At 44.0% G+C, this 57,671-nt stretch carries 48 protein-coding genes, 5 pseudogenes and 2 riboswitches (2 of these 55 running past the window's edge); of the genes and pseudogenes, 13 read left to right on the plus strand and 40 right to left on the minus strand.

The window, feature by feature from the left end; all coding sequences use genetic code 11:
* A protein-coding gene (locus KJW29_RS09565; RefSeq protein WP_214629617.1) for a response regulator transcription factor crosses the window boundary here: on the plus strand, positions 1 to 238 show its end. Its footprint begins 488 nt before the window's first position; 238 of the gene's 726 nt are visible here — the last part of the coding sequence; its start codon lies beyond the left edge, outside the window; the stop codon is at positions 236 to 238.
* 2 nt (positions 239 to 240) lie between these two features.
* On the opposite strand, the gene KJW29_RS09570 is transcribed toward KJW29_RS09565, so the two are convergent.
* The 8 genes and pseudogenes from KJW29_RS09570 to KJW29_RS09605 all read right to left on the minus strand — a co-directional run bounded on the left by KJW29_RS09570 (position 241) and on the right by KJW29_RS09605 (position 9,245).
* Positions 241 to 567, minus strand: a complete 327-nt coding sequence (locus KJW29_RS09570; protein ID WP_214629618.1) for an ArsR/SmtB family transcription factor — start codon at positions 565 to 567, stop codon at positions 241 to 243.
* A 106-nt stretch (positions 568 to 673) separates the two neighbouring features.
* Positions 674 to 1,308, minus strand: a pseudogene (locus tag KJW29_RS09575) (recombinase family protein).
* A 227-nt stretch (positions 1,309 to 1,535) separates the two neighbouring features.
* On the minus strand, positions 1,536 to 2,834 hold the full coding sequence (gene ltrA / locus KJW29_RS09580; protein ID WP_214629619.1) for a group II intron reverse transcriptase/maturase: 1,299 nt from the start codon (positions 2,832 to 2,834) through the stop codon (positions 1,536 to 1,538).
* A 967-nt stretch (positions 2,835 to 3,801) separates the two neighbouring features.
* Positions 3,802 to 4,416, minus strand: coding sequence for a tyrosine-type recombinase/integrase (locus KJW29_RS09585; RefSeq protein ID WP_246608665.1), 615 nt, complete (start codon positions 4,414 to 4,416; stop codon positions 3,802 to 3,804).
* A 1,253-nt stretch (positions 4,417 to 5,669) separates the two neighbouring features.
* On the minus strand, positions 5,670 to 5,975 hold the full coding sequence (locus tag KJW29_RS09590; RefSeq protein WP_214629620.1) for a methylated-DNA--[protein]-cysteine S-methyltransferase: 306 nt from the start codon (positions 5,973 to 5,975) through the stop codon (positions 5,670 to 5,672).
* A 225-nt stretch (positions 5,976 to 6,200) separates the two neighbouring features.
* Entirely contained in the window at positions 6,201 to 7,352 is a 1,152-nt protein-coding gene (gene alr, locus KJW29_RS09595; RefSeq protein WP_214629621.1) for an alanine racemase, read from the minus strand.
* The gene (locus KJW29_RS09600) at positions 7,349 to 7,792 is read right to left on the minus strand and encodes a carboxymuconolactone decarboxylase family protein (protein ID WP_214629622.1); all 444 of its coding nucleotides are present in this window, start codon (positions 7,790 to 7,792) and stop codon (positions 7,349 to 7,351) included. The genes alr and KJW29_RS09600 overlap by 4 nt, the downstream gene beginning before the upstream one ends.
* 205 nt (positions 7,793 to 7,997) lie before the next feature.
* Positions 7,998 to 9,245 (minus strand): EamA family transporter, encoded by a 1,248-nt coding sequence (locus tag KJW29_RS09605; protein WP_343222770.1) that lies wholly within the window; start codon positions 9,243 to 9,245, stop codon positions 7,998 to 8,000.
* A 201-nt stretch (positions 9,246 to 9,446) separates the two neighbouring features.
* Between KJW29_RS09605 and KJW29_RS09615 the strand changes: the two genes are divergently transcribed.
* The 4 genes from KJW29_RS09615 to KJW29_RS09630 are packed head-to-tail and all read left to right on the plus strand — an operon-like array spanning position 9,447 to position 12,142.
* Positions 9,447 to 10,028, plus strand: coding sequence for a bifunctional transcriptional activator/DNA repair enzyme AdaA (locus KJW29_RS09615; RefSeq protein ID WP_281426376.1), 582 nt, complete (start codon positions 9,447 to 9,449; stop codon positions 10,026 to 10,028).
* 16 nt (positions 10,029 to 10,044) lie between these two features.
* Positions 10,045 to 10,563, plus strand: coding sequence for a methylated-DNA--[protein]-cysteine S-methyltransferase (locus tag KJW29_RS09620; RefSeq protein ID WP_214629623.1), 519 nt, complete (start codon positions 10,045 to 10,047; stop codon positions 10,561 to 10,563).
* A 22-nt stretch (positions 10,564 to 10,585) separates the two neighbouring features.
* Positions 10,586 to 11,293, plus strand: a complete 708-nt coding sequence (locus KJW29_RS09625) for a 2OG-Fe(II) oxygenase (protein WP_214629624.1) — start codon at positions 10,586 to 10,588, stop codon at positions 11,291 to 11,293.
* 30 nt (positions 11,294 to 11,323) lie between these two features.
* Positions 11,324 to 12,142, plus strand: a complete 819-nt coding sequence (locus KJW29_RS09630) for an SPL family radical SAM protein (RefSeq protein WP_214629625.1) — start codon at positions 11,324 to 11,326, stop codon at positions 12,140 to 12,142.
* 150 nt (positions 12,143 to 12,292) lie between these two features.
* Here KJW29_RS09630 and KJW29_RS09635 read toward each other — a convergent pair whose 3' ends face one another.
* Positions 12,293 to 12,979 carry a DNA alkylation repair protein gene (locus KJW29_RS09635; RefSeq protein WP_214629626.1) on the minus strand — a complete coding sequence of 229 codons (687 nt, stop codon included), beginning with the start codon at positions 12,977 to 12,979 and terminating at the stop codon, positions 12,293 to 12,295.
* A gap of 100 nt (positions 12,980 to 13,079) precedes the next feature.
* Positions 13,080 to 13,445, minus strand: coding sequence for a DNA-3-methyladenine glycosylase family protein (locus KJW29_RS36045; RefSeq protein WP_246608666.1), 366 nt, complete (start codon positions 13,443 to 13,445; stop codon positions 13,080 to 13,082).
* 812 nt (positions 13,446 to 14,257) lie between these two features.
* Between KJW29_RS36045 and KJW29_RS09645 the strand changes: the two genes are divergently transcribed.
* Positions 14,258 to 15,229: a tyrosine-type recombinase/integrase gene (locus KJW29_RS09645; protein WP_214629627.1), complete on the plus strand. Its 972-nt coding sequence runs from the start codon at positions 14,258 to 14,260 to the stop codon at positions 15,227 to 15,229.
* Positions 15,230 to 15,310: 81 nt separating this feature from the next.
* Here KJW29_RS09645 and KJW29_RS09650 read toward each other — a convergent pair whose 3' ends face one another.
* Complete coding sequence (locus tag KJW29_RS09650; RefSeq protein ID WP_214629628.1) at positions 15,311 to 16,336, minus strand: tyrosine-type recombinase/integrase; 1,026 nt, start codon at positions 16,334 to 16,336, stop codon at positions 15,311 to 15,313.
* Between the two features lie 331 nt (positions 16,337 to 16,667).
* Between KJW29_RS09650 and KJW29_RS09655 the strand changes: the two genes are divergently transcribed.
* Both KJW29_RS09655 and KJW29_RS09660 read left to right on the plus strand, forming a co-directional pair.
* A complete protein-coding gene (locus KJW29_RS09655; protein ID WP_246608667.1) occupies positions 16,668 to 17,819 on the plus strand; it encodes a DNA/RNA helicase domain-containing protein in 1,152 nt (383 codons plus the stop codon).
* Between the two features lie 637 nt (positions 17,820 to 18,456).
* Complete coding sequence (locus tag KJW29_RS09660; protein WP_214629629.1) at positions 18,457 to 18,846, plus strand: hypothetical protein; 390 nt, start codon at positions 18,457 to 18,459, stop codon at positions 18,844 to 18,846.
* A gap of 585 nt (positions 18,847 to 19,431) precedes the next feature.
* On the opposite strand, the gene KJW29_RS36050 is transcribed toward KJW29_RS09660, so the two are convergent.
* The 12 genes from KJW29_RS36050 to KJW29_RS09720 all read right to left on the minus strand — a co-directional run bounded on the left by KJW29_RS36050 (position 19,432) and on the right by KJW29_RS09720 (position 32,112).
* Positions 19,432 to 19,968 carry a group II intron maturase-specific domain-containing protein gene (locus KJW29_RS36050; protein WP_246608668.1) on the minus strand — a complete coding sequence of 179 codons (537 nt, stop codon included), beginning with the start codon at positions 19,966 to 19,968 and terminating at the stop codon, positions 19,432 to 19,434.
* Positions 19,969 to 20,020: 52 nt separating this feature from the next.
* Positions 20,021 to 21,268: a group II intron reverse transcriptase/maturase gene (ltrA, locus tag KJW29_RS09670; protein WP_214629630.1), complete on the minus strand. Its 1,248-nt coding sequence runs from the start codon at positions 21,266 to 21,268 to the stop codon at positions 20,021 to 20,023.
* Between the two features lie 585 nt (positions 21,269 to 21,853).
* Entirely contained in the window at positions 21,854 to 22,585 is a 732-nt protein-coding gene (gene ltrA / locus KJW29_RS09675) for a group II intron reverse transcriptase/maturase (protein ID WP_246608669.1), read from the minus strand.
* 783 nt (positions 22,586 to 23,368) lie between these two features.
* On the minus strand, positions 23,369 to 23,854 hold the full coding sequence (locus KJW29_RS09680; protein ID WP_246608670.1) for a redoxin domain-containing protein: 486 nt from the start codon (positions 23,852 to 23,854) through the stop codon (positions 23,369 to 23,371).
* Between the two features lie 246 nt (positions 23,855 to 24,100).
* Entirely contained in the window at positions 24,101 to 24,814 is a 714-nt protein-coding gene (locus KJW29_RS09685; RefSeq protein ID WP_214629631.1) for a cytochrome c biogenesis CcdA family protein, read from the minus strand.
* A 58-nt stretch (positions 24,815 to 24,872) separates the two neighbouring features.
* Positions 24,873 to 25,601, minus strand: coding sequence for a ZIP family metal transporter (locus tag KJW29_RS09690; RefSeq protein ID WP_246608671.1), 729 nt, complete (start codon positions 25,599 to 25,601; stop codon positions 24,873 to 24,875).
* Between the two features lie 4 nt (positions 25,602 to 25,605).
* Positions 25,606 to 26,082, minus strand: a complete 477-nt coding sequence (gene lspA / locus KJW29_RS09695) for a signal peptidase II (protein WP_214629632.1) — start codon at positions 26,080 to 26,082, stop codon at positions 25,606 to 25,608.
* 398 nt (positions 26,083 to 26,480) lie between these two features.
* Positions 26,481 to 28,643, minus strand: coding sequence for a heavy metal translocating P-type ATPase (locus KJW29_RS09700; RefSeq protein ID WP_425517511.1), 2,163 nt, complete (start codon positions 28,641 to 28,643; stop codon positions 26,481 to 26,483).
* The gene (locus tag KJW29_RS09705) at positions 28,630 to 28,998 is read right to left on the minus strand and encodes an ArsR/SmtB family transcription factor (protein ID WP_214629634.1); all 369 of its coding nucleotides are present in this window, start codon (positions 28,996 to 28,998) and stop codon (positions 28,630 to 28,632) included. The genes KJW29_RS09700 and KJW29_RS09705 overlap by 14 nt, the downstream gene beginning before the upstream one ends.
* Before the next feature lie 75 nt (positions 28,999 to 29,073).
* Complete coding sequence (gene lpdA, locus KJW29_RS09710; protein ID WP_214629635.1) at positions 29,074 to 30,483, minus strand: dihydrolipoyl dehydrogenase; 1,410 nt, start codon at positions 30,481 to 30,483, stop codon at positions 29,074 to 29,076.
* Positions 30,484 to 30,523: 40 nt separating this feature from the next.
* Positions 30,524 to 31,162, minus strand: a complete 639-nt coding sequence (locus KJW29_RS09715) for a cadmium resistance transporter (RefSeq protein ID WP_214629636.1) — start codon at positions 31,160 to 31,162, stop codon at positions 30,524 to 30,526.
* 281 nt (positions 31,163 to 31,443) lie between these two features.
* Positions 31,444 to 32,112, minus strand: a complete 669-nt coding sequence (locus tag KJW29_RS09720; RefSeq protein ID WP_214629637.1) for a class I SAM-dependent methyltransferase — start codon at positions 32,110 to 32,112, stop codon at positions 31,444 to 31,446.
* A 495-nt stretch (positions 32,113 to 32,607) separates the two neighbouring features.
* Here KJW29_RS09720 and KJW29_RS36730 point away from each other — a divergent pair, with 495 nt between their 5' ends.
* Together KJW29_RS36730 and KJW29_RS09730 are read left to right on the plus strand one after the other, a co-directional pair.
* On the plus strand, positions 32,608 to 32,805 hold the full coding sequence (locus tag KJW29_RS36730) for a DUF4158 domain-containing protein (protein ID WP_425517554.1): 198 nt from the start codon (positions 32,608 to 32,610) through the stop codon (positions 32,803 to 32,805).
* 125 nt (positions 32,806 to 32,930) lie between these two features.
* Positions 32,931 to 33,896 (plus strand): hypothetical protein, encoded by a 966-nt coding sequence (locus KJW29_RS09730; protein ID WP_214629638.1) that lies wholly within the window; start codon positions 32,931 to 32,933, stop codon positions 33,894 to 33,896.
* A gap of 452 nt (positions 33,897 to 34,348) precedes the next feature.
* Here the strand turns inward: KJW29_RS09730 and KJW29_RS09735 are convergent, their stop codons facing one another.
* The 5 genes and pseudogenes from KJW29_RS09735 to KJW29_RS09755 all read right to left on the minus strand — a co-directional run bounded on the left by KJW29_RS09735 (position 34,349) and on the right by KJW29_RS09755 (position 41,691).
* Positions 34,349 to 36,340: a C40 family peptidase gene (locus tag KJW29_RS09735; RefSeq protein ID WP_214629639.1), complete on the minus strand. Its 1,992-nt coding sequence runs from the start codon at positions 36,338 to 36,340 to the stop codon at positions 34,349 to 34,351.
* A 32-nt stretch (positions 36,341 to 36,372) separates the two neighbouring features.
* A complete protein-coding gene (locus KJW29_RS09740) occupies positions 36,373 to 36,780 on the minus strand; it encodes a DUF6075 family protein (protein WP_214629640.1) in 408 nt (135 codons plus the stop codon).
* 117 nt (positions 36,781 to 36,897) lie between these two features.
* Positions 36,898 to 37,317: an RNA polymerase sigma factor gene (locus KJW29_RS09745; RefSeq protein ID WP_214629641.1), complete on the minus strand. Its 420-nt coding sequence runs from the start codon at positions 37,315 to 37,317 to the stop codon at positions 36,898 to 36,900.
* An 809-nt stretch (positions 37,318 to 38,126) separates the two neighbouring features.
* Positions 38,127 to 41,075: pseudogene (locus KJW29_RS09750) on the minus strand (Tn3 family transposase).
* Positions 41,076 to 41,092: 17 nt separating this feature from the next.
* A pseudogene (locus tag KJW29_RS09755) lies at positions 41,093 to 41,691 on the minus strand (recombinase family protein).
* Between the two features lie 221 nt (positions 41,692 to 41,912).
* Between KJW29_RS09755 and KJW29_RS09760 the strand changes: the two are divergent.
* Both KJW29_RS09760 and KJW29_RS09765 read left to right on the plus strand, forming a co-directional pair.
* Positions 41,913 to 42,263 carry a PadR family transcriptional regulator gene (locus KJW29_RS09760; protein ID WP_214629642.1) on the plus strand — a complete coding sequence of 117 codons (351 nt, stop codon included), beginning with the start codon at positions 41,913 to 41,915 and terminating at the stop codon, positions 42,261 to 42,263.
* On the plus strand, positions 42,250 to 43,086 hold the full coding sequence (locus KJW29_RS09765) for a permease prefix domain 1-containing protein (RefSeq protein WP_214629643.1): 837 nt from the start codon (positions 42,250 to 42,252) through the stop codon (positions 43,084 to 43,086). The genes KJW29_RS09760 and KJW29_RS09765 overlap by 14 nt, the downstream gene beginning before the upstream one ends.
* Before the next feature lie 192 nt (positions 43,087 to 43,278).
* Here KJW29_RS09765 and KJW29_RS09770 read toward each other — a convergent pair whose 3' ends face one another.
* The 4 genes and pseudogenes from KJW29_RS09770 to KJW29_RS09785 form a co-directional block, all read right to left on the minus strand.
* Positions 43,279 to 43,740 carry a hypothetical protein gene (locus KJW29_RS09770; RefSeq protein WP_214629644.1) on the minus strand — a complete coding sequence of 154 codons (462 nt, stop codon included), beginning with the start codon at positions 43,738 to 43,740 and terminating at the stop codon, positions 43,279 to 43,281.
* A gap of 353 nt (positions 43,741 to 44,093) precedes the next feature.
* The gene (locus KJW29_RS09775; RefSeq protein ID WP_214629645.1) at positions 44,094 to 44,813 is read right to left on the minus strand and encodes a response regulator transcription factor; all 720 of its coding nucleotides are present in this window, start codon (positions 44,811 to 44,813) and stop codon (positions 44,094 to 44,096) included.
* Between the two features lie 68 nt (positions 44,814 to 44,881).
* Positions 44,882 to 44,968, minus strand: a riboswitch (cyclic di-GMP riboswitch).
* 709 nt (positions 44,969 to 45,677) lie between these two features.
* Positions 45,678 to 45,949: pseudogene (locus KJW29_RS36635) on the minus strand (C40 family peptidase).
* Positions 45,950 to 46,092: 143 nt separating this feature from the next.
* A riboswitch (cyclic di-AMP (ydaO/yuaA leader) is annotated at positions 46,093 to 46,228 on the minus strand.
* Positions 46,229 to 46,763: 535 nt separating this feature from the next.
* Entirely contained in the window at positions 46,764 to 48,188 is a 1,425-nt protein-coding gene (locus KJW29_RS09785; RefSeq protein WP_214629646.1) for a LysM peptidoglycan-binding domain-containing M23 family metallopeptidase, read from the minus strand.
* A gap of 413 nt (positions 48,189 to 48,601) precedes the next feature.
* Between KJW29_RS09785 and KJW29_RS09790 the strand changes: the two genes are divergently transcribed.
* Positions 48,602 to 49,672: a flavin-containing monooxygenase gene (locus KJW29_RS09790; protein WP_214631069.1), complete on the plus strand. Its 1,071-nt coding sequence runs from the start codon at positions 48,602 to 48,604 to the stop codon at positions 49,670 to 49,672.
* Between the two features lie 504 nt (positions 49,673 to 50,176).
* On the opposite strand, the gene KJW29_RS09795 is transcribed toward KJW29_RS09790, so the two are convergent.
* From KJW29_RS09795 to KJW29_RS09830, 8 genes and pseudogenes are all read right to left on the minus strand, one after another.
* Entirely contained in the window at positions 50,177 to 51,049 is an 873-nt protein-coding gene (locus tag KJW29_RS09795; RefSeq protein WP_214629647.1) for a M56 family metallopeptidase, read from the minus strand.
* Positions 51,046 to 51,468 carry a BlaI/MecI/CopY family transcriptional regulator gene (locus KJW29_RS09800; RefSeq protein ID WP_214629648.1) on the minus strand — a complete coding sequence of 141 codons (423 nt, stop codon included), beginning with the start codon at positions 51,466 to 51,468 and terminating at the stop codon, positions 51,046 to 51,048. Before KJW29_RS09800 ends, KJW29_RS09795 begins: the two co-directional genes overlap by 4 nt.
* Positions 51,469 to 51,621: 153 nt before the next feature.
* On the minus strand, positions 51,622 to 52,155 hold the full coding sequence (locus KJW29_RS09805; RefSeq protein WP_214629649.1) for a redoxin domain-containing protein: 534 nt from the start codon (positions 52,153 to 52,155) through the stop codon (positions 51,622 to 51,624).
* Between the two features lie 226 nt (positions 52,156 to 52,381).
* Positions 52,382 to 54,505 (minus strand): annotated as a pseudogene (locus tag KJW29_RS09810) (heavy metal translocating P-type ATPase); the annotation flags it as partial.
* 219 nt (positions 54,506 to 54,724) lie between these two features.
* Positions 54,725 to 55,090: an ArsR/SmtB family transcription factor gene (locus KJW29_RS09815; RefSeq protein ID WP_214629651.1), complete on the minus strand. Its 366-nt coding sequence runs from the start codon at positions 55,088 to 55,090 to the stop codon at positions 54,725 to 54,727.
* 74 nt (positions 55,091 to 55,164) lie between these two features.
* Complete coding sequence (locus KJW29_RS09820; RefSeq protein WP_214629652.1) at positions 55,165 to 56,244, minus strand: copper resistance D family protein; 1,080 nt, start codon at positions 56,242 to 56,244, stop codon at positions 55,165 to 55,167.
* The gene (locus tag KJW29_RS09825; protein ID WP_214629653.1) at positions 56,244 to 56,762 is read right to left on the minus strand and encodes a copper resistance CopC family protein; all 519 of its coding nucleotides are present in this window, start codon (positions 56,760 to 56,762) and stop codon (positions 56,244 to 56,246) included. Before KJW29_RS09825 ends, KJW29_RS09820 begins: the two co-directional genes overlap by 1 nt.
* A 164-nt stretch (positions 56,763 to 56,926) precedes the next feature.
* A protein-coding gene (locus tag KJW29_RS09830) for a heavy metal translocating P-type ATPase (protein WP_246608672.1) crosses the window boundary here: on the minus strand, positions 56,927 to 57,671 show its 3' end. It continues 1,835 nt past the right edge of the window; 745 of the gene's 2,580 nt are visible here — the last part of the coding sequence; its start codon lies beyond the right edge, outside the window; the stop codon is at positions 56,927 to 56,929.

Below are 57,671 nucleotides of genomic sequence, written 5' to 3' on the forward strand. Positions count from 1 at the left end.
TGAATTGTTCATTACCTTTGCCAAAAGGCCTGGGGTTATTTTCAGTCGAGCAGAGTTACTGCACATAATCTGGGGCGGCACATATCAAGGCGGACTTCGAACAGTAGATGTTCATGTCAGTTCCTTGCGGAAGCGTCTAGCGTTATTTCAAGAGGAGATGCGAATTGAATCCGTTCGTGGAAGCGGATATCGATTCACATGCTCCGACCTCTGTCCATCGCAACAATGTATCAATTAACATTAATCACAAGTGGTTGCAGCCAAATGTTGATCCAACCATTCAATTTTCTCTACTTGGGAAGGGATATTTGCTAAAATGTCTTTCACATATGGTTTATCCTCTATATTTAGAGAGTAATAAACCCATTTCCCCTTCCGGTACTCATTCAGCAGTCCGCCTGCTTTCATTTTTCTCAAATGTTGACTCACGCCAGGTTGTGACATTTGTAAAATATCTACGATATTACAAACACAAAGGTCTCTTTCGTTCAACAATCCCATTATGGCCAATCTGGTTTTATCGGAGAGCAATTTAAACGTATCTGCCATGTTATCTATGGTTTGCATAATTAAGCCTCCGTATCATTACATTCATATATAATTGAATTATAATATAACATTGTAAAAAAATCTAATCGCCAATCTCCAACACGGTTAGGATTTTGTCATATGATCAATCTTTAGGGAGATTTATGTTGGAGTATACAATTCCATACTCTTTCACAAGTCGATAAAACGTCGCTTTTTTTAATCCGGATCTTTTCATGGCTTCTGTAGCTGAAATAAGTCCCAATTGCCAATCTTCGTACGCCCGGACAAATACTTGATCAACAGTAAACCTAGGTCGACCAAATGTAACACCATTAGCCCGAGCAACATCAATTCCTTCTGCTTGCCGCTGCCGATTCTTTTTACGCTCCTGTTCGGCCACATACGCAAGCATACTCAAGAACTGATCTTCAAGCAATTTCCCTAGGTCGCCCATAGTTCAAAATTCTCTAGAATCGAAAAGAGCCTCGTTGCCCAAGCAAACAATATCAGCATTTAGATCTCGTGTGATTTGCTTACACACTGCGATAATCCCATCGTAGTCCCGGCCTGCCTAGACGACCCAACGCTTCCATGTACACCAAATCCCCTTCCCGGATCAAAAGTCGTAAGGCTTGATACCTCGGCCTGTCAAAATCCTTTCCGCTCATTTTATCCACAAATATGTATTGTTCGTCAACTCCAAAGTTCTCTGTACTTAATAAGCTGTCGTTCAGGATTCTGATCCTTAGAAGATACTCTTCCATTTGCAAGTTTCAAACTAATCCCTCCATGATAATAGTTTCAAAATATGTATGTAAAATCTGAAACGTTCTAATATTCATTTCTCAGCTTTTTGATACGTAATGTAGAGTAGAGAACTGGCTTTCAACTGAGGGCGCAAGCCCTCTATTTACTTTCCAGCTCCCCCTTCATCAAACCGGACGTGAGGTTTTCCCTCATCCGGCTTTCCGATGTCCTTCTTTCTTCCGCGTTACGGTACTTTCCTAGCTAATCAGTTTCTTCAATCCTGCCAACTGAGCGATGATCCCCACTTTGTTGGATTGACTATGCTTGTTGCGACGATTAAGCTTCTTGTTCCAGAACAGCGTTAGTCTCTTTCGAATGTACCAGTCAATTTTATTCAGAAACGGTATGGAAAAAGAGTCCATCGCATAGTAGTTTTTCAACCCTTGTATCTTGGGGTTTAGTTCCTTGACCATTTCGTTCATAGTCCAGAACAGACGGTTGCGTGGTTCTGTTACTTCCTTCACCTTTTCTTTCATTTTCTTCATGGCTTTCTTCGACGGGTAGCTTCTCAAGATATAGTGCTCTTTTCCCTTTATCTGTTTTGGAATTTTCCGATGATGCATGCCTAGAAAGTCGAATCCGTTCTTGTCATCCCACAGGTTGACCAGCTTGGATTTTGACGTGTTCATTTGCAGTTCGAGCTTGGCGAATACAGCTTTGAGCACGTCAATGGATCGTAATGCTTGTTCCTTGGTTTTGCAGAGGATGACCAGATCGTCCGCATAGCGAACCATCGTGCCCAGTTCGGTGAATTTCTTCTCCCAGATCGTGTCGAGATAGTTCAAATAGATATTCGCAAGTAGCGGGTTGATGACACCACCCTGAGGACTCCCGAGGTCGGTTTCGTAGAACTGATCATCTTTCACGAATCCCGCCTTCAGCCATTTTCGAATGAGCTTGAGGACTCTCCTGTCGCTGATTCGTTGTTCCACTAGCATCATCAGTTTCTCATGCGGGATGTTGTCAAAATACCCGGCGATGTCCACATCTACTACCCAGTAAACACCTTGTTTCACCGCTCGTCTAATATGACGAATAGCTCCTTTGGTGTCCCTCTTAGGCCGAAATCCATAAGAAAAGTCTTTGAAGTCTGTCTCAAAGATCGGTTCGATGACCATCTTTGTTGCCATTTGTACGGTGCGATCCACAAGAGCTGGTATTCCTAGCGGGCGGAATTTCCCGTCCCCTTTTGGTATTTCTTTGCGTCTTGCCGGCAGGGGATGATACGTTCCTGCCACCAGTTTCTCCCGTATGTCCTCAACAAACTTTTCTTCTCCGTATTCCCTCACGATCTGCTCGATGGTTATGCCATCGATTCCACCGCTCCCTCGATTCCCTTTGACTCGTCTCCACGCTTCCCAGAGCACATCTTCTCGGTATAGCTTGTCGTACAACGCATGAAACCTTCGCTTCGGATTTTCCTTGGCGGCAAGATATAGCTTGTTTTGAAGTTCTTGAGCTTTAACTTTGGCGTAGTTAGCAGACTCTGCATTCACTCGCTCGTACCTCCTCCACTTGCTTGGACAAAGCAGGGGCTCTTCCCTCCATGAGGTTTTTGTTGTCCTCACTTCTTCGGTACTACCGCCCCCTCCGACTCCCTTCCCGCAGCTCGCCACTTCACCTTTCGGGCTTATAGGTCCGCTCTTTACGACTTCCGCCGTGCGGGGGAGGGTCTCCCTAGTTCCAAGCACAACTTTCACAACATGCCGATCCCTATACACCGGAGAGTTCCTCCGTGCTGCACTTCCAAGGGCTTCACACGTTCCATGGCCTTCGCCCACCACATCGGGGCTCGGCTCTCTCTTGTCCCTTTCGGGTCTTTTTTTGACGGTGCGGCAGGATTCACTTCATGTTACGGCCTGTTGTTTTGCTCGCATTCCTTCCGGAATACTTTGTCACAGGGCTTCAACCTTAGGATCTCTCCACTAGTTGCCTGTCAGCTATGAGGCGACTTGGCTCTTACCTCAACCGGACTTTCACCGGCTAGTTGTACCTAGCTTGGCTAGGCGCGCATATGGACAAAAAAAGCGTCTCAAAAAGCATGCTTTTTGAGACGCCCTGAATTGTTTTGTCTAAAAGTCCTTAGCTGCTTTTTAGGCGTTGCATCTCCAAAACCAGCTCCAAGGGCCACGCCTAGCGCGATGCCGATCGCAATATTATCATTAAAACTCCCATAGCAACGCCAACGCCAATTCCTATGGCCAAGCCTGTGTTGATTTCTGCTCTTCTCGAAGCACTTTCAGGACGACCTTCGATTTAATCTATGAGGTATATCGATTCCGTTTTTCCATAGTTTCAATATAACTATTTTATTCCCTCATCGAGTCTCACCCTTGGGGTTCATTATACAGCAGCCTAGACATTTATCACTATAATTAAGGTAATTGTCTGTTCATCACACGACTCGTTGGTACGCAATTATAACAAAGAGAAGGCATTTTCACGGTGCCTTCAATCTTATCGTTATTTCTTCTCCAGCAGCCGCTCTTTATACAATCTCCTCATAGGGGACGATTTCGTATGTTTGGATCGCATCTCCGGCCGCCACAGATTCACATATTTCTTGACCATGTCCTGCGAGGTATGCCCCAGAATATCCTGCAAGCTGTAGGGACCGCCTTCATTCATAATATACAGCTTGGCAAAGGTATGCCGGAGAGTATGCGGGCTGAAGCGCACGTCCTTAATTCCAACTGCTTCCCCATATTTGCGAATAGCGCTTTGAACAGATCGCACTCCGAGCGAATGCCCATCCAATGTGACGAAGAAGTGCGATGACGGCACTTCTCCCCTGGCTTTAATATACCGAATCAACAGCTTACGGACATCATCGCAAAACGGAATATCCCGTGGCTTCCGACTCTTCCCGATGACCCCAAGCAATTGACTTTCCTTCACATCGACCTGGTTCATTTTAAGCTTGTTCAGTTCTCCTACCCGCAGTCCACAATCAAAGATCAGGGACAGCATGACGAAATCACGAAAGCCTGTGAAAGTCTGCTGATCAGGTTGCTGCAGCAGTCCAATAACCTGCTCCTCTGAAAATGAAGCGATCGTTGGCTGATGTCCTTTTCGCAACTTCAAATGCTCAGCGGGATTATGCGCTATCCACCCTTCATCAGATAAGAACTGAAAAAATCGTTTTATGGCTTTGATTCGGTTATTGATCGTATTGAGCTTGTATCCCTTTTTTTTCGACCATCACCATAATGAATTGATTTCGCAGGAAGTCCGTAGAAACCTCTTAAATTTCTGCTCCTATCTCCTGTTCTTGCAAAATGCGCCGGTAGCAGGTCAAGCTGATCCGTTCATATTTCACCGTGTGCTCGCTTGAAGTTTCCGCGCGGCGGGCTTACGGGAACAGATTCACCGCCTCTTGCCAAGTTAAACGGTATCCAGAATGCGAAAAGGATGCTGTATCATAGAGTTCATTGCTTCACCGTTTAAGGTACTATCCATTTTCTCGAATAAGTTAACCACATTCCTCTCATGTCTCATGCCTCTTATCCAATTAAATGATTAGACCGTTCTCCCATCGCTGCCATGCGTCATTTACTCACACTTGCTTGTCTCACCAGACACCAAAATTTGGGTATAATCCGTTTATAGCTTCCTCTGCCCCAAAATGTCCTCCTACTAACCTTTTCATTTCGAGGCTTAAATCGGGTACCTGGACACCAAGAATATGTTTGTTAAACGAGAACCCTACAGCACTTCGGTAATATGACTGAAGGTCTGCAGGGCAGTGATACGCTTCAAAATTCACATCACCGCCTATTTCACCCCTGAAAGTATGGCCTCCCATACATCACTTGAAGCTCTTCGTCGAATACACTACTGTAAACAACCTGCAAGCGACTGGAAGGGCATCAACAACCTTGCCGCTACAGGCATAAATGCCCACAAGCGTAATATCCATAAAGCGTCCGTTTTGCTCGTAGCTCCAGAAGATTGTTGGGACCTCCACTTCGCCCGAGAAGACTGTTAGTTCGCCTGCGGAGTCAAGAACCTGCTGGAGCAGAATTTCTGACGTTCGTTTGGGGGATTCAAGCGCTTGCTGCTTTCGGCATGATGTAGGAGTCGATGGCTGAAGCTAGCAGATACGATAAGGGCCGTGGCTGTCGTTTCCGGCTTCTCCATATTTTAAGATTTAAACGTAACAAATCGAGTGTTTGTTTTGGATGTACGCTTGCCATTATGACTTGATATTAATAAAGGCAGCCATGCTGTTGAACTGGCTGCCTTCAAATCCTTATCAGCTAGTTATCACAAGTACGTGATTAAAAACAACTAAAAGCGAAAACGCTCATGGCCATTCGATCGATATCCGACTACTCATTCGAGATCCAGTAACCGCTCTTAACCTTCAATCCCCCCCTATATCCCGTAAGATCTTTACTTTTCCCAATGACGCGATGACAGGGCACAACAATGGGAAGTGGATTTCTTTCGTTTGCCGCCCCTACCGCCCTAACCGCTCGCGGATTTCCGATCCTTTCGGCAATTTTGCCATAACTTTGAAGCTCACCGTAGCGGATCTCAGTCAGGGCATGCCAAACCGAGCATTGAAATGCCGTGCCGATCAGGTCAATTTCAAATGTAAACTTCTGCCGCTCTCCATTCAAATATGTTTTCAATGTTCCGTGTAGGGAACCATTCTAACAGGGTCGTTGATTGGTTCGGCATGCATACCTGTTTTTTCAACCCACAATTGCAAGGTATTGAATGATTCATGCGGAACCGTGATCAAACAAATGCATTTCGCTGTCGCCGCTAGATAAATAGGCATTGTCCTGAAAAATCGGATGACGGAGCTCATCCCAGTAAACGTCACGTTTATGATTCATTTCAAGTACCTCTTTTCAAGATTCATATTTCATATATACACGAGGCACACGCTTGCCGATTCCGCACATCACTTCGTAGCTTATCGTTTTCGACCAAGCTGCCACATCCTCAACAGAAACATGCTGTGACTGCGGCGAGCGAATGTGACCGCCGAACAATGTGACGGCCGTGCCCGGTTCTACTGCCTCAATGACTGTTACATCCACCATCATTTGATCCATGCATAAGACGCCAATAATGGGCGCAAGTTCCCCGTTGATGACAACAAAACCGGTATTGGAAAGTTTCCGTGGTATGCCATCGGCATACCCAATAGGCAAGGTGGCAACCTTCCTGGCTTGAGTAGCACAGTATTGGCGGCCATAACCGACGGCCTGCCCAGAAGCAATCCATTTTACCGCTGCTATGCGCGTTTTCACAGCCATCGTTTCAACCAGGTTCACTTCATCGGCTATCCCGCTGTCACAAGGATTCACCCCATACAATCCAACGCCAACTCGTACCATATCCATGTGCATATTTGGGAATTGAAGTGTGCCGGCCGTATTGCAGCAATGCTTAATCGGGATCGTTATGCCTTCCTCCTCTACTTCACTGAGGACACGCTGAAAAGTAGAAAACTGATGCCGGGTGTACGCGGACCCCGAGCCATTAGCCTCTGCAAAATGTGTGAAAACCCCCTCCAACTCAATTTGAGGGAAAAAAAAAGCTGCCTTGACCAACTCTCTCCAATCATCGGATGGTTGAACTCCGATTCGACTCATTCCCGTATCTATTTTCAAGTGTATACGCGCTTTTTTATGAAACTGTAATGCGGCAGCCGAGGCAGCTTGCAGCACATCATCGGTGAATACAGTCATCGTAACCTCTTGCAGAACGACGGCAGGAACAAACTCCGGCGGCGTATAACCCAGGATGAGAATCGGGGCTGTTATGCCTGCACTTCGTAATTCAAAAGCCTCATCGGCAAAGGCCACCCCCAAGTAGTCTGCCCCAGCATCGAGCGCCACCCTTGCGACCTCAACAGCACCATGCCCATATCCATTCGCCTTCACAACCGCCATTAGCAAACACTCTTTTTTCTTCCGATGTTGAAATTGAACGATGTTATGCCGAATTCCATCCAGCGATATTTCTACCCAGGTATGTCTGTGTCTGTCGCTCATTTGAGGTTTACCTCGTTACCCATGGCAATTGACAGTCGATTCCAGATATTTATTTGGTTGATCATAAAAACCAAATCCGCGTAATCTTTCTCCCCATAATATCGCCTGATGTGATTGTAAAGAGAATCAGGAACTCGCATATTGGACACCATTGTAACATGTTCGGCAAGCTCCAGCGCCGCCTTCTCTTCCTCCGTATAAAATGTACATTCTTCCCACACGCTCACACAATAAATCCGTTGCTCGGTTTCACCCATTTTTCTACCCTCAGCGGTATGCAGATTCAAGTAGAAGGCGCATCCGTTGACTTGTGAAACTCTAATTTTGATCAGTTCGATCAGTGCGGGATCGATCTCCGTCAGCTTGATGTAGGTATCCATGCTCATCATGATGTTCATTGCTTCAGGCGTAACCTTATTGTAATCCATTCTCCTTGCCATGAAAGGCTCCTCCAATCGTTTACTTATCCTGCCTTCTTCCTTGCTATCGCAACCATTCATTAAATGTCTGTGATCGAACATGCTTGTTTCTTTGATCGGATAATATAATTGTAGTAACAAATGGATTTCATTTTAATGTCCATGAATATGGATCTATCCCAATCCAAAAACCTCTAATTTTCCTTTGCGTAGAAGCTTTTTGCCTTCATGTAGCCAAGCGAATTAACAATATACCTGCCAGGGTCACGGCTATTCCACTTATTTCCCGCTTGCTCAGATTTTCTTTCAGGTAAAATTGGACGTACAATAGAACAATTAATACATTCATGGCACTGATCGCTGATACGATGCCCGTGACGCCATCCCGAAATGCGGGGACCACAAAGATCATCCCGACTATATTAGAAATCCCTACGACCATTCCCCAAAGAAAGGTCCGTCTTGACGTCCAGCCCTTCTGGGCTTGTTGATTCGCCGAAGCGACTTCAGAGCGTTGGGCAGATCTCTCCGCCCCGTTGTCGGACATCATTTTCTTGCGCGAATAGCGGCATCTCATCATCAGGAAGGCAAAACATAGACTGCCTGTCCCATACATGACCGTCAGTACAGGCAGCGTTTCTGCCGCTGCAATCGTTGCCTGCTTGGAGGAAACATCTGTAAAACCAAAGAATAACATGGTCAGTATGCCCCATTGCCAACCTACAAATTGCCCCTGCTTCAAGTCATTCGCATATCGGATCGTCAGGATGCCAATTAAGACAATACTAAAGCCGATCAGTTGAAGCGGATTAAGCGATTCACGCCATAGCAGGTAGGCTGAAGTCACGACAACAAGTGGCGGGAGTCCGGTAAAAAGCGCGATAACCGAAGCCTTTCCAACTGCAAATCCTTTGTACATGGAACCGTTCGCGATAAACGAAAACAAGCCCATGAGAACGCCAAACCAAACCCCGTTTGTCCAATGGTTGCCAACAAAGAGATTCATCGTAAACGCAATCAATGCCCCCGACACATATACGCCACACAACAACAAATTGCGATCAACCGGCCGCTGGGACGTCCATTGATATAATATTCCACGAATGCCAAAACAAATGCTGCTCCAACTGCAAATACAAACCACATTCATGCCTCCGTCCTGGGTTGCCTCTTCATATTCCGGTTCAAACACTTCCCTAGCTTTCCATGCCTGATAAGCAAGCGGTATACATACGGCACATGGGCGATACCCCAATGCCACCGCTGTGGCCTCATCGGCAAAGAAAACGCGATGCTTTACATAATCTCCGTTGTCTATTGCTCTGCGTGCAGACGAACAATCCAGCCTTCCATAAATCTTACTGCGTTTATAGCCCCCCAATACCCCGGGCGTCTCGCTGCAAAAGTAACGACCATCCGCACCCAGCAACTTGTAGCGGGGACATTCATCCTGAAGGTCGTCTGTTGCACCCAACTACGCTTCCTCCTTCACGCGACTTTGGCCATGTTTCTCCTACACTTATTGTCACACAGAGCCGCTTCGTTGTAATTTCGCTATTTTGCTCTTACATTCAAAAATCTACACAAATGCGTTTACTCCGGGTTATACTAACGCTGGAGGTGAGAGAACATGCTTGATCATGAGAAAGCTGGCTCAAACAACTTTGATCCAATCATGGATATGGACACGGTATTTATCCTGGCTCCTTTGTCTGATGAACAATGGCAGGCTGTTGCCAATAACGATGCTTCCTTTGACGGACAATTTTTCTATGCAGTCAAAACAACCGGCATTTTTTGCCGTCCTTCGTGCAAGTCCAGGTTGCCCAAACGTGAGAACATCGGCTATTTTGAACTGGCGGAGCAAGCAATGGCGGCACGATATCGGCCCTGCAAACGCTGCAAGCCAACAGGACAGCGCCTGCCCGACGAGGAATGGATTACAATCGTCACCGAATATATAGATGCGCACTACAGCGAAGCGCTGAATCTGGATACGCTCGCACATTTGAGCCATGGTACGCCTTATCACCTGCATCGAACGTTTAAAAAGGTAAAGGGGATCACGCCTGTTGATTATATCCAGCAAATCCGTATTGGACGAGCTCAACAGTTGTTGCTGGCCTCTGATTTACCCGTTTCACAAATTGGTGAATCCGTCGGACTCGCTAATACGCCTTACTTCATTACCCTTTTCAAAAAAAAGACAGGATTAACCCCCGATGCCTTTCGTCGGCAACAGCAACGTCAATACTGAAGGAGGTTTCATCCTAATGATCACCAAAAACAGCAGTCCTATCTATTGGTCCTTGCTAACCTGCGAGGAATGGCGGATGTACATTGCAGCAATAGAAGAAGGCTTATGCTTTGTTGGTTCGCAAAACCAACCCTTCGAAGAATTCTCTACCTGGGCGACAAGCCGCTTGCCGGGACGTGAATGGGTACAGGACGAACAAAAGCTGCAGCCTTATGCCAATGAGATCATTGCTTATCTTCAAGGCAAGCTTAGCCAGTTTACTCTTCCGCTGTTCTATCGCGGCACACCCTTTCAGGAAGCCGTCTGGAAAGCGTTGCAGAATATTCCGTATGGCCAAACCCGCTCGTATTCCGAGATTGCTGCGCACATTCACAATCCTGCAGCCATTCGGGCGGTCGGCTCTGCAATCGGAGCAAATCCGGTCTTGATTACGATCCCCTGCCATCGCGTAATTGGCAAGAACGGATCACTTGCAGGTTATCGAGGAGGAGTAGAGATGAAGTCAAGCTTGCTTCGCCTGGAGCAGCAAGCATAACCACGACGAAAGGAGCGTTGACATGAGTAATTCGATCGAATTAATTGAGCTGAATTGGCTTGAGTTGCATCAGACGCTGGATGAACAGGGCTTTGCCAAGCTGCCTTGCCTGCTGAGTCCGGATACATGCCGCCAGCTTGTGGAAGACTATGATCAGAATGAGCTTTACCGAAAAACCATTGATATGGCGCGATATCGCTTCGGGATCGGGGAATATAAGTATTATCAATCTCCCATACCGCCCGTTCTGCAGCAGTTGCGCAACAGCTTCTACCCGGAGCTTGCCAAAGCGGCCAATCGTTGGCTCGAGCTGCTCCATAAACCGGCAATCTACCCGGATACACTCGGCGCCTTTCTGGACCAATGCCATCAAGCCGGACAAAACCGCCCTACGCCGCTTATTCTGAAGTATAAGGCCGGTGGTTACAATTGCATGCATCAGGACCTTTACGGCGATATCTATTTCCCATTCCAAGTACTGTTTGTGCTCAACCAGCGCAATGATGATTATACGGGAGGAGAGTCGATTCTGTTGGAGCAGCGGCCGCGGGCGCAAAGTAGAGGACATGTCATTACGCTTAATCAAGGCGAAGGCCTCATTTTTCCAACTCAACATCGCCCTGTGCAAGGTACACGAGGCTATTACAGAGCAACGCTGCGGCATGGTGTCGGTACTGTCCATTCCGGAACTCGCTACAGTGCGGGGATTATTTTTCATGATGCTATATAATAGTTGGATTTCTGCAGCAGGTTGGTCGCTATGAAGGTCGCCTACCAACACAAAACGCCCAAGACGTTGCTCAATAAAGGCACCGGTTTTTTGTCCGGTTACACACATTCGTTAAATCCCTATACGGGTTGCAGCTTCGCCTGCTCCTACTGCTATGTGCGGCAAATGCCCGTATCCACGTTTCGCGGCGAGGAGTGGGGAAGTTGGGTCGATATCAAGCAGGAGGCGGCGGTGCTTTTTCGGAAAGAATTGCTTCGGGCCCAAGCTAAAGGCCCCGTCACCATCTTCATGTCGTCAAGTACGGACCCTTACCAGCCCGTCGAATACAGCGCCAAGGTGACCCATTCCTTGCTGCAAGTAATGGCGGAACACCCGCTCGACTTCCTGTTGGTTCAAACGCGCAGCCCGCTTGTTCGACGAGATATAGAACTGCTGCAAGCGCTCGGAGATCGAGTGCGAGTCAGCATGACCGTGGAAACGGATCGCGAAGACATTCGCAAACACTTTGCGCCCTACTCTCCTCCCATTCCGGCACGGCTGTATACGCTTCGGTTATTAACTGAAGCCGGTATCCCTACCCAGGCTACTATTGCCCCGGTGCTGCCTAGCAGTGATCGATTTGCCGAGATGCTTCGCCCGCTCGTCAATCGAGTATGCATTGACGATTATTTCATGGGGGACGGCAGCGGCGGCAAACGTACGAAAAAGCTAGGCTTGCAAGCCCTTTATCACGAGCTGGGCATGGAGGAATGGTACCACCCCGGTGCGTATCGCTTGGTCGTAGAGCGAATGAAATCGCACTTTTCGGAAGATGAGCTCTGGATTAGCAAAGAAGGATTTGAGCCCTGACGCCTTTATCTTTGTTCTCTTCCATTATGAATGCTTTTGTTCGAGAAGGAGTCACCCGCAGCAAACGACGAAAAGTTCCTATTGCGCTTAAATGGGAAAATTAAAAAAAACAGGCCAGAGGGTACGGACAGCTCCTCTAGCCTGCTCTTGTTATTTCCGTTTCATGCTGCGAATCAATCGTTTGGTCTCCGGATCGACCCGATAGGACTCCGTTATTTTTTGCAGCGCTTTGTTGAAGGTCTCTCTGTCCAGCGTATTGGCTTGCAGGTAAGCCATTGTCGGAACCGGACTTTTGATGTAGCAAATGGAAATCGCCCAAGCGACAGCCATTTTGACATAATACCCTTCATGCCGGATGCGATCAAGCCGCTCCAGAACCTCGCTCAAATAGTGGTCTTCCATGTAATAGTTAAGCATCATCACGACTGCAAAACGCACATCATATTCTTCGGAGGAGTGCGAATACGGCTGAAGAAAAAGCCACATTCTATCTTTATGCTTCAGCGTAATTTTCAGCCCGGAACAAAAGCTGTCGCATACCGACCAATTGTCGATGCGGGGCACAAATTCGGTCACATGTCGCAGTACATCCTCAATGTCGGACTTTAAATAACCAATAACCATGCCATGAACCATCGTTTCCTCAAAGCATTCCTGAGGCGCCTCTACACATATCGTCTCCCAATTTTGCTGTATAGCCAGTTTCTTCGCAATCTTCCGCAGCGCGGGCAAGCGCACCCCCATCACATTCTGGATATTTGGAATGAGAGCTGCTGCAAAAACCTGGTATTCCGGCTCCGCCAGAGCCTTTAATTGCTCTTTTAATGCTTGTTCCACTCCAATACTCCCTTCTCTATTCAAACGAAATGGCCCACAAATAAATGGAAGCGACCAAACCGTACGGCGAATACATGCGTCGATATTGTTCAAATTCTGCTTAGGACAGCGTAGGCAAGCCATACAACTTCATGATTCCCCTACGAATGGCGATATCTCCCCAACTGACGACATCCCGCCGTTCCATCGAGTTGGTCAGCAGCATTTCTGCAGTCCACTGCCCAATCCCGTTCAGCTTGGTCAATTGGCGAACGACCTCCGCGTCAGGCAACTGGCGAAGCTCCTCAAGATTCCATTCTCCGGCAACTACGATTTGGGCTATATGGTGAATACTCACGGCTTTTTTCATGGTCATACCAAAGGCTTGAATCTCATCCGGCGTTTTCCCGGCAAGATGCTCGGCAGTAATCATACCTCCGTTCTCGTGCATGCGCTCCCATACGGTATGAACAGCTTTGACGGACACCAGTTGTCCGATACTCGCGTACAGCGCGGCAAACAGATCCGGAATAATCTCGCGTTCAACTTACCGAGCCGCTCCATCGCCCTTCTTAGCACAGGATCTCTTGATTTGAGTGCCTCCATCTCCACTTGTTCATATTCAAAAAACTTGGTTGCCACGCGAGGCACATGATCCCCCATATCTCCATAGCAGTTGTCTAATATACTATACTAAAAAAACGTTTGAACTAGGTTAGTATCGAATATAAGAGCAAGATAGTGAAAAATAAACTCTCAAATCTAGGTGCTAAACTTGGCCTTCGTCAACTTTTCAGAAAGAGCCTAGAGATAACTAGAGTAACCATGGATTGAGATAGAATTTTGGCTATTTCGGGATATCTTCACTTTTTATTTTAGAGAGGCCGCAATACGCACCTGCTGTTGCCTCCCTGACTGTCGCGGTATAAGGGAGGGCCACACGGCTCCATACGCCACAGAGCACCAGCTATCCCAAAAATTAAATCCCAAACGACAAGTACTGTCAACGAGGCGAATAAGCCCTCCGGCTTTATCCCACGTTAGCAAAGTAGAATACGTCGTGAATGTGCCCGCGGGTATCCGAATGTTTTACGAACCTCCCCTTGCCCACTTCTTATTTCTGCTTTGCTTCGCTTATCCAACAAAGGAGGAAAGCGAAGTGCCTCAACCAAATATGACCGATTGGTCAAGCCTTGTTCGTTTGTTTCTCATGGACTGCAAGTCCAGAAACCTAACCAAGCCAACTATTCGCCGTTATGAATTCCCCTCACTCTTCACGGAGAGCGGGGTGCAAGGAGAATGAGTATCAGACGCAGACAAAATAAGTTGACCAAACTCGATAAGGCAAGCGACGCCAAACAACAGTTAAGCTATAGCGATCTGCTTCACTCTTTTGTTCTCGATTGCAAATCAATATACCTTTCGCCGCTCACGATTCGTTTTTATCAGGATAGCGCAAAACAATTGGAAGCTGCTTTCAGAGACCAGGAGATGGTACTTGATATCTACTCCATCACTTCTCGGGATATTAAGAATCATTTTATTGCCTATTTATTCGATCTAGGAAGATCTGACAATACCGTTAACGGGCGTATCAAGGCCATTAAGCAATTCCTGCGATACTTATTTGAAGAGGGCTGGCTCCTTCAAAACATTTCAGATGAGATCCATGCCACCAAAGCAGAAAAATTGATGATTCAAACCTTTACCAAAGAACAAGTCGTATCCTTGTTGGAACAACCGGACCGAAATACATTCTCCGGCTTTCGGGACTATACAATGATGTTGGTTCTTTTGGAGACGGGGATGCGAATCAGCGAGTTATGCAATTTGAAAATTAGCGACCTCTTCTTTAAAGAACAAGAGATTCGAATTACAAGGGGAAAAGGAGGAAAGGCCCGACGCGTTCCTATTCAACAAACATGCGCCAAAGTGATACGCCGTTACTTGGATAATCGGGGAGACTTGGAGACGGATGCTCTATTCGTTAATTTGAATAATGAAAAAATCAGCACTCGAGCACTACAAGAGAAAATGCATGAATACGGTTTTGCTTCGAGCATCAATGGGGTGCGAGTATCGCCTCATACATTCCGGCATACGATGGCCAAGTTCTACATTTTGAACGGCGGTGATCCGTTCACGCTCCGACGAATTTTAGGCCACGCTACACTTAAAATGGTTGAATATTACGTCGAGCTGTTTAGTAGCGATATTAAGCAACAGCACAAAAAATATAGCCCAGTTGAAAATATGAAACGAATTATTTAAACCCTGCCATAAGCAAAAGTAAAGGCTATTCAGTTATGGAATGGCCTTTACTTCCGACTCTCCGCAACCTTTTGCTGATCATTAAAGCATCCTGTTTTGATACAATCGGCGCATGGGAGAAGATTTCGTATGCTTCGATTTCATTTCTGGACGCCATAAGTTAACATAGCGCTTCACCATATCCTGCGAAGTATGTCCGAGAATATCCTGCAAGCTGTACGGGTCGCCTTCATTGATAATATACATTTTTGCAAAGGTATGCCTTAACGTGTGTGGGCTTACCCGGACGTTAGTGATCCCAGCATCCTTCCCATACTGGCTTAAAGCCACTTGAAAAGAACGGACACCAAGCGGGCGACCATCAAGTGTGATAAAAAAATGAGATGAACGAATGTCCCCTCTTGCTTTAATATAACGAATTAGAAGTTTACGTACATCATCGCAAAAAGGTATGTCTCGTGGCTTCTTACTTTTACCTATGACACCAAGGAGCTGATTTTCTTTAATATCAACTTGATTTATGTTTAGTTTTGTTACTTCTCCGACCCGCAGTCCGCAGTCAAAAATCAATGATAGAATGACAAAATCACGAAATCCCGTAAACGTGTTTTGATCCGGTTGTTTGAGTAGGGCTACAACTTGCTCTTCTGTGAAGGATGAGATAGTTGGCTGATGACCTCTGCGCGTTCGTAAGTTTTCTGCCGGATTGTCTAGAATCCATCCTTCTTCATGTAAAAATAAAAAAAAGCGTTTGATTGATTTAATTCGGTTATTGATCGTATTAAGCTTGTAGCCTTTTTTCTCAACCATAGCCATGATAAATTTGTTCCGCAGCAAGTCTGTTGATACATGATAGACATCGGCTTCAATCTCTTGCTCTCGCAGAATTCGCTCATAACATTTCAAAGTGCTCCGTTCAAATTTTACTGTTTCCTCGCTTGACGTTTCTGCACGACGGGCCTGAATAAATAATTTCACGGCTTCTTCCCACGTTAACCGATAACCTGAGCTGGAAAACGAATCTACATCGTATAAATCATTACTGCGTCTTTTATTCACTTTACCACTCTGGCTTTGATTAAACAGGCTTACAACATTTCCGCTCATCCTCTTCCCTCCAAACAGGCGTATTCTGAAATCCCCCTCACTAATCATTTCATTTTCTGGACAAAACCGGACCCTCTAAAAAATAGTTTGTCGGTGTTCTATGGCCTCAGGTGAAGCGATATCGTCGGATGGGAAATAGAATGCTATCTTTTCATTTCCATTCGCCACAAAGTCACCTCTACATCCCAAATATAAAAAACTCCTGAACCGTCCAAGGACGAATTCAAGAGCTTGTTCTTTGTTATGATGTTGACGCTTATTGCCATGCTATAATTGATTCAACTAATTCTCAGATTTGAGAAAAACTAAACAGATGGAGATGGAATTTTCAATGAAACCAATTAATCTGCTCTCCTTGGTACAATCCAAAAAGGCACTTTCCCCTTCCATTTTTGAACAATACATGAATGCTTTTTCCATCCAGATAAAAGATCATGAAGTAGAAGGCATTTCTCAGATAGTCGACGAACTAACTGAGCATCCGAAGAGACTATTAATGCTTGACGCTTTTTACGTTGGGTTTACCATTCCCCAGATTAGTAAGGAGTTCGATCTAATTCGCATGGGCAAAGAGTCCATAATCAACATCGAGTTGAAGAAATTGAATACGGGCGATCGTATGAAAAAACAATTGCTGGAGAATCAATACTATTTGGGGTTCCTTGGGAAAAGCATCCATAGCTTTACATATGTGTCAGGCGAGAACAAATTGTTCTATCTCAATAAGGAAGAAGATACGTACTCGGAAGTTGCTTTTGATCAATTACTGAGGTGTCTTGAAGAACAAGAGATCGCTCCGATTGATAATATTTACTCCTTCTTTGATCCGACGAACTATCTGGTTTCGCCATTTAATTCAACCGATAAATTCATGGATGGTCAATATTTCCTGACTGATCATCAAAAAGAGATAAAAAATAAAATCCTGAAGATGGAGCCAACATCAAACACGAATTATTTCTCCATTGAGGGAGCTGCAGGAACAGGGAAGACCCTGCTGACGTACACAATCGCAAAGGAGTTTAAGAGCCAAGGGAAATCCGTCCTTATCATTCACGTAGGCAATTTGAACGCTGGTCAGCTTAAGTTAAATCGGAAATATAAGTGGAAAATCATGCCGGTAAAGAATTATGAAAAACAAGATTTCACCAAGTTCGATGTCATTGTCTTCGATGAAGTACAGCGTATTAGCAGGAGACAACTAGATGCGATCATCGATAGTATTGCAGCCGGTTCTACTGTAATTTTCTCTTATGATGGGGAACAATGTCTTTCTGATTGGGAAATGAAAAACAACATTCCCCAGGTTATTCAAAGCCTTACCCCGCACTACGGCTATAAATTAACGAACAGGATCCGAACGAATAAAGAGATTGCATCATTTATTGCCAATTTGTTTGATTTAAAAAGTCGTAACCCTAATCAAGAATATAGGAACATTTCTGTTCAATATTTTTCTAATGCAGAGGCGGCAATGAACTAGAGTTATTGGCTAAGTGAGGATGAATGGAAGGTCATTAACCTCACTCCTTCAAAGTACACAAAAATTACTGCTGACACCTATCGTAATGTCATCTTTGACACCGCCCATTCTGTCGTCGGCCAAGAATACGATAACGTCGTTGCTTTTTTGGACGGAACTTTTTACTACACAGAAGAAGGGGAATTGAACATTAAAGGAAATTACTATTACAATCCGACCAAAATGCTGTTCCAAATCTTAACTAGAACCCGGAAAAGGCTTCATCTTATTATACTTAGAAATGAAAAACTATTGAAAACGTCTTTACATATCCTTGAAGACAAAGCCTGATGAGAAGAAGAAGAAGTCTCAGCCCTCCCTAGACTCTAAGTAATAGAACAGTGAAGCTTGCCGGTGTCCAAAGTGCAAGACTGAAAAAATAAAGTATGAGACTGCTAACGCTCCATTAAGCTTAAGGACAGGTTAACATTATTCTTCACTTAGAAAAATGGAGGAAATTAAACGTATTTCTCGAATAATTATTTGAGTTAATAGTGCTCGGGACATTCGGCATTAGCACCTTAAAAACAATCGAACTAAGGTTAATATTTGGAACTAAAAATATGTGTCTCTCATTCAAATGGAGGAGTTATAAAGAATGTACAATTTAACAATTTCGTTAACCTTTGGGGAACCTTTAAAACTACAATCCGAGTATCGATATGACTTTGTTGCTTTTGACTTTGATAATGACCGCGGAACAGGGTTACTAAATAATAGCGTGTTCGTTTTTCGAACAATAACAGAAGGGAACGTAGCTGGCAACGTACTTATTGATTTAATAGACAAATCAAATGTGAATGCTTTCGATGTAGCTCATCTTGCGAATTGTCATTTCCATCTGATGAGAAGTGCCGAGTTACGAAAAGAAGGAATACATATTAACGATAATATAACTTTGCAAATTACTGAAACACCGGTCTCGTCTCAATATTTCGCAGAAATAAAGGATCAGACTGTTAGGAGCAATAATGCTTTTTACAGATAATTATCGATTGGCCTTGACAACTTGCAGATACATTCTATTTACTCTTCATCATGAAGATACCGTTAATGCAAAAAGTATTGAATTGGCTACAGCCTTTGATTTACAAAAAGAACATATTTGGCATAACAATCGCTGGAGAAATTTTAATAACTTACATACATTGGACATCAACAGATATGTGATTCGTAAACTCGACCCTTCGACTCCTTGGTTGGAAGTTAAAAAAATTGTTGAAAGTGAAAATGAAAAGTGTAGAGAACTTTCGAATCAAAAGTATCATCATTGCTTGATAAACGAGGAGAACTTCCTTTTCTAGTGATTGAACGGTAGCCGAATTCTCTATTTTCTAGTTGTGTTTATGACATCATTAGTGCGTCCTTTTTTTTTTATATATTTAGTCATGTAGGGGGAATACCAGCGTAGCTACACCATCCGCTATCATATGGGTTGATATGGTATCTATTTATATTTTTTACTCTTAGACTATAGTAAGGGGCTGAAATACTTCAGCCCCTCCTCATCAAACTGTACGTGAGGTTTTCCCTCATACGGCTTTCCGGTGTTCGTCATTCATGTGCATGCAGATTACAAGAGCGCTTTGAGTCCATGTTGTCTAGCCATGAATTTAACCTCGCGCACAGAACTCGTCCATCGTGCGCGTTGCCGCTTCTTCGCGTACCATCTCGCAAGCCTCTGAAGAATGGACCAGTCCAGCTTTGCCATCTTCTGCTGGCTGTGGGCCGTGTAGTAATAATTCCGCCAGCCTTGAATTTTGGGGTTCAGCCATTCTACATGTTCCACAAATGACTTATGCCGCATCTTCGGCGGTGCCAGGCGGTCTTTCACGACTTCCCGGATGCGTTCCTCCGCTTTCCGAGTCAGCCATTGCTGAGTGGTGTAATACACTTTTCCTTTAGAGGTTTCAGCTTTCGTCTTGCGATGATGCATACCGAGAAAGTCGAAGCCTTCTTCTCCTGTCCACAGTCCGACGATGCGCGTTTTGGCCTTGTGCAAGGTGAGTTCGAGACGATCCATAATCGCACGAATAAGTTCGTACGCTCGGTCTGCGTCTTTCTTCGTCTTGCATACGACCACGAGGTGAGTAGCCCGAGGGAATCGCACCCTCAGGCCCTCTCAGAACCGGACGTGAACCTCTCGGCTCATCCGGCTCCCATTATCCAACCGCAGGCAATATGCCTAATCGCCAGTGAGCAAATAGCTCGGGAACGTTCCTCGCGAGTCGCCCTAGCCACCGAATAGCCCGCGTCTTGTGTCTCTCCAGCTTCTTGTACTTCCGCCGAGCCCACTTGACGAGCGCATCATTCATATGACGTAGAACCGTGTATAATTGCGACTTATAAAAGTGGCCATAGTAGTTAATCCAACCTCTGACGGAAGCATTGAACATTCTCGATAGGTCATCAATCCCCAGATCCGGTTTCAGATGCATCCGCCATCCTCTTATCGTCTGTCTCATCGCCTTGCTTGCTTTATTACTGACTGCTGGCGTGAAGTTAATGAAGTGCTTTCCCCATCGGTTCTTTGACCGCCTTGGACGAAAGGTGTATCCCAGAAAGTCAAACTTGGTTTCGGGATGGTCTCCTTTACGGTCATCATCTTTGCAATAGACGATCCGGGTCTTTTCCGGATGCAGTTCGAGTTTACATTGTTTGAACCGTTCCTTGAGTTGCTCCAGCAGTTGTTCTGCTTCCTCATTCGTTCGGCAGTGGATCACTGCATCATCCGCATATCTTGCCCACGGCTTTTGCGCGTGTTTGTTTCCCATCCATTTGTCGAACGTATAGTGCATGAACAGATTCGCAAGTACCGGACTGATGACCCCCCCTTGAGGTGTACCGGAAATCCTATCTCTTTTGCTCCCGTCCTTCATTTGAAATGGAGCTTTTAGCCATCTTTCGATGTAAAGTAGGACCCACGGACAATCCGTATGCTTCCTTACTGCTTTCATGAGCAACTCGTGGTCAATGTTGTCAAACAGACCTTTGATGTCGAATTCCAGCACCCAGTCATATCGCCAACACCGTGTTCGCGTCACTCGAACCGCATCAATTGCCGATTTCCCCGGTCTGTACTCGTACGAATCCGGATGGAAAACTGGTTCCACTAACGGCTCGAAATACAGTTTGACCGTCATTTGCGCAATGCGATCCGATACGGTAGGTACGCCCAGAATCCTCACTCCGCCGTTCTTCTTCGGTATTTCTAATGTTTTGACCGGCGGGGGAAAGTAGCTGCCCGAGGACATCCGGTTCCAGATTTTATAGAGGTTGTCTTTCAGGTTGGCTTCAAACTCCTGTATCGACTCGTCGTCGACTCCGGCCGCCCCATTGTTCGCCTTGACTAGCTTATACGCTTCCCAAACCATGTGCCTTGAGATTTCATACGGCTTTGTTTTGTCCATTTGTTCCTCCCACTTTCGCGGTTGTCGCATTTCCAAAACGGGATAACACAGCCCCTTGGCTCCGCCACCTTTCAGTGGGTTCATCACTACTACGGGCTATTCCGCCCCTATACTCCGCATCTGTACTTTCATCCTTACGGGATTTCCGCTTGGATTTTTCCATTGGCATCGGAGTCGTAGGTTCCCACGTTCCGAACAAAAGCCTGTGCTACGTTCACGCCGCCTTCATGCCGGCCACCATCTGGACAGTAAACAGTTTTCCTCCAGACTTATCCCGGGCCAACGACTCCCTCCCGGTTTTGATGACGGCCCTACGCTTTCGACACTTTATCAGCCATTGACTTGTGTTCGTCTCCGTAGCACTCACCTGACAGAGTCTCGCCCTGCCTTTTCCTTAACGCTCACCACCGACGGCTTTTGACCGCAGCAGCTTAAGGTGGTTTGAAGCCTCCGCCTGTACAGCGGCTCCGAGGGGCCCTCCCTCATCTTCTGTTCAGCATTGCTTGGCTCTTACGCGCCGCGCATTCGTGGCGCACAGTCGTCCGCATAACGCGTTAGTTCTCCATGTCCGCTCCCATGTCGTTCCTACAGGATGTCGAAGTAATTGAGGTAAATGTTCGCAAGCAGCGGAGATATTACCCCGCCCTGCGGTTTTCCCAAATCTGAGCGCCTTACCGTCCCCTCTTCCATCACTCCCGCTTGTAACCACTTCCGAACAAGCTTCAATATTCGTCTGTCACTGATTCGCATTTCAACCAGTTTCATAAGCTTCTCTTGATTGATGTTGTCGAAGTAGCCTTGGATGTCAACGTCGATCACCCAATTCCCTTTGCGGTTGCATGCCTTCCGGATTCGATCGAGCGCCCCCTTCGCACTTCGCTTCGGACGGAATCCAAACGAGGATTCCTGAAAATCCGCTTCAAAGATCGGTTCCACGACTAGTTTGGTTGCCATCTGTATGACACGATCTCGGACGGTCGGTATGCCAAGCGGCCGCATTTTCCCATCTTTCTTCGGGATGTAATGCCGCCGAACAGGCTGTGGGTGGTACCGTCCCTCTTTTAGGAGCCGATGGCATTCAAGCAAGAAGAAATATTCTCCTTGTCTCTCGATATCCGAAAGTGTTTTGCCGTCGACACCAGCCGACCCTTTATTGGCTTGCACCCTGCGCCATGCTTCCCACAAGATGTCCATCCGGTAGACCTTGTCATACAGGGCGTGGAATCTGCGCTTCTTGTTATCCTTGGTCGCATGACCTAGTTTCTCTTGGAGTTGTTGAACGTTTTCCTTTGGTGTTGTTAGCCGATTGGCATTCACTGACTCGTACCTCCTTAAGAAACGTGTACAAAGCAGGGCCCCTTCCCTCCCGCAGGTTATGTTGTCCTGTGGTTCTTCGGTACTAAGAGCCCCTCGGACTCCCTTCCTGCAGACCGCTCATTTCACCTTCCGGACTTATAAAGTGCCTCTTTACGATTTTTTTTCGTTCAGGGAAGGGCATCCCCAGTTCACTGCATCCTCTTTCATACCATGCCGATCCCCTTACGCCGGAGGTTTCTTCGCTGTCGCTCCAAGTTCTTAACAGCTTCCGTGGCCTTTATCCAGTTGTTCGAGATTCGGCTTCCTCTCTTCCCTCTTGCGAGGCCTTTTTGAAGACGCGGCAGGATTCACTTTATGTTACGGCCTGGTATGTTGCTCGCCCTGTCTCCGACAGGTACTTTCGTCGATACGCTTCTACACGCAGATTTCGCCGTATGCAGGTATCCTAGCTACGCGGGGACTTGGCTCTTCCCGCGACCGGACTTTCACCAGCTAGAAGATGCGTGCCTCTGGGCACGCAATCAACCATAAAGAGAAACCGAGCTCAAAGAACTCGGCTTCTCTTCATTTATTGCGCCATACTGCCGATTATCTGACCCATCATACCTACAACGAAACTCAGCCTCGTTATTAATTGGCGGGGTTACCTGCCGAGGACGTCACGCATGTATACTTCTCAATCTACTACTTTATTTTCACCAAAAAAAAAAATATGTTGATATTATCGCGCCAATCATGAATCACTCAATAACCTTTCCACTCTCGCATTGATATCACTTTCTTTCATACCTCCAACGAAAATTTCATTATCGTTCCATCTGCTTTTACGAAGTAGGTTGTTGGGTAAGCCTTTAGACCGTATCGTCTTTCAGTTGCCTTTTCCCGATCACGTAAGATGGTGTTCTCTAATTCAAATTTTCTTAAGAAATTCTTAACAGTTAAATCATCTTCACTTAAATTAATCGCAAGTACGTTTAGCCCCTTACTCCCCCACTTTTCATATTGACGTTGAAACTCGGGCATTTCCTTAACGCATGGAGGACAAAAGGTTCCCCAAAAATTAATAATATACGGTTTTCCTTTATAATCGGATAATCGGTGTACGTTCCCTTCCATATCAGTCAATTCAAACTCTGGAGGCTCTCCACCTACTTGCGGATAGTTATTTGTTTTAATAAATGTCTTACCAATTGCAAATCCGCCTATCACTAATACGACAATTAGAATGGAAATTTGTATGAATTTACGATTTGGTCCTATCAGCTTCATTACCGTCACCCCTTAAATCCTGTTATTTTATTGCATCAAAATGAACGGTTATGAATATACACCTACCCATCCTTAAATTAATGTGAATGCCATCATCTTAGTAAACGTATCCTCAATTTATTGATTGAAAACAGCTGTCACCATAAGCTTGTTAATAGTTGTTATCCTCAAACTTTCAACCATTATATGTGTGGATCTTTTCTATCACGAGCAAAAATCATTACACTCCTTTTCTATGAAACGTAATTAAAACCCGGTAAATCCTCCATATAAACGAATCAGCAATATGGTGATCTCGGTCATTTGGTCTGTATATAAGAGAATCGCAATTAATAACATCAAGGCGCCGCCGATTTTTCTTATCAACTGTGTATAGTTGTTTATCCATTTTAATTTTCCGATAAAAAAGGCCATAATGAAAAACGGAATTCCAAATCCCAGTGTATAGGCTAATACATAAAACAATGATTGTTCGGGGCTTGTTGCACCGAGAGCCAAAATTGCAGAGAAAATAGGTCCAATGCACGGTGTCCATCCTGCCGCATACGTAATCCCAACAAAGACGGAACCCAAATAACCTGCAGGCTTGTTTTTTAGTTCAAAGCGTTTTTCTTTCATTAGTACACTAGGTTGAAAGACGCCGAGCATAAATAAACCCATCAGTGCAATCAAAACCGCACCTAATTGACGGATCAGGTCTTGATAATTTGAAAAAAAGTCTCCCAGCAGGCTAGCTGACAAGCCTAATGCAAAGAAGATAATTGAAAAACCAAGAAGAAATAATAGTGTATGTAGTAATGCTTGATGCTGAAACACACCTTTCTTTCGGACCAATTCTTGCGTGGAAACTCCAGTTATATAAGATAAAAACGAAGGGTATAATGGGAGAGTACACGGGGAAATAAATGATAAAAAGCCGGCTCCGAACGCCAGCCACACTGTAAGATTTGCAGCAATCAAATAAAACACCTCACTTTAAAGTTAATGCAGGGATGGTACTAATAAATTTGTTCCCCAATTAAGCAAGAAATATAGAATAACGCCGTAAAAAAAACGAAGACGTAAGACGGTTGCCGGCAGAATTAACAGCGGGAAGCAAAACAGTAGCTGCCACATAAATAAAAATTCCAGCGGAAAAGGCAATCGCTGCTGCGGCAATTTGTTCACTTGGCAAATATAAATCTGAAAGTAAAGTTGCTGTAAAAGCACCTGCAACCGTCGAGACTCCTAAGAGCAAATCAGCTAACAATGCTTTGTTTCTATCTCGTGTGAGAAGAAAAATAATGGACGAAATCGTAATTCCGTCCGGGATTTTATGGAGAAGTACAGCGATAAATACTGTGATTCCAAGATGTAAGTCTTTCGTAAAACTGGATGCGATCGATAACCCATCAAAAAAAGTATGGATGAGCATACCACCCATCGCTCCTATTGCCGAGCTTTTAACACGTTGATGTACATGGATTTCCTCCCCGAAGTGAAAATGGCACGACACATAATGCAGAAAAAAATATATTGCAAGCAGACCAATCAGAACAAACACCGGACTAGAGGAATCATGTTTAAGCGAATCCGGGATGAAATCCAAGTTGGCAATGGCAATCAATAGACCAGCGCTTAAAGCCATCAACGCGTGCAGTCCCCTGAGCGACCAATTACGTTTAAACAGAAAAATGAGACCGCCCATCACATTGGCTGCCGCCGCCAGCAATACATAAAGCAAACTACTCCAATTCAGTACAACCACCCTATTACTCTGGCAACGTCTGACTCGATCTAGCATTTGTTCTGGATGCCCACAGCGTATCGATCAATATCATAACGACACCTGTCGAGATAAAGACATCAGCCATATTAAACACTGGATAATTGATAAACGTAAATTCCAGCATATCTATGACTTCTCCATGAAGAGCACGATCTATAAAATTCCCCAGCGCTCCTCCAAAAATCAGGGTTAACGCATTGGCTAGGAATTTTTGCTTGCGATAGATTTTGTACAAGTAAATGATAATACCAACAAGAACAATAGCGGTCACCACAATTAAAAATAGCCGCTGGTTTTGCAAGATGCCAAACGCGGCCCCCCGATTTCGACTGGATGTCAGTTGAATAAAATCCGGAATAAGTGGTATCTTTTGACCAATATCCATATAAGTCGCAACACTCCATTTGATCAACTGGTCAACGGCAAAGGCGACAATCGCAACGATATAGTAACGAAGCACATGTACACATCCTTTCAAGTAAAGCCGAGTCAAGGGCGACGCCCCTAACTCGACATAAATGTTCACTAGCGGACATCAGGTATCCTTGTCTTTCGTAAGGTCCCTTAGGACGGTCAAAATCATTTTATTCACGGGGAAAGCACTAGATAGGCCATAAAAATTACGAAGACAACCGTTAGAAGCGGTTTTTCTTCAGAGGTAACTTTCAACTGTTCCGATGCCACGTCTCCCGCTGACTGAATTAGCATTTGAACCTTATCTGCGTGTACTTCGAAGCCTACTGAAATAATAAGGTACAATATAAGATTGTCGATAGTGCAAATCTCACCACATCATCCTCATCACCATGTAGGCTCTTAATAGTGGGCAAGGTCTTTTCGTGGACTGCTATCGATCCTTTATTCTTTCACGCGTATGAGTCGCAAACCGTTTAACGCGACCAGGAGCGTTGCGCCCATATCGGAAAGAATGGCAATCCACAGCGTTAGCCAACCCGGAATAACGAGCAGCAAAGCAATCAATTTAATTGTGAGTGCAAAGGTGATATTTTGTTTAATGATGCTGAGTGCATTTCGGCTTAGTTTTATCGCGAATGGCAGTTTCCTTAAATCGTCACCCATCAACGCTACGTCTGCCGTTTCCAACGCTGTGTCTGTGCCGGCTCCGCCCATGGCGATGCCAACCGTTGAAGCAGCCAGCGCAGGGGCATCATTGACGCCATCCCCAACCATGGCTACGTTCCCGTAATCAGATCGCAATTGTTTAATAAAGTCCAATTTGTCCTGTGGCAGCAGTTCGGCCTGTACATCCGATACACCGACATGTCCGCCAATGGCAGTTGCCGTACCCTTGTTGTCACCGGTTAGCATAATGGTTTTTTTGATGCCAAGCTGGTGCAACTTTTGAATAACTTCCTTACTCGATTCACGGACTTCATCCGCTACCGCGATCACCGCGAGAATTGCATGATCAGTTCCGACAACCATGGCCGTCTTGCCCTGGTTTTGCAGGGTTGTAACCAACTGCTCCTGCTCGCTGCTGAACCGAGTTGTTGGCAGTTCCTTAAAGAGTTTAGGATTTCCAATGTAAAACGTCGTTCCGTTGACAATACCTTTAATGCCTTTGCCTGTAATGGAAGAAAAATCTTCAACCCTGACATTAGAATACGAAATGTTTTCTTCTTCGGCTTTTCTCATAATGGCTGAAGCAAGAGGATGTTGGGAACGGTACTCTAATGCAGTAATGACGGACAATAATTCCGATGCATTGGTCTCCTTGCTAAATACGTTGAAATCCGTTACAACAGGGACCCCTTTTGTGAGCGTGCCGGTTTTATCAAATGCAATGGCCTTTAAGGCTCCCATTTCTTCGAGGTAAACGCCGCCTTTGATAAGGACGCCCTTTTTGGCAGCATTTCCGATTGCCGAAACGATGGAAATTGGAGTCGAAATAACGAGTGCACAGGGACAGCCAACAACCAGAACAGATAAGCCTTGATAAATCCATGTTGCCCAGCTTCCATCAAAGAACAAAGGGGGAATGACAGCGACTAAAGCTGCCACGATCATGATGATTGGTGTGTAGTACTTCGCAAATTTATCAACAAAGGCTTGCGAAGGAGCTCGTTCACCCTGGGCTTCCTCGACTAGGTGTATAATTTTTGCAATAGTTGTATCATCTACGAGCTTTGTTACTTTAACTTCAAGCAAGCCTTCTTCATTTAACGTACCGGCAAAGACGTCGTCATCGACCGTTTTTTCAACCGGCACGGACTCACCAGTAATCGCTGCCTGATTAACGGCGGAGTAGCCACTTACAACCACACCGTCCATGGCGATCTTTTGACCGGGTTTCACGATCATGATGTCGCCAACAGCGATGCCATCCACATGAATCATCATTTCTTGCCCGTTCCGTCGAATCAGAGCTTCTTTTGGTGCGATGTCCATTAAGGAACGAATCGATTGTCTTGCCCGATCCATCGAGAATCGTTCAAGGGCTTCACTAATGGCAAACAAAATTACGACGATCGCGCCTTCGGCCCATTCCCCAATGATCGCTGCGCCTATAATGGCCACGGTCATCAGGGTTTTCATGTCAAATTCAAATCGCAATAAGTTCTGAAAACCAACTTTAAAGAGCGAGAATCCACCGATGATGATCGAGGCGGCAAATAACAAGGAAGTGATCAGGTTTTCTTCACCATTTACATACTGGGAAAGATAACCGAAACCAACCAATAATACTGCATTCAATAATGTGCTGTGTTTTTTATAAAATGGCTCTTTAACTTCCTTTTTGACTTCTTGTGTTACTTCCCGAACAGTTTTTTCCGGGTTCACCTTAAGATTTTCAAATGCACCGGCTTTCTCCAGTTCTTCAATCGTTGCATCACCGTAAACGGCAATTTTTGAAGCGCCAAAATTCACTTTCGCATCTTGAACGCCCGGCAGTTGCTTTACATTATTCTCAAATTTCCCGGCACAATTCGCGCATGTGAATCCTTCAACCCGGTATACATTTTTGCTCTCTAATGGTTCCGCTGCTTTACTCAACGACAACAACCTCCTTCTGATGCTCAATGGCGAGCCTAATCATTTGTATAAGCCGTTCATCTTCCAGTGCATAAAAAACAAGTTTTCCTTCTTTGCGGTACTTCGCAATGCCCATGTTCCGCAGTAGCCGTAAATGATGAGAAGCAGTTGCCATTGTTGAGCCAATAATATTGGCAACATCGCAGACACATAACTCGTCTTCATTGCACAGTGCATAGGCTACCTTCAGCCGCGTATGGTCAGCAAGCAACTTGAAGATTTGGGCCATATCCAGAAAATCATATTTGTTTAGCTTTTCCTTAACCCGATTGACCTTATGCTCGTCATAACAAAAGATATCGCACGTATCAACGCGCTCCATTGGAATCACCTCAATCTAATATTCATTTGATTATTATATATTCCTAAGTCAGTGGATTGTCAAAAATAAATACAATTAAATATGAATGGGGTGGCCAAGGGCAACTTCCGCAGCTTCAGCGGACAACTCCCCAAGTGTCGGATGCGCATGAATCGTGAGAGCTACATCTTCCATAGTCGTTCCCATTTCTATCGCTAAGGCAATTTCAGGAATCATGTCAGACGCGTTGGTACCGACGATCTGCCCACCAAGGATCAACCCTGTTTTCTTATCGCCAACAAGCTTAAAAAATCCCTCAGAAGCGCTCAAAGAGAGAGCTCGCGCATTAGCCGCGAATGGAAACTTGCCGACCATGACCTCAAATCCCTGTTCCTTAGCCTCAGGTTCGCTAAGTCCAACGGAGGCAATTTCTGGATCGGAAAAGACGACGGCAGGTATTACTTTATAATCGAACACGCTTGGCAGACCTGCAATGGCTTCGGCAACAACTTTCCCTTCGTATGACGCCTTATGTGCCAGTGATGGTCCGGGGATAATATCACCGATCGCGTAAATATGTGGGATAGTCGTTTGCCCCGAATCATTCACCTCGACGAGTCCGCGTTCATCGATTTTCACTCCGATCCTGTCGAGACCGAGCTCCCCGTCAGTGTTTGGCCGACGGCCGACCGTCACCAAAACGTAATCTGCGGTTACTTGTTTTTGCTCGCTATTTACGGTAAATGTGACGGTAATGTCTTTATCCGTTTGCACGGCTGATTGAGCCATAGCTCCCAAATAAACGGTTGTACCAAGGGAATCCAGATGTTTGCTCACAATTCTGGTAATGTCTTTCTCAAATCCGGGCAGTATCGATGGCGTGCCTTCTAATACCGTTACTTGCGATCCAAACTTAGCGTACATTTGCCCAAGCTCAATGCCAATGTAACCTCCGCCGATTACAATCAAATTCTGGGGAATCTCAGACAAGCTCAACGCCTCGGTCGATGACAAGATACGGCCGCCGTACGGGAATGGTTTTAATTCGATCGGCCGGGAGCCAACGGCAACAATACATTGATCAAACCTATAACGAAGTGTTTCCTGATCATTATAAACACGCGCTTCCCGGTCATTAATGAAAAGCGCCTCTCCTTTGAAAACCGCGATTTCGTGCTTTTTAAACAAGGATTGAATACCGGTTTTAAGACGATTCACTACTTTGGACTGTTTCCACTGTTGAATCTCCGAAAAATTTACCTCTACGCCGTTGGCCTTTAACCCAGATATTCCGCTTTCCAGCATACGTTCATACCGATGTGCCGCTGAAATCAGCGCCTTGGACGGCACGCAGCCGCAATTGAGACATACGCCGCCGAGCTCCGACTTTTCAACCAACAATACTTTTTTGCCAAGCTGCGCAGCTCGTATCGCAGCAACATACCCACCGGAACCGCCGCCGATCACCAACAACTCGACGTGCTGACTTGCATCACCTACTACCATTTTGTTTCCCTCCAGTTCGTAATTTCGATTGTCATTAACATTACCCAATCAGCCTCATTACATATGCAAATGAGTCACCGTGCAACATAATGGAAATACCTAAGATAATAAAAACCACAGGCACGATGACACTACCGTATTTCTGCAGAATCTTTAGTATGGCAGGGAGGCTTGCAAGACGATAACCCAGGAAACACCATACTGCTACCATAACGAAGAAAACTATCGCGATGTAGAACAAGGACGCATTGCCCTGGGTCGTAAAATACGGGATATAGATCCCCAGATTATCGCCACCGTTAGCGAATGTAATCGCCGCTACTTTACTGGTAAGTGGCCCAAAAAAATGATTGTTTGAAGCTTGAGACTTTACATCACCCAATTTTTCAAGGGCTTCCTCCGCCTCGTCTTCCTCCTCCTTTTTGAAGAACATTCGAACACCAAGAAAAATAGGTATCAAGCCCAAAAACCCGGCCCACTCCGGTGGTAGGAACGTAAATCCGAAAGCTCCAAGTAAGCTGAGTATAACCAACAAACCAAACCCAATGTACTGGCCTAGAACAACTTGCGTGTGCCGCGCTTTCTCGATCTGCGCGAAAAAGATCATAAGTATAAAGATGTCGTCAATATTAGTGACTATAAATGTTCCTATAGCAGTAAGAATTGAAGTGATCAACATTTTTGTTTGTTCCTTCCATACGAATTTAAGTTTTCTTTTTGTCTACATTTTTCTTAAACTATGGATCTCATATCTTTGGTTCGCGAAAAAGGGCCCCTCCCCTCTCATACCCATGAATCATGAAAAGCACACCGTGGACAAATAGAAATTGATTAGGTCGACCATTCATGGTTGGTTTAGTGTAAATGTCGGTTTCTGACATTTACATTAAAATGATTATTTGATCATTATCGCATTACTGAGATTTGTTTAAGTTGTCATAGTCCTGCTATTGTAAATAATTACATCGTAATTTTCTTCGCTTTGTATAAAGAAAGGGTTCCGTATACTGTCATGAACCTATCCGTCTCTTTAGATCTAGCAAACCCGGCTTTAGTCATAAGTTGCGGTAAGAGGCCATTTACGTTATCTGCTGTCGTCATGAATCCATCGAGGATTTGAATGGATAGGTATGCAATACGCATGAGCCAATTTTGTGCCTTCCCCCAATCCGCTATATGAAGTTCACCAAGTGGTTTAAGTACACGGAAAATTTCTTTCATCGTTCGGAGTTTATTTTCTAGAGTTAAATGATGAAACATAAGACTTGTGACAACTCGATCAAGTGATTGATCAGGGTAGGGCAGATCGAACGAGATTCCTTGATCAAACACTATTTCCAATCCCATTTTTGCAGCTTTTTTCTCTGCAATCTGGAGAACTTTAGGATCAATATCAAGTCCGGCTACCTCAGATTTCGGGTAAGTCTGTTTCGTAAGGAGAGTTAATGTGCCAGTCCCGCATCCAAGATCTAGCACTCGTTGGCCCGGATCAACTTGAATTTGCTTAATTAGTCGGTTCTTGAAGGCAGCTTCCCTCATCGTCCAACGTAGAATCGGATCATAAAGAGAAGTAAGCCAATGAAATCGTAGAGCAGGAATAAAATCGGTTTCGCTATCTCCTTTATTCATCTTTCCTTCCTCCTTCACCTGGCCGCTGGGGCTACGGAATACCATGCTAAACCATGATTTCTGTTAAATAGACGAGATGATATTTTCGACAAATATTATTATCCCAAGGGATAGATTGAACCACCTCGGCGTCACAAACACATAACTCGTCTACTTCGCTGAGGACATTGCAATTTTCATTCTTGCTTCGTTAGACAACACATGAAACCTTTTTCTTTCGCGCTCATATCTTCACCCAACATTCAAACCTTTATTTGATTATTATCATCATAATACATTTCCTTTATACATTCAAACAAAAGTTTGATTGTTTCTGAAAAACATGGAGAGACATCATTAGGTCAGAAATATCTAAGTTCCGAAAATTTTTTTGGAATTGGAAATATAGTGTTCTTTGGGTGATGAATTGCAGGAATACACTGAGTAAATCTATACAGATTTACGACATATGTTCCGATACTCACGCTTATAGGAACTTTATTCGGAGGGGATGACATCAAGCGAAATTGGGAACTAGATGAGCTAATCGAGCATTTCACAATACTGCCGAACGAGATGAGTCTGATCGAGAATAAGACCGGGGAAACCAGAATTGGATTTGCCGTGCTACTCAAGTTTTTTCAAAATGAAGCTCGTTTTCCAACTCATAAGTACGAAGTTCCCAAAGCGGTGATCTCGTACATTGCAAAGTAAATTTACTCTGAGCCGGAATTATATGCTCAGTACGATTGGACTGGTCGTTCGATCACATACCTCAGAACTCAAATCCGGGAATTCTTCGGCTTTCGCGAAGATACGATAGAGGACGCTCAGGGGAAATGACAGATTGGCTATGCCAACATGTTCTGTACCACGTTCATGAACTTGAGCATTTAAAGGAACGCGTGTACCGTCGATTTCATGAATTAAAAATCGTGCCTCCTACATCGGACCGCATTGAGCGCTTGATCCGTTCAGCCCTTCACACCCATGAAGAATCCTTCTTCCAGGGGACGTATCAAAAGCTCCCTTCCACAACTTTAGCTCAGTTAGACTTTCTGATTGATAGCATTTCGTATTTAGAGATTGACGAAGAAGAAGCCGCCAGTGATGGCAGCACCCAAATATCATTTAATGAGTTAAAGGCAGATCCTGGTCGTGCTGGGGTGGATAGCGTGCTGAAGGAAGTTAACAAATTGCGGACAATTCGCATTTTGGAGCTTTCGGATGATTTATTTCGAAACATTCCACATAAGGTGCTGAAAAAGTACCAGCAGCGCGTTTCTACTGAGGATCTACGCGAGCAGCGTCGACATCCCGATCCGATTCGATATACGCTGATGTCAGCTTTCTTTTGGTTACGCTGCATAGAAATATCGGACAGCCTGGTAGATCTACTTATTCAAATTATTCACCGTATCGGAGTACGCGCCGAACGAAAGATCGAAAAGGAAATTCTGAACGATCTACGACGAGTTAGCAACAAGTACGGTATCTTATTTAACATGGCGCAGACTGCCATCGAGAATCCTGCTGGAATCATTAAAGATGTCCTGTACCCAGTTGTAAACGAACAAACACTAAAAGATTTGGCCAAAGAATTTAAACATACTGGACCGGCATACCGCGAAAAAATTCTTACGGTAATTCGCGCCTCCTATGGCAGTCATTACCGCCGGATAGTTCCAAAAATACTTAGTATTCTAGATTTTCGTTCTAATAACGATGTTCCCCGTCCGGTTATCCTCGCACTCGAGTTAATCTGGCTATTACTGATGCGCAAAATGAATATAACGAGGTTATAAATAAATTCCCATTTAATCCAAGCGTTTGCGGGTGGTGTCAGCTACGTTGGTACTACCCGATGTACGGATGAAAGCGAAATAACCTCGATATTATTCCAGTCAGTAAGGTAACTAAATGATGGAGCAGCTTATAGGCACGTAGTGAATTTTTGAAGATTGAGCTAGCTAAAAACGTATAAGACAGCGACAGTCTAGGACTTTATTTACTCGTCCTTGGCTGTCGCTGTTTCAATTTGCAGGGCAGTCTAAAACTCGTTATTCGAAAAGCAAATTGGGATAAAGTCATTCAATCTGATACATTATTTTCTGCTGACAGCTGTATTTTTCTTTCTATGCTATATATCCTTTTTTTGCTTTCCAATGCAATGCTTCTAACTCGAAGAGATTTTTAGTTGGTTAATAATAGGGGCTCAAATGCGTCACTTCTGAAATAAGAATATTCAATTCTCACCCTAAATATGCGGTCTTCCAAACATCACTTGCTTATCCGAATCAAACAGATTGCGATACACAACCTGCCCCCGACTTGAGGAAGCATCCACCACTTTTCCGTTCCCCGCATAAATTCCAACGTGGGTAATATCCATAAATCTACCGTTGCGCTCGTAACTCCAAAATACAAGATCGCCAGGAACCAAATCAGCCGCGCTTACTGTCAAGCCATTCTCAATGCTGTATCGGGCCTGTTCTGCAGCGGTACGTGGCAGGTTGATATCAAGCTGTCGATAGACCCACTGAACAAGATAGCTACAATCTGTAAAGTCATCCTGTCCGGCCTTCGGTTGGCTGTATGGATCTCCTAAACGAGTTAGCGCCAATTTGACGGCTTCGCTGCCTAGTTCTCCTTCTGGCAAATTCTGCTCAACATTCTCAAGTTGCCCCGACGATAAGCCAATATCCGTTTCTTTGCCAAGCATCGCAAGCATGAGTGGCCTAAACTCCCCAGACATCATTTCCTTCAGGATTTCCATCTGTTCATTCGTAAAGTGGTAGGAATCGGCCTGTTGCTCTGCAGTTTTGCTCGTAACGGTAATATACAAAATGTGCTCATATCTGGTAGTCGTCTCTTCACTGGTACTCCCCTCTTCATTTTCTACCGTAACGGTATCCGTATGTTCAATCGTTTCTACACGGGTTTCCAGTTGATTCATGTCCCAAAACACAGAATGGATGATACCGATCCTTGTTGCATCAAGTGTGGCCACATCCACTCCGTCTTCGGAGTCCATGACAGTCTTCACGGCAAAGACGGCTATAACATCCATCCAATTATCTACTCGTGTGTTGTCCGCGCTGCGGGGGTAATGAATTTTCACCCTGTCTATATGGTCAGCGGATTGCTGTATTTCTGCCAGTCGGTCGGCAAACTCAGTATCCAGTTCTTGAACGATTTGGGAAAGCAACTTTACATCGGCATCCGTGTTTTCACCGGAAACAAAGATTCCGAAAGGAGAGGAAATAACAGCAGCTAATGCCATTACAATGCACAGCACTACAATAACTGTGCTGCTGACCCCCAAAAGAGCAGCTACCCCTTTGACAAGCAGCGCGGCTACTTTTACGACCATTTTAATGATTCGAATATTTAATCGCGCAGCAGCTTGCGCTCTTTGAAGGGAACGGCGGGCAGTCATCACCATCTGTGCAGTTTGCTGAGCTGTCATGCCGCTATTCATTTTCTCTTCCGCTTGATTACCAGAACGGCTTTTAACCTGTTCTAGCCGTTGTCCCGTTTTTGTAAATGGCGATAGTGTTTTGAACTTCCATTCTTTACGTTTGATTGTAAAGTTTGCTCGCTTGGATCTAGCGGCAGGGATATTGGATGATGGTTGCCTGATTTGCCGTTTCTTCAAGTTAACGGTTGGGCGATTCCCGCGTACATTTGCAGAACGTGATACCGCGGAGGCTGATGTTCCTTTTTTCCCGGCTGGTTCTTGAAGTCTACTTCCTCGATGTAAGTTTCGGTCAGGAACGCTATCTTTGCGAGAAGGATACAGAAGCCGAGCGTTAACCCGGCTTCGTATGAAACGCTGTTTTCCTGATTGATGATTAGATGACAAGAGATATTTTCCATCTATCGCCTTACAGAGATGCAACCTGCGGGCAAGTCGCAATTGACGTGTTCCCGAAGGCTTAGTAATGATTACTGTGGGATTCTGCCTCACTACCGCATTATCCCCTGACATTGTCCTCTTTTTTTGAATGAGCCTTATCAACCTTTTACCAACAACCACACTCATACCAAATTGAGCCCGTACTGTTTTGTCAACGGTCGACGTAGAATGGTACTGCGCATATTCAAGTGGAGATTGTGAAGTCGTCTTGTCCTTGTCTTTTGGCTGTTTTGTATGGGCACTCACATGTTTTACTCGATTCATCACATTCGGCATTCTGTCAAAATGTTTAATATCTTTCACAACAGCCCTAGTCTTAATATCCTTCATCGTCTTATTTCACTCCCGTAGCTGGTTGCTATTCAGCGAATTTGTTCGTTCAGCCGCCTGAAAATCTTCTCTTGACTTCGGAAATTTTCCGGGTAACGAAGTTGAATCGCTTCAAAAAAATAGGGGGCATAACTGCAATCGAATAATTCATGGGGCGTAGAATAACGTTCCCCGCCTGTTTCCGTCCAGCCATTCCACAGATTAAAAGCAAGCCTGCAGACGCGAATAGAACTGCCGGTTTGCCACGAGGCTGTAAGACCTCCGGGTTTAATTCCCCCACTAGAGAAATCAAACAATTCGCGGATATGACTTTGCGTATCTCGGGAAATGCCCAATGTGTAGAAGAGTGCTCGATGATAGCCATCGCTGCATTGCCTTTCTTCCAACATTCGATAAAAGAAACTTTCATGTTCAACATCTCGAAATCGAATCGGATTCATGTTACCTGCCCCTCTCATGGAAAATGAGCGGCTGGTCATGACCAGCCGCCGCTAAACTGTCCCTTTAACTATCTGTACATCTAGGCAGGCAAATCGGACCCGTTTAACCAACCACAATCACATTTCTTTGAGAAACTGCTCCATTTGTTTCAAGCCGCGTTCAATGGACTTGCGTATAGCACGTTCATCAACTTGCTCAGCTTGGGCAATCGCAACTTTGCTCATGCCTAAGATGAAGTAAGCATAAATTCGTCTGAACGATTTTTCTGGTAATCGACACATAGCCGCATAAAGCTGCTCATGGGAAAGCTTACGTTCGTAATATTCCTCCGGGGAAATCGAACGAAAAAGTACATCCTGCTCGATTCCGTCGTTCCGATCAAGCGAGTAATAAGCACGATGACGGTAAGTTCGTAATTTGTATGCATTTTCATCTAAATCGAATTGGCGGATTTCTTGTGCCACTTCATCCTCTACCTCGACCCATACATCTGTCTTGAAATAAGGATAAAGCTCGCGTAAATTAACCTTTCTCATATTCGTCCCTCCATTTTGGTTTGTGGATAAACCAAAACAGAGTGGGGGAGAGCGGCAGCCAACGCTCCCTTTGAGGCATTCATGATAATTTTCCAGAAAACAAAAAAGGCTATGCCACAGAGCAAACCTACACTCTATCATGGCAAAGCCTAAACGTAATCGTATGATAAACCGTAAAACAGAACTAAAACAAGATCGCAGCTTGGCATTACGGCAACTAGGGGCGCAAACCGATCAGCTCCATCCTCACATGGCAACACCGTGAGAGAAGAAAAGCCATCTGTTTATGCAGGTGCTGTCATTCATAATGAAAAAGAGCGCCTCGCAACTCTTCCTGATCGGGAAAAGAAACGGCGCTCGATGTCTGATTATGAGAGAACGATATTGAGGAGAGATACGCCGATCCTGGGTATCCAGATTCGGAATTTACTTTCTCCCTTCCATAACAAAAAATAGACTCTCCGAAACCGGATGTCCGTCGCCTCTCGACAATATAAGAAAAGGATACTCCTCGAAGCCTCCTTTCAGCTATAACTTATAGGACGGAAACGTACTGTTCCTATCTTGTCCACGATACTATGTTATCATGAGAAATATGCAAACGGGGTGCAAGAAAGGGGAAATTAGGTTTATATACCATAACCTGATAGGTGCATGATAGGTGCAAGGAGAGTGCATCAACGAATGCCCACAAATAGAGTAGGTCTAATAGGGGTGCTGCCAGCAAAACGCGGATTTACAACGCTTAGAAGTTTTGAACACAAAAACAGCCGGTTTTCACCACGCTAAGGGTGTAACCGGCCTTATTGTTATCCCTTGTTCAACGGCCGCAGTGATTCTAATGTGGTAACTCCTTTCGGATCAAAACGGTACTCCCCAAGGAAGTTAATATGCTCCCATCCCAATGGAGACAAATGCTTTAATAAATCTTCTCGTAACGCGCCTTTACTTCTGAGTAGATCCGTTGCTTTACCTAGATATACCGTATTCCAAACACTAATTGCATTAATCAGGATGTTTAAAGCACTTGCGCGCTGCAATTGATCCTGCAAAGCACGTTCTCTTAGCTCTCCATGTTTCCCGAAGAAAATGGCACGTGCTAGTGCGTTCATTGCTTCTCCTTTGTTTAATCCTCGTTGAATACGGCGACGCATCGATTCACTTGAAATATAGTCCAAGATAAAGAGTGTCTTTTCGATTCGTCCCATCTCTCGAAGTGCTTTGGCAACTTTATTTTGCCGAGCGTAGGAGCCAAGCTTACCCATGATGAGCGCGCCGGACACTTTGCCCTCCCGAATTGAGTGCGCCAGGCGCAAAACATCATCGTAATTTTCACGTATCACCTTCTTATCAATTTGGCCACGTAGAAGGTTCTCCAATCTGGGAAAGTCGCTAGGCTTTCCGATCACATACAGCTTTGAGTCCGATAAGTCACGAAGGCGTGGGGCAAATCGAAACCCAAGTAAATGAGTCAAACCAAAAACCTGATCCGTATAACCTGCGGTATCTGTGTAATGCTCTTCAATTAACAGATCTGACTCATGATGTAATAGCCCATCAATGACATGTACCGCGTCACGAGCGTTGGTATTAATAACTTTCGTATAAAACGATGAATATTGATCGCTGACGAATCGATAAATAGTAGCCCCTCTGCCTGATCCGTAATGTGGATTAGGATCGGCGCTAAGAGATGAAACACCCACTTGTACGCGCATACCATCGGACGTTGATGTGCTTCCATCTCCCCAATAAGCCGCTAATGATCGTCGATGGTGAAAGTTCACAAGTGTTGCTTGCGCTCTGTTCATTGCATCATCGTACATTCGCCATTGAGCAGCATTGGCCATTTGATGATACGAGATACCAGGAGTAGCATCAGCCATTTTTGTTAGGCCGACGTTCGTTCCCATAGCCATTAGCGCTGCCAGAACAATCGGCTTTTCTTCGACTTTAGGATGACGATTAGTCGAAGCATGGATAAACTGCTCATGAAAGCCAGTCCAACTTGCCACCTCTAAAAGTAGCTCTGTCAGCTTCACTCTTGGTAGCATGCCGTAGAGAGTGGAGCTATATTGTTTCGCTTCTTCTGGAACGTCCTTTTCAAATCGATGAACATGTATTCTACCTTTTTCTTCGTTTACTCCTTCAAGTGTGTCGATGTTCTCACTAATCCTTTGTAATCGGCGTAGGAGCGTCGTAGTTCTTTCCTCAAGATAGTCACCAGCATTCAGGTTCACGGCCAACCTAGTACCGGTTGCCTGAGTAGGTTTCCATTCGTCTTGTGACACTAGGTACTCGTCGAAGTCTTTATGTTGCCTGCTTCCGACAATAGAAACATCTCCGGATCTCACATAGTTTCGTAATTCCATAAGTGCAGCCATCTCGTAGTAATGTCGGTTAATGGTCCCATCCTCGTCGAAAACATGCTTTTGCCATCGGTTGGATACAAAATCTAATGGAGCACCTTCAGGTACTTTTCGTTTACCGCTTTCATTCATCTCTCTAATCGTATCGAGCGCTCTCATCAAGGGTTCGGCTGACTTCGTTGAGTGAAGCTTCAACGCGCTTAGTAGGGTAGGTGTGTATTTTCGAAGATAATTAAACCGACTTTCTAAAAGATCTAAATAATCATAATCGAGTGGCCGCGATAGTTTCTTAGCTTATTCTACAGATTCAACAAACTTTTCCAACGGCATGACCGTTTCTAGCATAACAAAAGGATCAATACCCTCATCCCGAGCTTTGATAAGGGCAGCTCCGAAGTCAGCATAATGGATAATTTTTTCATTAACAGCTTTGCCGTTCTGTTTCTGTATCTCCTCTTGCTGTTTCCGTCCTTTTGATTGCAAGGTTAAGTTTTGCTTATCATGGATCTCAAAAGCCTGGTCAACTAAATCCTGACTAAGTTCCAAAAGATACGCAACCAAGACCGTATATCGTTTTGCTTCATGAAAGCGTCGGAAGGATTGTGGCTCGTATCGTGATCCTAGGCGCGAGAGTTGTCTTAACCGGTTGGGATGGATTGATCTCATATCGATATTTAGTTGCAAGTTCCGTATATAATCTAGCCGTTCAATAACCTTTAAGAACGCTTCAGGAGAGAATTGTCCAGTCGTTTCTTTTAGCCAACCAAGTGTTGTATTTTCATTACCTATCATATGTTCGATAAGCTTGTTTAGTTTCTGTTTTTGGTAAGAGGTTAGAGATGAGTGGATCTGCCTGTAAATTCGTTCTTCCGCACGATTCCGTGCTTCCCATACGACCCTTTCAATCGTCGTAATGGCCGGCAGAATAATTTTTGAGCGGCGCAGCTCGTCTAATGCAGAATGAATTAAGTGAACAGCATTCCCATTTTCCAGCGCGAGATAGAATAAGTACTTCAACACCCGCCGATAATCATTTGTTGTAAACGTAGTAAACTCATATTCCTCTCTAATTTCTTTCAGATGATCCCACAGCGTGTTTTCCCTTCGGGCATACAAGGAAAAAACTCCTGGCTCAATATCCAGCTGTTTGGATAGATAGTCAAGCAAGAAGTCAGGGATTTCCTTCAAATCAGTTATGCTCCATCCTGGATAACGGAGTAGTGCTAATTGTACGGAAAAGCCTAATCGATTGTAATCTCATCGGTGACGATTAATTATCTCCAAATCATGTTGTGAGAAAGTGTAGTATGTAGCAAGTTCCCATTCACCATTGGGAGGGGTCATCCATTCTAGTCGCTGGTCAGTTGTTAGAAGTTCTTTCCCACGCATGGAACCCACACCTTTCTTTAATTTTCATACTCCTTTACTCGTCGATAAAAAGTATTCGGCTTTAATTCAAGACGATTCATTCCTTCCGTTGCAGTAATCGATCCGGATTTCCACTCATTATACACCTGAATATAATCTGCATTAATCTCGTACTTACGTCGTCCGAATCTCACGCCGTTATTCTTTGCCACTTCTATTCCTTCGGCCTGCCATTGCTTATTTTTTTACGTTCTTGCTCGGCCACATAAGAGAGCAGGCTTAAAAATTGGTCCTCCATTAGCTTTCCAAGATCGCCCATGCTTCGAAATTTCCTACTATTAAACAAAGTCTCATTTTCTAGTACCACAATATCTGCATTTAGCACTCGTGTAATATACTTCCATTCCTGAATGATTCCATCATAATCTCGACCTAATCGATCCAGTGCATCAAGATATAGCAAGTCCCCTTCACGAATAATTAGACGCATCGCCTGATATTGCGGTCGGTTAAAATCCTTTCCGCTTTGCTTGTCAACGAAAATATGGCGCTCTTCAATTCCAAGTTCACGCATTTTTTTAATCTGCCGTTCCGGATTTTGATCCTTGGCTGAAACGCGAGCGTACCCCCGCTTCAAAATACCAACTCCCTTCCATAATCCATGCAAAAAAGTATACCAATAAAATGAAATATTGCGAAACAAAAAATGACACTTTATGACATGTTGAAAACTACCTGTTTTCTAGCATGTCATAAAGTATGCTTTTTGACAGTAGCCTCAACATAAAAAATACCTTACATTAATACCTTGTATTATATAGTATTATATTTTATATTTATATCGAGGAGGTGAAAGTTTTGGATATTAATAAAGAGGTTTTGAAAGGTCATATTGATACCTTAATCTTATCGCTATTACATAATAAAGATATGTATGGTTACGAGTTAGCAAAATTTGTTCGAGAAAAAAGCAATGAACAGTTTGAATTAAAAGAAGGTACACTTTATTTGTCTTTAAAGCGATTAGAAAAAAATAAATGGATTTCGTTTTACTGGGGTGATGAACAAGGACCAGGAGGAAGAAGAAAATATTATAAACTCACGCCTTTAGGTGAAGAAGGTTTTGAAGAAAAACGTGCTGAATGGCAATTTGTAAAAAAAATTATTGATTCGTTTTTGGAAGGGGGAGAAAAATATGAAGCAAATTGAAGCATTTGTTGATTCGGTTTATCAAAATGTAGGTGGAAATCAAAAAGAAATACAAGAATTAAAAGCAGAAATGAAAAGCCATTTGTTAGATGCTGTTCATGAATTGAAAGTAGAAGGAAAATCGGAGAAAGAAGCTATAGATATTGCCATTGAGCGTTTCGGTGGAGAAAAAGAAATGCGTTCTATTGTTGGTCAATTGTTTAAAGCACAGAAAACATTTGCAAAGTGGGTGCTTTATTTAGCCGTAATATTCCTAGTTACTGCTTCAACTGTATTTGGATTTATATGGACAGCAGAAGAACAAAATTCTCATAAAAACTCTATTGTCGCTACAACTATATTCGATATTTTAGAAAACAAAGAAGAGATTACTGAAGATATGAAAAGGGAGATAGAAGCCTTAGTACAAGAAACAGACCAAATTTCGAAAGTTAAAATCTATAATGTTAGAGACGTAGAAATAGAAGCTGAAAACTTCAGATCTATATTCGAATATGTAGAAAAGGCAAAACCAAACTACCAGTATGAAAGAAAAGTGTGGGCTCCTGAATGGTTGCTTGTTGATTTCTTTCCATATGGGAACGGTGATGCTGAATGGTATGTTGATATGGAAACAAGACATATTGGTTCATTTATGACTTTAGTTTTATTTGTAGGTGTTGCGATTTATTTAACCTTGTTTACGATTTGGGCAACAATCAATGTGTATCATCATAAACGTTTGAACATTGGCTGGATAGTTTTATTTGCTTTATTAAATGTGCTAGGATACTTGGTTTACCGTCTGGTTGAAAAAAAGGCTCATTCTAATACGATTAGTTGAAGTTCTTGTTGAACTAAAAGGCAATTGTTGAATAATTAAATCCCAATTTCTTATTTGTATCACTAAGAGATTGGGATTTTTAATCTTAACGTTGTAAATCCGCGTTTTGCTGGCGGTACCCCTAATAACGTACATGTAATTCCAGTCACCAAAAAAAGATGCGTAGTAGCATCTTTTTCGGAAATAGATCTTTTACTTTTCACCAAACGGATCATACTCCAATAATGCTGTTCGACTTTTTATTTTTCCATATATTTTCTTCAAAACTCGTTTTCGATGATAGAAATAGGCGCGACGCGATAGTCCCAAGCGATCCATAACGATTGAAAACGCCAATTGATCTTGATACCGTAATTGAACGAATCGTCTTTCCTCTGGAACGAGAGCCGACAAAGCATATTCGATCAATCCTATTCTGGATTGAAGAAACGGTATTTCATATTCAGTGATTTCCAGACGCTGAATGACTGTCCGAAGCAACGTGTCATTGGGTTGGCCGCAGCCATAGATTGCCACTTCATGCAATGCTTTTGTCAATCCCGGAATATGTGCAAGCTCCGTTTGTGCATATTTCAGACGTGCTTTCCAATCTGCGTAAGCGATCAACCAATTCTCAACTTTTTCATAAGGGGTTATCTGTTCAGCTACCAACATGCGCTGCTCCCCCATTTCCTATCTGGCTATCCAGACATAACTCACACTCCATTTCTTTTCGACACATGTCGATCATCCTTTCATTCATCATTTTGGGGACAACCCAAACGGTGAATGAGTATTAAGAACCACTGGGCTTGTCCCCCCCCCCGTTCTCCACATGACAGACAACTATCCCATGCTTCATCCTTTAGTTACTTTTGCCACAAATCCCTCCTATTCATCGTGGGCCATTCTTTCTATTTCAATCCCACCATATGCCTAATTTTATCAATTTTCGATATCTTCCGGCAGGATGATTTTTTAGTCACCCTAAGCTTTGGAGTTTTGTCGAACCAAATCGAAATTCGTCACTATACATCATACTCCTTATTATCCATGTGTTTCTCGAGTCCAAGCTGCCTCGCCTTTATTGCTGCTTCTTTGATTGATTTTGTGCCGAGCTTTCTACTAATATGACGAATATGTGTCTTCATTGTATTAGGCGATATACCCATCAACTGAATCAACTTGGTCCGGGAGTAGCCCCAAGCGATTAATTGCAGCACTTCTTTTTCAGTCGTGGTCAGCTTACACCAAAATTCCTGACGCTTTAAGCGGATGAGCTCATCGCGAAGCACCTTCGATGCTTTCGGGTGTAAAGATGGACTATGTCGATGTGCTTCGCGAATCGCCAAGATAATGTCCCCCATATCGGCATAGCTTATAAAATTCACTGCCCCGACTGTAATTGCTTCGACGATCACTTCAGGGTCTGCGCTTGAAGCGACGGTAATGACGGGAACATCCTTTTTGGCGAGAATGTCTTTTATTGCATCTAATCCATCGCGTCCAGACGGCTGGAGTGCTGCATTCATCACTACAACGTCCACGTCTAATTGTAAACTAGCTCGCACTGCCTCTTCTTTTGTAGCGGAAGTATTTATGAGATGAATATCTGTCTCTGTTTCGAATAAATCAGCAAAGCGGCAACACCATTCCGGATCGCGGTCCACTAGCACAACATTTATATTCTCATTGTTTTTCTTAGAAATTATAGGAAGTTCCTGATGTATATCTGCTTCCAATTCCATATTACTCTCCTCTGTATCCCAAATAAACGAATAATAAAAACACGACCCAAATAGCCGTGCTCGGCAAATTGGGTAACCCAACTGCCATCACTTGAATTGTGAGAAGACCCGTGACTTTGCGTCACTGCCTTTCGACAGTTTTGCCGTTTCCATATACTCCACGATGCACTCATAAAAATTAACAGTAACCGCTTCTTGGTAAATGATCGATTGCATTTACCAAGAAGCGGTCGCAAATTTTAGTTACTGAAGCAGGATTACTTTATGATGATGTATCCCAAGTTAATCTGTTTCGCATAGGTGACGTTTGAGTCCGTTGTCAGACTTAAATAACGCAGGCGAATCTTGCTGATTCCGGTACCTAATTTCACCTCATTGAAATATATGTATTCGTTATTCGCTGCTTGTCCCACCATCGAAACGCCGCCAAGATCGGATGCCGGATTGAACCGTCTAAGCCTCGGCTTCCAGCTTTGTCGTGCTCCTCAGTAGCGTCCGGTACACCCATGCAAAATGATGATAAAACGTGCCGAGATCATTCAACTGTACTGTAATCAGTCGATGGGCGAAATATGGCTTTCATAGTTAGGATCCTGATACACTTCCGCCATCGCTTCGTAAAGGTTGAGCGCCATTTAAAGTCTTGATGATGGCATAACCTCCTATGACTAATGCAGCGATTAATAGGGACACTTGAATTATTTCCGTCTGACTCCCTTAAGTTTCATATTCCACCTCATTTATGATCTGGAAACTTCAATAAAAAGAACGGTTACTAGTTAAATAACCGTTCATTCATGATTACTTCATATCGTTCATTGCTTTAAATATATCTTCAGATACTACACGCCTTGCCGTAACGTATCATTTTTCATTGTACTCATCACTTAACTTACTGATGGTTACCCTTTTGCTTGTAGAAGAATGAGCAAACTTCCCTTCTCCTATGTAAATACCTGCATGAGAGATACCTGTTCCGCTGGTATTAAAAAAACAAGATCTCCCACACGCAACTTGTTTTTTTCTACCTTCACACCAACCTCGGCCTGAGTATAAGAAGTACGAAGCAGTTTTACACTGAACTGATTAAAGATATGCAAGATGAATCCTGAACTATCGAATCCTTTTGTTGTCATTCCCCCCCTTTATACGGCGTGCCAATTACTTCGCTAACGGACTTCATTAAGACGGTTGACTCGGACTGTTGCGCAAATACTGACCCTCCTCCAAACAAAAACATCACACTGGACAACAATACGACTAAACCTTTTCTCAACTCTACTTCTCCCTTCGTTGCCTACGAGGTTAGCTTATGGGCTCGGCCGAAGATTCCCTATACTTGAAGAAAACTTCTAAAGCAATTCCCCCTCGGTGGTTCCCCCGTTTCATAGAACAGAATTTGGCAAAATATAATACTTCGAAAAATAGTTAAATTCGACCAATTCGGACTTAATCCTTCATTTTTATAATAGAAATCTTTCATCAATCTTTATTGTTTTTTTCTCGTTGCGATTGGTTGCTTATACGTAACGGAATAATCATCGATTCCAATTTGAAAACCTTCGAATCGATTTGCTTCCCTCCATTCTGCAATTAGCTTAATGATTGGTGTTGTTTTCATCTGGACGAACAAGTTTACATACATTTAGACCATTTATTCCAGGTAGTTGTAATTCCATAATCGCCAAATCAACCTCGTTCTGCAACATATATAGTAACCCCTTCGCCCCATCTTCCAGAGCCTCTACCATAAATCGTTATTTCTCAAGTTCCTTTTTCAATTCATTTCTAAGTTCTCTTCGTGGTCGATGATCAGAATACTCCTTCTATCACTCATCGATTTCTTCCTCTCGCGAAAACATTATATTACAAAGAATAGTTTAAATTATATAAATCAATAATTACAAAAATAAGAGAGCCCTACAAGCGGGATCTCTTATTTCCGTTCCGTTACTCCAAAAATTTTAATGGATTCAACTGCACTCCTTCTTTTCGAATTTCGAAATGTAGATGGACGCCTGTCGATCGTCCTGTTGTGCCCATAATTCCAATTTGATCGCCTTTCTCCAGCAGATCGCCAACTTCCACATTAATTTTGCTTAGATGGGCATATAATGTTCGATAACCATTTTGATGATCCACTATAACGTGGTTCCCGTAACTGGAATCATATTTCGCCTTTATTACTTTTCCATTATCGGCAGATTTAATATTCAAATTAGAGGATACCGCATCAGTGCCTGTATGAAGTCTTCCCCAACGCTTTCCGAACTTGCTCGTAATCGTCGGCCCTTTTATCGGCCATGTGAATGAACCGGTTCCCACGCCTTTAATGACTTTTGTACCTTGAATGACTTGCTTAGGTACTGCTTTTTCCAACGTTTCTTCCTTTATTACAACTTCCTCAACCAACTCGCCATTTACTTTCGTTACTTGGTACGTTAATTTTTTCTTGCCCGCCTTTCCCGGATTCGCAACCTTTGAAACTCCCACACGCATCGTTGCATCATAAGTAACTTCTACCCCGCTCGGGATGCTGACGGTCTCAGCATATTGCCCCTCAGTCTTTACGGACAATTTAGGTTGCCGTACTGTCAAATCCAACTCGTCCCCTATGTTTATGAATTCATTTTCAATCCAGGGATTATTCTTATATACAGTATCTTGCGAGATGTTGAACTTCTGCGCAATGCAGGAGATGCAATCTCCCTCTTTAACAACGTACTTGATAGGTTTTAAGTCCGTTCCCTTAAGACGTTTGATTAACTCTTCTTCTGACGAAAAGTTAACAGGATCCGCCACAACAGGTTTGATTTCGACTTTTTCCACGAAGCTAATGGAGCTTGGAACTGATGGCGACATTGCTTCTTTTTCCCTCTCGTCATTATTATAACTGAGTGTTTTGACTTTTGGATCATTATTCGCACCAGAATATGGCTGCTGTATTTGATTCAGGATCTGGTCTGCGCTATGTTGGTCTCTGACAATTCCCATGACTTGACCATCCACTAGAACCTGTACGCCGCGGCCTTTTATCTCATAAGATGATTGAAGTGAGGCAATGACTTCGCTATCCCGAGCCTTGGCATTTAAACGTTTCGTTTCCGTGAACGAAATAGCACTTTCATTCGTTTCATACAAAACACCTGGGTACTGGCCTTCAAAACGATTGACTTGTTCCCCGATCCATTGAAATACAATCTCCGGACTGGACGCATCGCCAATTGGCGTACCATTAAATGTTACTTGATATACGGTCTTGATTTGTGAAACTAAAATAAAACCACTGTAGAACAAAACAAGCAATATAAGTGCAATTAACATCATTATTTTCTTCGTCTTGCTTATTTGCTTTTTGGTATAACGTGATGGCATTGTTACCTCCTATTCACACAGTAGAATAAAATCTTAAACTACCTTAACATATGAACAAGTATTCATCAATAAGAGAGCGTTGTCGACACGAAGAATTAATGTTTCTCATTCATTATGGACAAATTGTGTAATAAAATATTAGGAAGATTACGTTTAAAGCAGCCTAGATCATTTTGTTTAGATGTCAGCTACCATTAGAGCATAATGGAACTCGATATCATCCGCAGAGAGTCTGTTCTACTTTAATCCGTTCCGGGACGAGCTTTGCAAGTTTGTACGATAATTGTCATATGAACATACATTCAGATGAATACAATGTGATATGATATAAATTGCTTGACAGAGTCAAAACCTTAGTTTTCAAAAATACATCAAAGTAAGTTTAATTCTATCCGGTAAGGGAGAGAACTGCCATTAATGCAACAACTACTGATGTACTCATAATAGGTGGAGGACAAGCCGGCTTAGCAACTGGTTATTATTTACATAAAAACGGAATTCCCTTCATCATTGTCGACACTCAATCAAGGGTAGGTAATTCGTGGAGAAATCGATATGATTCCCTTGTTTTATTCACTCCCCGTGAATATAGTGATCTTCCAGGCTTTTCGTTTCCTGGATATCGAGATCAGTTTCCAACGAAAAACGAAACAGCAGATTACCTTGAGAACTACGCTGCTAAATTTGACTTTCCTATACAATTAAATACTACGGTTAATAAAGTAATAAAAAATAACGATTTCTTTCGAATATGGTCGAATCAAGACCAATACATAGCCAAAAACGTTATCATCGCGACGGGACCTTTTCAAAGAAAAAGGATTCCTTCCTTCGCTTCAAAAATATCGACGGGGGTAAAACAACTCCATTCTTCGGTATATAAAAACCCGGATCAACTACTCCAAGGAGAGACACTGATTGTTGGCGGAGGCAATTCAGGAGCGCAAATTGCTGTTGAGGTTTCGATGCGGCACAAAGTTTTTTTGTCTGTTAGTCAACTTCCGGTATTCCTGCCTATAAAACTTGCAGGGAAGAGCATATTTTATTGGTTTGACAGATTAGGTATACTTCGTGCTTCTGCTCAATCATTTATTGGGCGAAAAATTCAAACTCGGCCTGACCCCATAATTGGTTTGGAATTAAAGCCATTGATTAAGTCATCCCGCGTCCAGTTAATGCCCAGAGCCATTGATGCTGCTCAAAGCAGCATTCATTTTCTCGATGGCTCCGTGAAGGAATTTGCCAATATTATATGGTGTACTGGATTTGAACTTGATTACAACTGGTTGAACATACCGGAAGCTCTCTATAATGAGAACGGCTCAATCATTCATAAACGCGGGATAACAACAGTAAATGGACTTTATATCGTAGGCATGCCTTGGCAGAGTAGAAGAACGTCTGCACTTATTGGCGGCGTGGACGAAGACGCCAAGTACATCGTTAACTCCATTATTGAGAATGGTCCTGCCTCTATGAAGTGAATAAGAGAGGGTGCGAATTCACCAGTTCATTCAACTAACCTCCATTCGGATACCCGCTTTATTTTTGAAGGCAAGTTGGGTAATCAAGCCATTTTATTGCTCTTCTTGGCGGCTACTGCGATAAGCGGCTATACCATAGTGAGTAAACAACTGCTCGCCCGGGATAGCTTCAACCATCTTCCGAATGACACGCTCTACATGATTGGAGGGATCCATAGTTCCAGATCCATAATCATCTGAGCCTGTTTGTTTTGATAGGGCTTAAAGGTAGGGGCCAGATTTCGTTTCTACACCCCTTTTTATCCTCTAGAGGAAGCCTCTATTGCATGCAATACTGTTCGGTAGTAGTCGTCAGATTACGCAAAAAATCACCCTTTCTTGAATGGGTGTCTGGTAACTTCCATTTACAAGAAAAGAAGTTTTTTTTGTACTTATTTTTTACATGCAACGAAAATGAGGCAAACCAGCAGTCAGTTTTCACTGACTTTCTGGACAGCTCCTTGCTTATCTCAAGCAGTTCCCTAAAAACAAGGACATGATTATTAGAACAACGACAGACTTAATAATGGTTTCCCTATTTGTTAGTGTAATATTCAATTCGCTTGACGGATCAATAATCTGCTGGATTCGATAATTAACAGCTTCATTGGCAAAGTGAACGCCAGCCCCACTGTTAAATGTTGCATTGCTTTTTATCAACGACAACAATACACGTCCGATCGGGAGCTCCGAGTTCATACGCTTAACGGCATAACGGTCAGCCCGCAGCTCAGTCCAAATCGAATAATAATGAACCAAATCCTTGATTATCGGTACAAAAGCAAGTCCTTTGCTAACAAACATTAGAAGGCTGATTTGTAACGGATGAAATGCTTTGCAATGGTAAAGTTCATGCAACAGAATCGCCTCAACCTCTTCATCTTCGAACCGAGACAATACATCTGTCGATATGACAATTTTAGGCATCCACATGCCATATGACAAGGCCACAAAAGCAGATTCTTTTACGACCAGTAGTTGCACATTTTCATCCTTGAAGCGATGATTCCAAAGAGCAGTATTCTCTTCATCACAATGACTTTTCAAATAGCGTCGCAACTTCATTCGCAGTTTCACCTGCAGTACCATCTGATAGATGCCGACTACCAACAGATAAATGATAAAACCATTAAATAATTGCCCAAGCAATGCATGAGTCGTTGCAACGTCTCTGATGATGTCCACAATTAACCATCGGTTGTTAGCAGCTATGGAAACATCACCAAGTTGATGAATTAAGCTGTAGCTCATCTGAGCAAGTATCCAGCAAACAAGAAAAACGATGGACGCAAGAACAACCTCAGGTTGATAAGGAAAAAGTTTAAGACGTGTCTTCATTTCTGTTTAATCTCGTTTATCCGTTTTTCAAGCATTTCAATTAACTCTGGATCCGCATCGTCCAGACGTTCTAGAAAATGATTAACAACTAATGAACCAAAATCCTCAATTAATCCGTTCGTTACTGCCCTTGTCTCTTCGATTATAAATTGTTCTTTTGTTTGTACAGGAAAGAAGAATGTCAATCGATTTCTCCCGCCGCCGGTCGTTTCTTTTCGAAGATGGCCCTTCTCAGACAATCTAATCATGACAGTCATGACCGCATTGATGGAAATAGGATCTTCATTATTTAATATTTCATGGGTTTGTTTGATGGACAGCTTTTCCTTTTCCCACAGCGTGTTCATTACCTTTACTTCAAGCGAACCAAAAAAACGGTTGAGGCCTTCTTCGTTCATATTTATTTTCTTGACCGTCAAATTCAGTCCCCTCCTCGAAAATCAATAGATATCTTATTGTATCATGTCTAATTCTCGAGACAAAGTCTTCTGACCGGGAGCGTAATACCGTAACCTCTGAATCGAAGCATAATTGCTACTGGATCAATCTTTAAATACATCCTGCCATTCTAGCTATTTTGAATCAAAAAGCTTCTCTACCCGTCTATTAATTTGGTCTTCAGTCATACCGCCCTGAACGATTTCCATAATTGTACCATCGGCTTTCACGAAATACGTGGTAGGATACGCCCGAACCCCGAATCTCCGTTCAACTGTTCGGTTTATGTCTTTTAAAATGTTATACTCCAATTCAAAGCTTCTTAAGAAGTTCCGAATGGTCAAATCATCTTCGCTTAAATTAATCGCGACAATTTTAAGCCCTTTGTCTCCCCACTTTTCGTATTGCCGCTGAAACTCGGGCATTTCCTTCACGCAGGGAGGGCAAAATGTGCCCCAGAAATTAATGATATAAGGCTGCCCTGTGAAGTCGGTTTGGCGATACACATTTCTGTTCAAATCCGATAACTCGAAGTATGGAGGCTCTTTACCTACCTTGGGCAATGTGCCAGAATCGTCGGCAAAAGTTTGGCCAATTGCAATCCCGCCAATAATAAGTATTGCTCCTAAAATAATCAGTTGAATTAATCTTCGCGAACGGCCTTTCACATGTTTTCCCTCCCATTTATTTGGATACTACTGAGTTTATTATACTATAAATCATAGTATAATAAAGGATAAGACTAGTATACCAAAATTCAATTGTTTCTTGTTAGATACTTTAGGAATGAATTACGAACGTTTTTAGTCCGTTATATAATAAAAATTCAAAATCAACAGAAATAGCTCCCCTAACCTCGTAAGTAGTTAAGGAAGCTAATTAATGTGAAGAGCTTTATGCGGTTGTTTTAAGGACGCGCATGGCATTCACAACGGCAAGCACCGTCACACCCACGTCCGCGAATACGGCTTCCCACATCGATGCTACGCCGTAGGCTCCAAGGAAGAGGAATAACGCTTTGACGCCCATAGCGAACATGATGTTTTGCCAAACGATTCGCCTCGTTCTTTTGGCAATGCGGATAGCGGAAGCCAGTTTGGAAGGCTCGTCGGTCATTATGACAATATCCGCAGCTTCGATCGCCGCATCCGATCCGAGTCCTCCCATCGCAATGCCGACATCCGCTCGTGCCAGCACGGGAGTGTCGTTAATACCGTCGCCTACAAATGCGATCTTTTCCTTCCTGTGCTTCTTGAGCTCCAGCTTCTCGATTTCCTCCACCTTATTCTGTGGCAGGAGTTCGGCGCGAACCTCATCAATGCCCAACCGTTTCCCCACTGCTTCGCCAACGCTTTTCAAATCGCCGGTAAGCATGACCGTCCTGCGAATGCCGAGCGACTTCAAGGATTGAATGGCCTCGGCAGCATCGTTTTTAACCTCGTCAGATATGACTAGATAACCGACAAACCTGCGATCGACGGCAACGTATACGATCGTTCCAATTTCTTCAGGCGTAAGATATTCGATTTTTTCCTTTTGCATTAGTTTGCGATTACCAGCGAGAATTTCTTTTCCTTCGAATCGCACTTGAATGCCATGCCCCGATATTTCGTTGTAGGATGAAATGTCATTTTCGTTCAACTCTTCGCCGTAGGCCTTCCGAATGGAATGCGCAATGGGATGATTAGAATGTAATTCCGCATAAGCCGCGTAACGAAGCAGTTCATCTTCGCTTATTCCGGCCTCGGGACGAATGGAGCTTACGGCGAACGCTCCTTTTGTCAAAGTGCCCGTTTTATCGAACACCACATATTTGACGTCATTGAGCGCTTCAAGGTAGTTGCTGCCTTTGACTAGAACGCCACTACGCGAAGCTGCTCCAATCCCGCCAAAGAATCCAAGCGGGATGGACACAACAAGAGCACATGGGCAGGAGATGACAAGAAAGACCAGAGCGCGATAAATCCAATCGGTAAATGTTGCTCCCTGGATGATCAATGGAGGTACAACTGCGAGCAGGAAGGCAATAATAACGACAACCGGCGTATAATATTTGGCGAACTTCGTGATGAAATTCTCGGTAGGCGCTTTTTTGCTGCTGGCGTTTTCGACCAAATCCAAAATTTTGGATACGGTGGATTCGCCGAAAACTTTGGTCACTTCAACCGTCAGAACGCCGTTTTTATTAATAAATCCGCTTAATACGTCTTCCCCAGGTTCGACTTCTCGCGGCACTGATTCTCCCGTTAATGCCGAAGTGTCCATAGCCGAATAACCTTCTACTACTTTGCCGTCGAGCGGGATTCGCTCTCCCGGTTTGACAATGATGTGCTGTCCGACAAGCACGTCCTCCGGATCCACTTTCTTCGTTTCGCTGCCAATCTTAAGATTGGCATAATCGGGCCTTATATCCATTAGCGCACTAATGGACTTCCGAGATCGATTGACGGCAATGCTTTGGAACAACTCCCCTACCTGATAGAAGAGCATAACGGCTACGCCTTCTGGATATTCTTTAATAATGAAAGCGCCAATAGTCGCAATGCTCATGAGAAAATTTTCGTCAAAAACTTTACCGCGTAATATGTTTTTCCCCGAACGCAACAGAATGTCGCCGCCGATGATGAGATAAGCGGTCAAAAAGAATAACAACTCAAGGGGCTGGCTCAGTGGCGCCCAAACTCCCCCAGCTAGAAAGACCGAACCGATAACAAGCCTGGCGATCATCTTGCGAGTAGACGCTGTGCCGTGATCATGTGTAAACTCCTGTTTTTGTTTGTTCTTATCGATAACCTGAATTTGAGGCTCCAACTCGTTAATCTTTTGAGTTGCGCGCCTAACGAGTTCCTGCTCCTTGCTCTTCGGGATGGATAAAGTCATTGTTTTGGTAGCAAAAGCAACCGAACAGGAATCAACGCCATCCATCTTTTGAATCTGTCCTTCAATCTTCATCGCGCAATTGCCGCAGTCCAATCCCTCCAAAGTGAATGAACGCACTATTCGTTCTTCTGATTTCTCCAACGCCAACACCGCCTTTGTACATATGATCAAATGTTCATATAATTATTATAGCTTAATAATGAATGATCAGTCAATTTCAAATTACAACGTAATCTCATTATGGCTTGTCAGAGCACAAGATATGTACATGCGGTAAAAGTAAAATAGGCTATTGTCTATGGTACTTGAGAGACAATAGCCTATTTTGCATCTTCCCTTTGAACAATCAGCTTATAGCTAATCATGTTGCAAGTGATTCATCGTCTGACAAAAGATCTCCTTCACATGATCGTCGCTCAGGGAGTAATAAACGGTTTTTCCATCTTTGCGTCGTTTGACCATTCGGGTATTCCTCAAGTACCGCAATTGATGGGAAACGGCGGATTGAGCCATATCCAGAACAAGACAAATATCATGGACACATAGTTCTTGGTTCAACAACGCGTGAATAATCTTCACTCTTGTCGGATCGCCTAATACTTTGAAAAACTCGGCTAAATCAGCGGCCGACTGCTGATCTATCTTGGCCGCGTTCATCCTATCCGCATCTAGATGTGTAACGGTGCAAGTTTCTTCGCTTTGTTCCAAACTTGTCCTACTCATGCGCTGGTCACCGCCTTACGTTGATGATACCCATTATATCAGAAACGTTACGTTTAAGGCAGTAGCGGGGAATTTTAAATCGCTAGCATCAAGCCGTAATAAAGTAAAAACGCGCTGATTAACGACCATGCAAAGGTTTGAATAACCTTCTTGCGACGGAAACAAACCAAGGCTGCCCAGACTGCGAGAAAACTTCCAATGAACGCAAACACGGTGAGCGGAGTCGCCGATAACATAACGTCCCGATCTTGTTCTAACAGCCCGTTGTTAAACCAAAGATACAGCGGTGAAGCAGGCGATTCGTTGAGCGTATTCGAAACATCGTGAGGCGCCGGCTGTTGATTCATATAACCTGTAACGGAGAAGATTAGCAATAAAATCAAACTTTCCGCTTTTGCCCATATCTTAGGATTAAAGTCTTCTTGTTGTCGTAGTTTTCGCTTAATCCAGAATCCATTAATGAATGCAAACAAAACTAAAGGTACAATCAAAAGATGTTTGATTAACAATGCTTGTCCGTAGGGAAGCTTCCATGCATTCGTATACTCAGGCGCGACTCCGATCGTAAGAACAAACCCCGAAGCTGCTGTAACCATAAAACATAAGATGGCCATGGGATGATACCAGCTCAGGAAACCGCTCCAATGTTCCGTACGGCCTTTAGACCACCCTGCCAACAACAATGGGCCTACCCAAAGTGACACGGCTAGGATATGCAACGTTTGAGACAGTATCCCCCACGTGCCATACCATGAGGCTACATGGCTGATCCAGCCCTGAGCGATGATCAAGATAGCCAACATGAGCAAGACGATTCTAAGTGTAGCCGCATGATCGATTCTTCGCGCCGTATAAATTCTCGCCGCCAAGAGCAAGGAAACGATCAACGTCAACCAATAGGTTTTACCCTCCGCAAATTCGGACATGACATTCGTAAACGTCAAGCCCCAGCCGATATCATCCGAGAAGAAGGAAACGATTCGGAGGATGGGGAAAAAGGAAAACAAGCCGATCCCTAACGCGGCAAACGCAACAAGTTTGCCAGATATCAGCGTGACAGGCCGATAAGGCGCCGGAACCACATTCAGAAGGACATAGCCGCTAACAATTGCGAAACATAAATAAAGCATCGGCTCGGTTAACCAATAGAACATTATGACGGATTCCTCCTATAGCCCAACGCTATGGTAATGATTGCCCCTATCGACAAAATTCCGATGATCCAAATTCCTGCTTGTTCCGAGTTAGGGGTTCGGTTGCCAACAACTTCAACGACAGATTCCTCGAGAGGCTCCGGCCGAGGTGTCGGAACAGAAGTCATCGTTGGCACGGGTTCCGCTTGAGGCGTCGGCGACTCCTTCATTGGCATACTTATCTCAAAGGAGAAATCTCCTTCTATTGGATGACCGTCCTTGCCTACGATCTTCCATTCCACCTTATACATCCCGTTCGACAGGGACTCCTTCAGAATGGCAACGATTCGGTGATCTTGTATTTCAATCTTGTCGAGCGAAATGATAGATCCATCGCCTTGACTGAGTTTGACCGTACTTAATGGAGCGACTTCCGTGTTAAACTCCAATACGACTTCCTCAAGCTGCTCCTCAACGATGGATCCTGCTTCGGGATACGAATTGTCCAAGCTTGTATGAGCATGGACAGGTAAGGACATAGCAGCTCCCACCATTAGAATTGCTAGAAGGAACATACTTAATAATCGAATGAACAAAGGGATGGCCTCCGCTTCTCGTTCTTCTATAGATGTAGGCAAAATCATGCTGTGGAAACAAAACAGAATGGGGATTCATAAGAATCCCCATCTTCCACAACGTTCTTCTAGGAACTGCGCAGCTTAAGCAGACGCATACTGTTGAGAATGACGATTAACGCGGCTCCGGTATCGCTGACGACCGCAATCCATAAGGTCAAAACATCCGGGAAGATCAAGACCAATGCGGCCGCCTTCACGATTAAGGAAAACCAAATGTTCTGTTTAATAATTCGTAATGCCTTGCGGCTCAATGTAACGGTATGCGGCAATTTCTCTAAATTATCGGCCATTAGGACAATATCCGCCGTCTCCATGGCGGTATCGGTTCCCGCGCCTCCCATGGCAATCCCAAGATCTGCCGTGGCTAAAGCTGGCGCATCGTTGATGCCGTCCCCGACCATCGCGACAATATGCCCTTCTTGCTGCAATTGCTTGATTGCAGTTACTTTATCTTCGGGCAGCAGCTCTGCAATATAACGATTTACTCCCATTTGAGAAGCAACCTTCTTCGCCGTGCCTTCGTTATCGCCTGTCAACATAACGACTTGACGGACTCCAACGTCTTGTATCGTCGCAAGCGCTTGAACTGAAGCCGGTCGCACCGAATCAGCCACGGCAATCATGCCAAGCACATCCTCTATCGTGCCAATGATTACGATAGTATGGCCTTCTTGCTGCAGCTTCACGATCTGAGCTAGCCTTTCCTCGATATTGGCTTCAAGCTCTTGGAAGAGCTTCAGATTGCCCGCATAATAGTCTCGGCCATTAATCGTAGCGCTGACGCCTTTGCCGACAATATTCCGGAATTGA

This window comes from Paenibacillus agaridevorans, assembly GCF_018604145.1.
In the GTDB taxonomy this organism is placed as follows: domain Bacteria; phylum Bacillota; class Bacilli; order Paenibacillales; family Paenibacillaceae; genus Pristimantibacillus; species Pristimantibacillus agaridevorans.

What these genes read in the sequence shown, in the direction of transcription:
- KJW29_RS09570 (WP_214629618.1), bottom strand. Translation starts at nt 567, where the DNA reads ATGCAAACCATAGATAACATGGCAGATACGTTTAAATTGCTCTCCGAT.
- alr (WP_214629621.1), bottom strand. Translation starts at nt 7,352, where the DNA reads ATGAGCGACAGACACAGACATACCTGGGTAGAAATATCGCTGGATGGA.
- KJW29_RS09600 (WP_214629622.1), bottom strand. Translation starts at nt 7,792, where the DNA reads ATGGCAAGGAGAATGGATTACAATAAGGTTACGCCTGAAGCAATGAAC.
- KJW29_RS09615 (WP_281426376.1), top strand. Translation starts at nt 9,447, where the DNA reads ATGGATATGGACACGGTATTTATCCTGGCTCCTTTGTCTGATGAACAA.
- KJW29_RS09620 (WP_214629623.1), top strand. Translation starts at nt 10,045, where the DNA reads ATGATCACCAAAAACAGCAGTCCTATCTATTGGTCCTTGCTAACCTGC.
- KJW29_RS09625 (WP_214629624.1), top strand. Translation starts at nt 10,586, where the DNA reads ATGAGTAATTCGATCGAATTAATTGAGCTGAATTGGCTTGAGTTGCAT.
- KJW29_RS09630 (WP_214629625.1), top strand. Translation starts at nt 11,324, where the DNA reads ATGAAGGTCGCCTACCAACACAAAACGCCCAAGACGTTGCTCAATAAA.
- KJW29_RS09645 (WP_214629627.1), top strand. Translation starts at nt 14,258, where the DNA reads ATGAGTATCAGACGCAGACAAAATAAGTTGACCAAACTCGATAAGGCA.
- KJW29_RS09650 (WP_214629628.1), bottom strand. Translation starts at nt 16,336, where the DNA reads ATGAGCGGAAATGTTGTAAGCCTGTTTAATCAAAGCCAGAGTGGTAAA.
- KJW29_RS09655 (WP_246608667.1), top strand. Translation starts at nt 16,668, where the DNA reads ATGAAACCAATTAATCTGCTCTCCTTGGTACAATCCAAAAAGGCACTT.
- KJW29_RS09660 (WP_214629629.1), top strand. Translation starts at nt 18,457, where the DNA reads ATGTACAATTTAACAATTTCGTTAACCTTTGGGGAACCTTTAAAACTA.
- ltrA (WP_214629630.1), bottom strand. Translation starts at nt 21,268, where the DNA reads ATGGACAAAACAAAGCCGTATGAAATCTCAAGGCACATGGTTTGGGAA.
- KJW29_RS09680 (WP_246608670.1), bottom strand. Translation starts at nt 23,854, where the DNA reads ATGAAGCTGATAGGACCAAATCGTAAATTCATACAAATTTCCATTCTA.
- KJW29_RS09705 (WP_214629634.1), bottom strand. Translation starts at nt 28,998, where the DNA reads ATGGAGCGCGTTGATACGTGCGATATCTTTTGTTATGACGAGCATAAG.
- lpdA (WP_214629635.1), bottom strand. Translation starts at nt 30,483, where the DNA reads ATGGTAGTAGGTGATGCAAGTCAGCACGTCGAGTTGTTGGTGATCGGC.
- KJW29_RS09715 (WP_214629636.1), bottom strand. Translation starts at nt 31,162, where the DNA reads ATGTTGATCACTTCAATTCTTACTGCTATAGGAACATTTATAGTCACT.
- KJW29_RS09720 (WP_214629637.1), bottom strand. Translation starts at nt 32,112, where the DNA reads ATGAATAAAGGAGATAGCGAAACCGATTTTATTCCTGCTCTACGATTT.
- KJW29_RS09730 (WP_214629638.1), top strand. Translation starts at nt 32,931, where the DNA reads ATGACAGATTGGCTATGCCAACATGTTCTGTACCACGTTCATGAACTT.
- KJW29_RS09735 (WP_214629639.1), bottom strand. Translation starts at nt 36,340, where the DNA reads ATGAAGGATATTAAGACTAGGGCTGTTGTGAAAGATATTAAACATTTT.
- KJW29_RS09740 (WP_214629640.1), bottom strand. Translation starts at nt 36,780, where the DNA reads ATGAATCCGATTCGATTTCGAGATGTTGAACATGAAAGTTTCTTTTAT.
- KJW29_RS09745 (WP_214629641.1), bottom strand. Translation starts at nt 37,317, where the DNA reads ATGAGAAAGGTTAATTTACGCGAGCTTTATCCTTATTTCAAGACAGAT.
- KJW29_RS09765 (WP_214629643.1), top strand. Translation starts at nt 42,250, where the DNA reads ATGAAGCAAATTGAAGCATTTGTTGATTCGGTTTATCAAAATGTAGGT.
- KJW29_RS09770 (WP_214629644.1), bottom strand. Translation starts at nt 43,740, where the DNA reads ATGTTGGTAGCTGAACAGATAACCCCTTATGAAAAAGTTGAGAATTGG.
- KJW29_RS09775 (WP_214629645.1), bottom strand. Translation starts at nt 44,813, where the DNA reads ATGGAATTGGAAGCAGATATACATCAGGAACTTCCTATAATTTCTAAG.
- KJW29_RS09785 (WP_214629646.1), bottom strand. Translation starts at nt 48,188, where the DNA reads ATGCCATCACGTTATACCAAAAAGCAAATAAGCAAGACGAAGAAAATA.
- KJW29_RS09795 (WP_214629647.1), bottom strand. Translation starts at nt 51,049, where the DNA reads ATGAAGACACGTCTTAAACTTTTTCCTTATCAACCTGAGGTTGTTCTT.
- KJW29_RS09815 (WP_214629651.1), bottom strand. Translation starts at nt 55,090, where the DNA reads ATGAGTAGGACAAGTTTGGAACAAAGCGAAGAAACTTGCACCGTTACA.
- KJW29_RS09820 (WP_214629652.1), bottom strand. Translation starts at nt 56,244, where the DNA reads ATGTTCTATTGGTTAACCGAGCCGATGCTTTATTTATGTTTCGCAATT.
- KJW29_RS09825 (WP_214629653.1), bottom strand. Translation starts at nt 56,762, where the DNA reads ATGTCCTTACCTGTCCATGCTCATACAAGCTTGGACAATTCGTATCCC.